This is a genomic window from Nocardia sp. NPDC059228 (assembly GCF_042754245.1).
Taxonomy (GTDB): Bacteria; Actinomycetota; Actinomycetes; order Mycobacteriales; family Mycobacteriaceae; genus Nocardia.
The window spans coordinates 95,322-152,992 of sequence record NZ_JBHZAL010000003.1; the positions used below are offsets into that span (position 1 = coordinate 95,322).

General features: G+C 70.1%; 19 protein-coding genes (1 of these 19 only partly in view). 12 read left to right on the top strand and 7 right to left on the bottom strand.

Annotation, left to right across the window (positions count from 1 at the left end):
- Nucleotides 1-318 precede the first annotated feature (318 nt).
- A complete protein-coding gene (locus ACFXKA_RS06670; protein ID WP_379426403.1) occupies nucleotides 319-909 on the bottom strand; it encodes a TetR/AcrR family transcriptional regulator in 591 nt (196 codons plus the stop codon).
- Nucleotides 910-1,021: 112 nt separating this feature from the next.
- On the opposite strand from ACFXKA_RS06670, the gene ACFXKA_RS06675 reads away from it, so the two are divergent.
- The 6 genes from ACFXKA_RS06675 to ACFXKA_RS06700 are packed head-to-tail and all read left to right on the top strand — an operon-like array spanning nucleotide 1,022 to nucleotide 9,074.
- Nucleotides 1,022-2,584, top strand: coding sequence for a carboxyl transferase domain-containing protein (locus ACFXKA_RS06675; protein ID WP_379426404.1), 1,563 nt, complete (start codon nucleotides 1,022-1,024; stop codon nucleotides 2,582-2,584).
- 8 nt (nucleotides 2,585-2,592) lie between these two features.
- Entirely contained in the window at nucleotides 2,593-4,620 is a 2,028-nt protein-coding gene (locus tag ACFXKA_RS06680; RefSeq protein WP_379426405.1) for a biotin carboxylase N-terminal domain-containing protein, read from the top strand.
- A complete protein-coding gene (locus ACFXKA_RS06685; protein ID WP_354836432.1) occupies nucleotides 4,617-5,777 on the top strand; it encodes an acyl-CoA dehydrogenase family protein in 1,161 nt (386 codons plus the stop codon). Before ACFXKA_RS06680 ends, ACFXKA_RS06685 begins: the two co-directional genes overlap by 4 nt.
- On the top strand, nucleotides 5,774-6,298 hold the full coding sequence (locus ACFXKA_RS06690) for a MaoC family dehydratase (RefSeq protein ID WP_379426406.1): 525 nt from the start codon (nucleotides 5,774-5,776) through the stop codon (nucleotides 6,296-6,298). Before ACFXKA_RS06685 ends, ACFXKA_RS06690 begins: the two co-directional genes overlap by 4 nt.
- A complete protein-coding gene (locus ACFXKA_RS06695; protein WP_379397205.1) occupies nucleotides 6,295-7,128 on the top strand; it encodes an HpcH/HpaI aldolase/citrate lyase family protein in 834 nt (277 codons plus the stop codon). Before ACFXKA_RS06690 ends, ACFXKA_RS06695 begins: the two co-directional genes overlap by 4 nt.
- An 11-nt stretch (nucleotides 7,129-7,139) precedes the next feature.
- Complete coding sequence (locus ACFXKA_RS06700; protein ID WP_379426407.1) at nucleotides 7,140-9,074, top strand: acetoacetate--CoA ligase; 1,935 nt, start codon at nucleotides 7,140-7,142, stop codon at nucleotides 9,072-9,074.
- A 6-nt stretch (nucleotides 9,075-9,080) separates the two neighbouring features.
- On the opposite strand, the gene ACFXKA_RS06705 is transcribed toward ACFXKA_RS06700, so the two are convergent.
- From ACFXKA_RS06705 to ACFXKA_RS06720, 4 genes are all read right to left on the bottom strand, one after another.
- Nucleotides 9,081-9,509, bottom strand: a complete 429-nt coding sequence (locus tag ACFXKA_RS06705; RefSeq protein WP_379426408.1) for a DUF4254 domain-containing protein — start codon at nucleotides 9,507-9,509, stop codon at nucleotides 9,081-9,083.
- 136 nt (nucleotides 9,510-9,645) lie between these two features.
- Complete coding sequence (locus ACFXKA_RS06710; RefSeq protein ID WP_379426409.1) at nucleotides 9,646-10,407, bottom strand: SDR family NAD(P)-dependent oxidoreductase; 762 nt, start codon at nucleotides 10,405-10,407, stop codon at nucleotides 9,646-9,648.
- An 80-nt stretch (nucleotides 10,408-10,487) separates the two neighbouring features.
- Nucleotides 10,488-11,069: a TetR family transcriptional regulator gene (locus tag ACFXKA_RS06715; RefSeq protein WP_354836420.1), complete on the bottom strand. Its 582-nt coding sequence runs from the start codon at nucleotides 11,067-11,069 to the stop codon at nucleotides 10,488-10,490.
- A 33-nt stretch (nucleotides 11,070-11,102) separates the two neighbouring features.
- Nucleotides 11,103-12,257 (bottom strand): epoxide hydrolase family protein, encoded by a 1,155-nt coding sequence (locus ACFXKA_RS06720; RefSeq protein ID WP_379426410.1) that lies wholly within the window; start codon nucleotides 12,255-12,257, stop codon nucleotides 11,103-11,105.
- Nucleotides 12,258-12,348: 91 nt separating this feature from the next.
- Between ACFXKA_RS06720 and ACFXKA_RS06725 the strand changes: the two genes are divergently transcribed.
- On the top strand, nucleotides 12,349-13,317 hold the full coding sequence (locus tag ACFXKA_RS06725) for a helix-turn-helix transcriptional regulator (protein WP_379426411.1): 969 nt from the start codon (nucleotides 12,349-12,351) through the stop codon (nucleotides 13,315-13,317).
- Nucleotides 13,318-13,702: 385 nt separating this feature from the next.
- Here ACFXKA_RS06725 and ACFXKA_RS06730 read toward each other — a convergent pair whose 3' ends face one another.
- Together ACFXKA_RS06730 and ACFXKA_RS06735 are read right to left on the bottom strand one after the other, a co-directional pair.
- Entirely contained in the window at nucleotides 13,703-14,428 is a 726-nt protein-coding gene (locus ACFXKA_RS06730; protein ID WP_379426412.1) for an ABC transporter ATP-binding protein, read from the bottom strand.
- A 35-nt stretch (nucleotides 14,429-14,463) separates the two neighbouring features.
- Complete coding sequence (locus ACFXKA_RS06735; protein WP_379426413.1) at nucleotides 14,464-15,513, bottom strand: ABC transporter permease; 1,050 nt, start codon at nucleotides 15,511-15,513, stop codon at nucleotides 14,464-14,466.
- Nucleotides 15,514-15,643: 130 nt separating this feature from the next.
- Here ACFXKA_RS06735 and ACFXKA_RS06740 point away from each other — a divergent pair, with 130 nt between their 5' ends.
- The 5 genes from ACFXKA_RS06740 to ACFXKA_RS06760 form a co-directional block, all read left to right on the top strand.
- The gene (locus ACFXKA_RS06740; RefSeq protein WP_379426414.1) at nucleotides 15,644-16,822 is read left to right on the top strand and encodes a sensor histidine kinase; all 1,179 of its coding nucleotides are present in this window, start codon (nucleotides 15,644-15,646) and stop codon (nucleotides 16,820-16,822) included.
- Nucleotides 16,819-17,454, top strand: coding sequence for a response regulator transcription factor (locus ACFXKA_RS06745; protein ID WP_033090529.1), 636 nt, complete (start codon nucleotides 16,819-16,821; stop codon nucleotides 17,452-17,454). Before ACFXKA_RS06740 ends, ACFXKA_RS06745 begins: the two co-directional genes overlap by 4 nt.
- Nucleotides 17,455-17,472: 18 nt before the next feature.
- Nucleotides 17,473-17,898, top strand: a complete 426-nt coding sequence (locus ACFXKA_RS06750; protein WP_354836407.1) for a PPOX class F420-dependent oxidoreductase — start codon at nucleotides 17,473-17,475, stop codon at nucleotides 17,896-17,898.
- Nucleotides 17,899-17,955: 57 nt separating this feature from the next.
- A complete protein-coding gene (gene cobM, locus ACFXKA_RS06755; RefSeq protein WP_354836405.1) occupies nucleotides 17,956-18,714 on the top strand; it encodes a precorrin-4 C(11)-methyltransferase in 759 nt (252 codons plus the stop codon).
- 303 nt (nucleotides 18,715-19,017) lie between these two features.
- Nucleotides 19,018-57,671, top strand: partial view of a non-ribosomal peptide synthase/polyketide synthase gene (locus ACFXKA_RS06760; protein WP_379426415.1) — the 5' portion only. It continues 5,626 nt past the right edge of the window; the window shows 38,654 of its 44,280 coding nt (coding positions 1-38,654); it begins with the start codon at nucleotides 19,018-19,020; its stop codon lies off the right edge, out of view.

Genomic DNA, 57,671 nt, shown 5'->3' on the forward strand with positions numbered 1-57,671 from the left:
CCGTGGTGGGGCCCCCGCCGCCCCCCCCCCACTCCGCACCTGTCGCCGCGGCGCGCGCCCGCGCCCCCCCCCCGCTCCGCGTGTTTTACCACAGATAACACCTCGGGGGCGGGGGCCTCCACCCCCCCCCCCCCCGCCACCGTCCCCGACCGCGCTCGGGGAGATTCGGCCCGCCGCCGCGAGTGCCCCGTGCCGTGGCGTGGTCGCCGGCTCGTCGGGCTGCGGGGTCACCTCGCCCGACCCCGCTCCGCGCGGGCGGATCATCTCCGCCCGCGCCACATCCATACCGCGCCAGGGCAATTCAGCTCAGTGCCGACCTCACCCCAGAGCGGCGAGCGCCATCTGCCGCAGCACCGGCCGTGCGCGGGTCGCGCTGGCCGGCGCGCTGTGCGGCGTGGAGTTGATGAGGCCGAAGGTCGCGTGCGCCTGTACGCGCGCCGCCTGCTCGGGTAGCTCCGGCCGCAGTTCACGCAACACCGCCACCCAGACCTCCACGTACTGCCGCTGGGTGCGCCGCACCTGACGGCGCGCGGACTCCGGCAGGTTCTCCAGGTCGCGATCCTGGATTCGGATGAGCTCGGGCTCGCCGAGGGCGAAGTCGAGGTGGAAATCGACCAGCCCGCTCAGCGCCTCCTGCGGCGACGCCGCCTGCTCGGCCACGGCCCGGCCGCCGTCGAGCAGCCGCTGACTGATGCCGACCAGCAGCTCGACCAGCAGCGCCTCCTTGTTGGGGAAGTGCCGATACACCGCGGGTCCGCTGATTCCGGCCGCCGCGCCCAGGTCGTCGAGCCGCATGCCCAGGAATCCGCGATCGGCGATGAGCCGCGCCCCCGCCTCCAGCAGCTGCTGCCTACGCTGGGCTTTGAGCTGCTCACGACGGGTGAGCGTGACGGTTTCCGCAGTGTTCACCGTGGCTCCCTCTCGTCGGTGCTGGACAACTCAGTTAGTGAAGATTATCTTATTTTCCAGTTATTGGTGACTAACCGAGCGGCCGGATCGGCCGAACGGGGAGGCGGAGCGGATGACGCTGACCGAAGGCACACGGACCGGGAACCGGGCCGCGCATCTGGCGCTGGTCGACGAGCTGCGGGAGCGGCTGGCCGTCAGCGCGCTGGGCGGACCGGAGCGGGCGCGGGAACGGCACCTGGCGCGCGGCAAGCTGCTGCCGCGCCAGCGGGTGGACCAGCTGCTGGACGCCGGCAGCCCGTTCCTGGAGCTGTCGCCGCTGGCGGCCAACGGCATGTACGACGACGAGTCACCCGGCGCGGGCGTCATCGGCGGCATCGGCCGCGTCTCCGGGCGCGAGTGCGTGATCATCGCCAATGACGCGACGGTCAAGGGCGGCACCTACTACCCGATGACGGTCAAGAAGCACCTGCGCGCCCAGGAGGTGGCACTGCAGAACAACCTGCCGTGCATCTACCTGGTCGACTCCGGCGGCGCCTACCTGCCCCGTCAGGACGAGGTGTTCCCCGATCGCGAGCACTTCGGCCGCATCTTCTACAACCAGGCGAACATGAGCGCCAAGGGCATCGCGCAGATCTCCGCGGTGCTCGGCTCCTGCACCGCCGGCGGCGCGTACGTGCCCGCCATGAGCGACGAGACCGTCATCGTGCGCAATCAGGGCACCATCTTCCTGGGCGGTCCGCCGCTGGTGAAGGCGGCCACCGGTGAGGTGGTCACCGCCGAGGAGCTGGGCGGCGGCGACCTGCACTCGCGCACCTCGGGTGTCACCGACCACCTGGCCGAGAGCGATCAGGACGCGCTGCGCATCGTGCGCAATATCGTGGCCACCCTCGGCCCGAAGACCCCGACCCCGTGGGATGTCGCGCCGACCGTGGATCCCATCGCACCGCAGGACGAGCTGTACGACGTGGTCCCGGTGGACCTGCGCACCCCGTACGACGTCCGCGAGGTCATCACCCGCATGGTGGACGGCGGCGAATTCCAGGAGTTCAAGGCCGAATACGGCAAGACGCTGGTCACCGGCTTCGCCCGCATCCACGGCCACCCGGTCGGCATCGTCGCCAACAATGGCGTGCTGTTCAGCGAATCCGCCATGAAGGGCGCGCATTTCATCGAACTCTGCGACAAGCGCCAGATCCCGCTGCTGTTCCTGCAGAACATCACCGGCTTCATGGTCGGGCGCGACTACGAGGCGGGCGGCATCGCCAAGCACGGCGCCAAGATGGTGACCGCGGTGGCGTGCGCCCGCGTGCCCAAGCTGACCGTGGTCATCGGCGGCTCCTACGGCGCGGGCAACTACTCCATGTGCGGGCGCGCGTATTCGCCGCGCTTCCTGTGGATGTGGCCCAATGCCCGTATCTCGGTCATGGGCGGCGAGCAGGCGGCCTCCGTGCTGGCCACCGTCCGCGGTGACCAGTCCGAGGCGGATCTCGAGGCGTTCAAGGCCCCGATCCGGGAGCAGTACGAACACCAGGGCAACCCGTACTACTCCACGGCCCGCCTCTGGGACGACGGCGTCATCGACCCCGCCGACACCAGAACCGTTGTCGGCCTGGCCCTCTCGGTCTGTGCGCAGGCCCCGCTCGAGCCCGTCTCCTACGGCGTCTTCCGGATGTGATGACCTTGATGAACACGATGTCCTCCTTTGTCTCCGACACAGCGCAACCCGTCGCCTTCGACACCGTGCTGGTCGCCAATCGCGGCGAGATCGCGGTGCGGGTCATTCGCACCCTGCGTGCCATGGGGATTCGATCGGTCGCGGTCTACAGCGACGCCGACGCCGACGCCCGCCATGTGCGCGAGGCCGATACCGCGGTCCGCCTCGGCCCGGCCCCCGCGCGCGAGTCCTATCTCTGCATCGACAAGGTGGTCGCGGCCGCCGTGCGCTCCGGTGCGCAGGCCGTGCACCCGGGATACGGCTTCCTGTCGGAGAATTCGGCCTTCGCGGCCGCACTCGAGGCCGCGGGCATCGCCTTCCTGGGCCCCTCCGCCCGCGCCATCGAGGTGATGGGCGACAAGATCACCGCCAAGAACGCGGTGGCCGAATACGGGGTGCCGGTGGTGCCCGGCATCGCCAAGCCCGGCCTCACCGACGCCGAATTGATCTACGCCGCAACCGAGATCGGCTACCCGGTGCTGGTGAAGCCGTCCGCCGGTGGCGGCGGCAAGGGTATGCGCCGGGTCGACGATCCGGCCGACCTGCCCGCCGCCCTGGTCAGCGCCCGCCGCGAGGCCGGCGCGGCCTTCGGCGACGACACCCTGTTCCTGGAGCGCTTCGTCACCCGCCCCCGGCACATCGAGGTGCAGATCCTGGCCGACCAGTTCGGCCACGTGCTGCACCTGGGCGAGCGCGAGTGCAGCCTGCAGCGCCGCCACCAGAAGGTGATCGAGGAGGCCCCCTCGCCGCTGCTGGATCCGCAGACCCGCGCCCGGATCGGCGCGGCCGCCTGCAATACCGCGCGCAGTGTCGACTATGTCGGCGCGGGCACGGTCGAGTTCATCGTCTCCGCCGACCAGCCGGACGAGTTCTTCTTCATGGAGATGAACACCCGCCTGCAGGTCGAGCACCCGGTCACCGAGCTGGTCACCGGCGTCGATCTGGTGGAGTGCCAGGTGCGCATCGCGGCCGGGCAGAAGCTGGCGGCCGCGCAGGACGACATCCGGCTCACCGGCCACGCCATCGAGGCGCGCGTCTACGCCGAGGACCCGGGCCGCGACTTCCTGCCCACCGGCGGCACCGTGCTCGCACTGTCGGAGCCGGAAGGCCCAGGCGTGCGGGTGGATTCGGGCCTGCGCGCCGGCACCGTGGTCGGCAGCGACTACGACCCGATGCTGTCCAAGGTCATCGCCCACGCCGCCGACCGCGCCGCCGCTATCGCCAAACTCGATGCGGCCCTGCGGGACACGCAGATCCTCGGCGTGCGCACCAATACCGATTTCACGCGCTTCCTGCTCGCCGACCCGGATGTCCGTGCGGGACAGCTGGATACCGGTCTGCTGGACCGCCGCGCCGTGGACTTCACGCCCGAACCGGTCAGCGACGAGCAGTTCATCGCGGCCGCGGCCGAACTCTGGCTGCGCCGCTGGCCGGCCGCCCCGGTCGATCCGTGGCAGCAGCCCACCGGCTGGCGGGTCGGCGCGCACGCGCCCGTCGGCATCCGCCTCGTCGGCGGCGACCGCACCGCCCACGTGTACCTGTCCGGGACCCCGGAGCAGGCGACGGCCTGGGTCGAGGGCGGCGAAAAGCACGCCCTGACAGTGGAATCCGACGGTGACTCGCTGATGCTGGCCCTGGACGGGCTGCGCACCCGCTTCCGCGTCGCCACCGGGTCCGGTCAGATCTGGGTCGCCGACCGCACCGGCACCGCGCTGCTGCGCGAGGTCGCCGAGGCCGATGTCCGCGACGGCGACGCCCATGTCGGCGACGCCGAGATCCAGAGCCCCATGCCGGGTTCGGTCATCGCCACCCCGGCCGCCGACGGCGAGCTCGTCGCCGCGGGCACGCCCATCGTGGTCGTGGAGGCCATGAAGATGGAACACACCCTCACCGCACCCATTGCCGGCCGCGTCGAACTGCTGGTCGAGCCCGGCGCGCAGGTGAAACTCGAACAGCCGCTGGCTCGCATCATCGCCGAGGAGAACACCCAGTCATGACCGATTTCCTGTCCACCGGAACGCTGCCGGACGAGTACCGCGAACTCGCCCTCACCGTCCGCGATTTCGCCAACCAGGTGGTGGCCCCGGTCGCCGCCAAGCACGACGCCGAGCACAGCTTCCCCTACGAGGTGGTCTCGGGCATGGCCGACATGGGCCTGTTCGGCCTGCCGTTCCCGGAGGAGTTCGGCGGCATGGGCGGCGACTACTTCGCGCTCTGCCTGGCACTCGAGGAGCTCGGCAAGGTCGACCAGAGCGTGGCCATCACCCTGGAGGCCGGTGTCTCCCTGGGCGCCATGCCCATCTACCGCTTCGGCAACGACAAGCAGAAGGCGGAGTGGCTGCCGCTGCTGGCCAGCGGGCGCGCGCTGGGCGCGTTCGGCCTCACCGAGCCCGGCGCGGGCAGCGACGCGGGCGGCACCCGCACCACCGCGCGGCTGGACGGCGACACCTGGATCATCAACGGCTCCAAGCAGTTCATCACCAACTCGGGCACCGACATCACCCGGCTGGTGACGGTCACCGCGGTCACCGGGGGAGTGGACGGCAAGAAGGAGATCTCGACGATCATCGTGCCGACCGACACTCCCGGCTTCACCGCCGAACCCGCCTACAACAAGGTCGGCTGGAACGCCTCCGACACCCACCCGCTCAGCTTCGACGACGTCCGGGTGCCCGCCGAGAACCTGCTCGGCGAGCGCGGCCGCGGCTACGCCAACTTCCTGCGCATTCTCGACGAGGGCCGGATCGCGATCGCGGCGCTGTCGGTCGGCGCGGCGCAGGGCTGCGTGGACGAGAGCGTGCGCTACGCCAAGGAGCGCGAGGCCTTCGGCCGCGCCATCGGCAGCAACCAGGCCATCGCCTTCAAGATCGCCCGCATGGAGGCGCGCGCCCACATGGCCCGCACCGCCTACTACGACGCGGCCGCGCTCATGCTGTCCGGCAAGCCTTTCAAGAAGCAGGCCGCCATCGCCAAGCTGGTCGCCAGCGAGGCCGCCATGGACAATGCCCGCGACGCCACGCAGATCTTCGGCGGCTACGGCTTCATGAACGAATATGCTGTGGCGCGGCACTATCGCGACAGCAAGATCCTGGAAATCGGTGAGGGCACCACGGAGGTGCAGTTGATGCTGATCGGTCGGGAGCTCGGCCTGTGAGCGAGCGACAAACGGGCACCGCCGGGGTGAAGCGGGTCGTCCAGCGCGGCTTGTGGTTCGACGAGTTCGAAATCGGCGTGGTGTACGAGCACCGGCCCGGCCGTACCATCACCGAGGCCGACAATGTGCTGTTCACGACACTGACCATGAACACTCAGGCCCTGCACCTGGACGCGGCGTTCTCCGACGCGCTGCCGCCGTTCCATCAGCGGCTGGTGAACTCCATGTTCACGCTGTCCACGCTGGTGGGCCTGTCGGTGGCGCAGCTGACCCAGGGCACCATCGTGGCCAACCTCGGCTTCTCCGAGATCGCCTTCCCCAAGCCGCTCTTCCACGGCGACACCCTGTACGCCGAGACCGTGGTGACCGACCTGCGGGAGTCCAAGAGCCGCCCGGGCGAGGGCATCGTGACCTTCGCGCACACCGGGCGCAATCAGCACGGCGACATCGTGGCCACCGCCGCCCGGAAAACCTTGGTGAGACGGAGCCCGACATCCAGCCCGCTGGAGGAACCGGCATGAGTTGGGAAATGCCCGGCCCCGCTTGGCTTTTCTGCCCCGCGGACCGGCCCGAGCGCTACGGCAAGGCCCTCGCCGCGGCCGACGTGGTCATCCTCGACCTCGAGGACGGCGTCGCCGAGGCCGACAAGGCGGCGGCCCGCGAGGCGCTCATCGCCACCCCGCTGGACCCCGAACGCACCGTCGTCCGCGTCAATGCCGCGGGCACCTTCGAGCACATGCTCGACCTGGACGCCCTGGTGCGCACCGAGTACCGGCGCATCATGCTGCCCAAATGCGAATCGGCCGAGCAGATCACGCGGCTGACCGACTACGAGGTGATCGCGCTCATCGAATCCCCGCTGGGCGCGCTCGCGGTCGGGCGGGCGGTCATGGTGCGCAATGCCATCGGCGTCATGTGGGGCGCGGAGGATCTGGTCGCGGCGCTCGGCGGCAACTCCAGCCGGCACGCCGACGGCGGCTACCGGGATGTGGCGCGGCACGTGCGCTCCCAATCCCTGCTGGCCGCCAAGGCGTACGGCAAGTTCGCGCTGGACTCGGTGTACCTGGATATTCCGGATCTGACCGGGCTGGCGGCCGAATCGGAGGACGCGGTCGCCATCGGCTTCGACGCCAAGGTGGCCATCCACCCCAGCCAGGTACCGGTCATCCGGACCGCCTACGCGCCGACGCCCGGCGAAGTCGACTGGGCGCGCAGACTATTGGCGGAAGCGCCGAACCATCGGGGTGTCTTCACCTTCGAGGGGCGCATGGTGGACATGCCGGTCATCCGGCATGCCGAGCGAATCGTGCAGCGGGCCGCCACGGCCGGCAGCGCGGGATTCGCGTCGTAGGAGGTATTGCGGTGGAACCACAGTGGGTGCCGAGCGATCAGGACATCGCCGAGGCACAGGTGACCAGCTTCGCGCTGTTCGTCGAGAAGCGCACCGGGTTGTCCCTGCCGGACTATCGAGCCCTGTGGCAGTGGTCGGTGGACGACCTGCCCGGCTTCTGGGGCGCGATCTGGGACTACTTCGATCTCGGCGAGCGCTCCGACGAGGTGCTCGGGAGCACGGAAATGCCCGGCACACAGTGGTTCCCGGGCACCACGCTGAACTACGTCGAGCAGGTGATGCGGCAGGTCCGCGACGACCGGCCCGCCATCCTGTCCGTCGACGAGACCGGCGAGATCACCGAGATCTCCTGGGCCGCACTGATCGCCACCGCCGCCGCCTTCGCCCACACCCTGCGCGCGCAGGGCGTCGGACCCGGCGACCGGGTCGCCGGGTACCTGCCGAACATCCCCGAGGCCGTCATCGCCTTCCTGGCCACCGCCAGCATCGGGGCCGTCTGGAGCGCCTGCGGCCAGGACTACTCCGCCCAGGCCGCGCTCGACCGGCTCGGGCAGCTGGAACCGAAGGTACTGGTCACCGCCGACGGCTACCGGTTCGGCGGCAAGGCGCACGACAAGAGCGCCGATATCGCCGCCCTGCGCGCCGGACTGCCCTCGCTGGCGGCGACCGTGCTGGTGCCGCGCCTCGGCCTCGAGGTGCCCGGCACCCTGGCCTGGGAGAGCGTCGATCCCGGTGACGAGTTCGTCGTGCTCCCGATCGAGGAGGTGGATTTCGCGCACCCGCTGTGGGTGCTGTACTCCTCCGGCACCACCGGCAAGCCCAAGGGCATCGTGCACGGGCACGGCGGCGTGCTGCTCGAGCACCTCAAAGCCGTTGCCGTGCAATCGGATATCGGTCCGGACGACACGTTCTTCTGGTACACCAGCCCGAGCTGGATGATGTGGAACTTCCAGGTCGCCGGACTGCTGGTGGGCGCGACCATCGTCTGCTACGACGGCAGCCCCGCCGCGCCGACGCCGGATGCGCTGTGGCAGTTGGCCTCCCGTACCGGCGCGACGGTCCTCGGCACCAGCCCCGGCTATGTGCTGGCCTGCGCCAAGGCCGGATCCGTGCCGCGCACCGACCACGACCTGTCCGCCCTGCGGCTGGTCGGCATCACCGGCTCCGCGCTGCCCCCGTCGTCCTCGCTGTGGCTGCGCGACAATGTCGGCGCGCAGGTGCCGGTGGCCTCGATCAGCGGTGGCACCGATGTGGTGTCCGCCTTCATCGGCGGCGTCCGCACCGTGCCCGTCTGGCCCGGCGAGCTGTCCGCCCCGTACCTCGGCGTGGCCCTGGACGCCTGGGACGAGCAGGGCAATCCGGTGCGCGACGAGGTCGGCGAACTGGTCATCACCAAGCCGATGCCGTCCATGCCGGTGTCCTTCTGGAACGATCCCGACGGCGCCCGCTATCGCGACGCCTATTTCGAGATGTTCCCCGGTGTGTGGCGGCACGGCGACTGGATCACGATTACCGAACACGGCAGCATCGTGGTGCACGGCCGCTCCGACTCCACCCTGAACCGGCAGGGCATCCGGATGGGCAGCGCCGATATCTATCAGGCGGTGGAACGCATACCGGAAATCGCCGAGGCACTGGTCATCGGCGCCGAACAACCGGACGGCGGCTACTGGATGCCGTTGTTCGTGGTGCTGACCCCCGGGACCGAATTGACCGACGAGCTGCAGTCCCGCATCAATGCGACCATTCGCGCCGAAGTGTCCCCGCGACATGTGCCGGACGAAATCATCGCGGCCCCCGGTATTCCGCATACTCGCACCGGTAAGAAACTGGAAGTGCCGATCAAGAAACTGTTCCAGGGCGCGGAGGTGTCCACGGTGGTGGCCCCCACGGCCGTCGACGTCCCCGAACTCCTGGACTGGTACGCCGCGCGCAAGCCGAAGTGAGGTGGATCAGTGTGCACCGGGTAGACGACGACGCCCGGTGCGCACTTCCGACGCCAAGTCCTCATATCCGACCGCTAATTCGGCCAGGTGCTCCCAGGCAATCGTGAGTTCCCGGCCGCCGGATTCGCGCGCCAGCGCCGCATAGGCGGTGGCGGTGAACCGGGCCAGCCGATCGATGACCGCGCCCAGGGTTTCGGTGTGCACCCGGGCCGCGCCATGTGACGGCGGCAATTGCGCGGTCACCCAGCAGTCGATCTGACGCACCAGATCCGTCCGGATGGTGTCGAGTTCGATCAGCTGGGCCGGTTCGGCACTGAGCAGGCGCTCGTGCAGCGCGGTCAGATCCTGCGCCGCGCGTAGTAGTGGATGACAGGGCTGACCAGAACCTCGGCAAGCCTCGAGGACCTGGTTCTTGGATGGCAGTGTGTCCCTCATCGCGACTCCTATAACGCGACCTGCGAATTCCCAGCACATTAGTCAGCGGAGATGACAGGGACGTGTCTGCCGGTTCAACACCCCACTTCGATTCCGCTATTGGAAGCTCGCCGTACCCGTTGGACAAACGGTGAGATCACGCCGTAGCGCCGCCGTCGATCACCAGATCGTGGCCGATGACGAAAGCGGATTCCGGGGAGGCCAGCCACACCACGGCCGCCGCGATCTCCGCCGGATCCCCGACCCGGCCCAGCGGAATTGCCGACGCCACGCGCGCATCGCGATCCGCGCGTGTTTCGCCCGGGCGGAAGGACATTCGCGTATCGGTCGCACCCGGGCTGACCGCATTGATGCGAATACCGTCACCGATATGGTCACGCGCCGCGGTCTGGGTCAGCACGCTGACCGCCGCTTTGGATGCCGCGTAGGCCGCCAGACCCGGACGGCGGCCGTGCGTGCCGATATTCGAGGCCATATTCACGATGACGCCGCCGCCATTGCCGCGCATATGGGCGATCTCGTGTTTCATCGACAGGAAAACGCCGGTCAGGTTGACATCGAGCACCCGGTGCCAGTCGGCATCCTCCAGCTCGCCGACCGGGGCGGGCGTGCCCAGAATTCCGGCATTGTTGAAGGCCACGTGCAGGCCGCCGTGCCGGCGCACGACCTCCTCGACCATGGCCGCCACCTGGTAGCCGTCGGTGACGTCGGCGACCAGGTGGTCCACCGCGCCGCCCGCCGGCCGAACTCGTCCGGCCGCGTCGGCCAGCCGCTGTGCATCACGGCCCGCCAGCACCACCGTGGCGCCGAGATCGGCGAAGGCCTGGGCGGTCGCGCCCGCGATCGTGCCCGCGCCGCCGGTGATCAGCACAGTTTTGTCATCGAATCGGGTGGTCATGACGGTTCGCAACTCCTTTTAGGAATGATCGTTCCCGAATGTGGGCAGTGGGGAAGGCTGTGGATGAATGGGAAACCTGTTCAGCCGAGCACGGATACGGCCACGCGGGCCGCATCCTGCAGGCGTGCAGCCGAATCCGGCGTGCGCTCGATGACGCGGACTCCCTGGAAGAAGACGAGAAGGAATCGGGCGAGTGCGCGCGGGTCCGCGTCCGCGGCCAGCTCGCCCTGCGCGCGGGCGCGCAGCAGCGCGGAAGTCAATGTCGTCTCGAGGTGCGCCCAGCTGGACTCCACGAGCCGCGCCACCGCCTCGTCGCAGTGTGCCAACTCGACGGCGCTGTTCACGACCAGGCAGCCCAGAGATGAATCGGGACTGGATGCTTCGCGTACGAACCGCTGCACGAGCCCGTGTACCGCGGGCAGCACCGGACCCGGCTGCGACAGCTCGTTCATGATCACCGGATCGGTGGTCTCGAGGTAGCGCTGGAGGGCCTTCAGGTAGAGGTCGCGCTTGCCGCCGAAGGTCGAGTAGATGCTCGCCCTGGCAATCCCAAGATGCTCAACCAGATCCGACATGGACGTCGCCTCATAGCCGCGCTCCCAGAACAATTCGAGAGCGCGGCGCAGCGTGGTGTCCGGATCGAACTCCTTGGTCCTCGCCATGGCGAGGACACTACGACTTTCAAGACCAATCGGTCAAATATGGTGGGTTCGGTGGATCTTGCCGAAACAGGCCTGAATATCGGCCACATGCGCCCGGGGAACGTCCATGGCCAGGAAGTGGTTGCCCGTGTTGCCCTCGGGCCAGTGCACGATCGTGTTGTCGCGGTCGGCGAGCCGGCGCATGAGCGCCGAGCCCCCGGCGTATACGCCGACCGGGACCAGCTTCTGGCCGGTCGGCCATGCGAAACCATGGTCGCCCAGTCCGTTGTACATGGGCCAGGACGAGGTGGCGGCGGTATCGGAGAACCAGTAGACGCTGACATTGGTCAGCAGCTGGTCGCGGTCCACGGCGTCCTCCAGCCGGTCGGCCAGTGGGGAGAACTCGTCGAACTTGTGGACCAGCCACGCGAGCAGGCCGACGGGGGAATCGGTCCAGGCGTGCGCGAAGGTCTGCGGCGCCTGGCGGAGCAGGACATGGTGATTCACGCCGGACTGCCACTTCTGCATGAGATCCCACTCGGCGCGTTCCTCGGCCGTCATGGTCGGGACGTCCGCCTCGGTGGGCAGGCCGATGCCGCCGTCGATGTGCACGCCGATCAGGTGGCCGGGCGCGGCGATCGCCATCTCCTGCACCACGTACGCACCCAGGTCCCCGCCCTGCGCGCCGTAGCGGTCGTAACCCAGGCGGGCCATGAGCTCCACCCACATGCGGGCCACCTGCCGTGGCCGCATGCCCGGTTCGCGTGGCGCCGCCGAGAATCCGAAACCCGGCACCGAAGGGATCACCACATGGAACGCCTGCGCCGACTCCATGCCGTGCGCTCGCGGATTCGTCAGCAGGGGAATGGTTTTCGTGAACTCCACGAAGCTGTTCGGCCAGCCGTGAGTGAGGATGAGCGGCAGCGCGTCCGGGGCGTCCGAGCGCACGTGCAGGAAGTGCACGTCCAGCCCGTCGATCTCGGTCAGGAACTGCGGGAATTCATTGAGCGCCGCTTCCTGTGCGCGCCAGTCGAATTCGGTGCGCCAGTATTCGGCCAGCTCGCGCAGATAGGCCACCGGGACGCCGCGCTCCCAGCCCTGTCCCGGGAGTTGCCGGGTCCAGCGGGTTCGTGCCAGCCGGTCGAGGAGGTCATCGAGATCGGACTGCGGGATGGCGATGCGGAACGGGCGGATATCGGTGCTGGTCATCGTGACTCCTGACGTCGGGCGGGCGATCCGCTGACCACGGTAGGAGCCATATAGGACTATTCTCGTCCTACTTCGAGCGGAGGATGGCGGCATGAGCGACACGTCGGCACGACTGCTGCGGCTGCTGTCCCTGCTGCAGACCCCGCGTGAATGGCCCGGCAGCGAACTCGCCGAACGTCTCGGCGTCACCGATCGCACCGTCCGCCGCGACATCGACCGGCTCCGCGACCTCGGCTACCCCGTCGCGGCCACCATGGGCGCCACCGGCGGGTACCGCCTGGTCGCCGGGTCCGCCATGCCGCCACTGCTGGTCGACGACGAGGAGGCCGTCGCCATCGCGGTCGGTCTCCGGGCGGCCGCGGGCTCCGCCATCGCCGGCATCGAGGAAGCGTCGGTCCGGGCGCTCGCCAAGATCGAACAGGTACTCCCCGCCAAACTGCGCCGCCGGGTGCGGGTCCTGGGAGCCGCCACCGTCCCGCCCCGCTCCGGCGCGACCCCCGTCGACCCGGAGCTCCTCACCGCCCTGGCCGCGGCCGTGACCAACAGGGAGCGAATCCGCTTCGCCTACGAAGCGGCCAACGGCACCGAAACCCGCCGCAACACCGAGCCCGTCGGGCTGGTCCCCCACCGGCACCGCTGGTACCTGGTCGCCTTCGACCTCGACCGCAACGACTGGCGCGTCTTCCGCGCCGACCGAATCCACCGCCTCCACCCCACCGGCGCCCGCTTCACCCCACGCGACCTCCCCGCCGCCAACCCCGCCGCCTACGTAACCGGCGAGCGAACCGACTGGGGCACCCCAACCCTGCACTTCCAAGTCGACATCGCCGCCCCCGCCGAAGCCGTGATCGGCCGCCTGGGCGAAGCCCCCGGCGACATCGTCCCGCACGGACCAAACACCTGCGCCCTGAACATGTTCCGAGACGACCTCCCCGAATGGGTAGCACACCGCCTCCTGGAGCTGGGCGTCGAATTCGAAGTGCACAGCCCCCAGCAACTAACAGACGAGCTGCGAAAAATCCGCGATCGCGCCGCCCGCGCAATAGAAGCCAAAAGATAAAAAACCAACCCCGCGGGGGTCGGGATGCCCTGGACCGGCAGACCGCGGTGGGAGCCGAGCTCGGCGGGGGCGACTCCGGGCTGCAGCAGCGCGAACAGGGCGTCGTGGGTGCGCCGACCGGCGTCGCGGCGGGCGGCGGCCTCGAGGGTCTTCGAGTCGATGACACCGGCGGTGGCGGTGCGGGTGATCTTCACTCGCACCGATGCGTCATACCTCGACAATCCCAACGTCCGGCGCAGGAACGGCACCAGGTCCCCCGCCCCGCTGGTTTCGTGCAGGGATCGATCCGCAGCTCTCCAGCGCTTCCCCCCTTCGAATTCAAACCTCTATTCTATTGCTGTCGCAATAACATAGGAACCTGAATTGTTCGGCATCCCTGAATATTTCAAGCAGCCAATGCCGTATTGTGTTGTGTAAGAACGCCATCCACCATTCGATACACGCTGTCCATCTGATCCAGATGCGACAGATCGTGCGTCACCAGCAACGTCGACGCTCCATGCTCCCGAACGATCCCGACGATCAGATCGATGATGGCCGCCCCGCGCTCCTGATCCAATGCACTGGTCGGCTCGTCGATGACCAGCAGCGACGGGTCGTTCATCAGGGCGCGCGCGATGTTCACCCGCTGCCGCTGCCCGCCCGAGAGCTGAGCCGGCCGCTTGTTCTCCTGCCCCGAGAGTCCCACGGCCGCCAGCAGATCCCGTGCGCGCGAACGGGCTGTGCGCCGCTTGGCGGGCGAGACGAACCAGGTCTGCCCCAGGTGCACCATGGCCTCGAGCTGCTCGACGGCGGTCAGCGCCGGGACCAGATTGGACTGCTGGAACACGATGCCGATCGAGCTGCGACGCAGCGTCGCGGCGTCGCGTCGGCTCAGTGAGGCGAGATCGATGGTGCCCGTGGCGGTTTCGAGCTCCACCCGGCCCGAATCGGGGCGCAGCAGGGTGGAGACGGTGGCCAGCAGGGTCGACTTGCCGGAGCCGGACGGCCCGGTGATGGCCGCGATCTCGCCGCCGCCCACGCGCAGGTTCACGTGGTCGAGGGCGGTGATGCGGTCCGTGCCGTCCGGGAAGGTGAGGGTCAGATCGGAGACGGTCAGTGCGTTGGTCATCGCAATGCTCCTGGGAGGCAGGGGGAGTGTGGTCATCAGCGGGCCTGGTTGAGGGCGGTGAGGGGATCGGTGGTGACGAGGAATCGCAGTGCGAAGGCCGCGCCGAGCAGGCCGAGCGCGATCAGCGCCGCGGCCGGGAACAGCGTGGTGCTCGCGCTGAGCACGAACGGCACTGCGCCGCCCATGAATACGCCCGCCACGGCCGTCAGTCCGACACCGACGCCGACGCCGAGCAGCAACACGATCAGCGCCTGGCTCAGGGCATCCCGGATCAGTGAGCCGGTGGTCGCGCCCAGCGCTTTCAGCGTCGCGATGTCCGGCTGCCGCTGCACGGTCCACACCGTGAAGAACGCGCCGATCACCAGCGCCGAGATGGCGAACAGCATGACGGTCATGAGGGTCAGCGACCCGTTCTCGGCCTGGTACGACGACATCGCGGACAGCGAGTCCTTGCTGCTGGTCGTGGTGGTGTGCGCGGCCGCGTTCACCGCGGACTGATCGCTCACGCCGGACACGGCGAGGATGGTGGCCGCGCCCGCGTGAGGGTTGAGGGACTGCCAGTCCGCCAACGTCATCCACACCACGGGGGTGTGCGCGTACCAGTCGTCATCGGTCACGCCCCGCACGGTGTAGGAGGCCGCGCCCAGCTCGACGGTGTCGCCGGTCTTGGCGTCGAGGTCCTTGGCGGCGGCCTTGGACAGGATCACCGAGCCCGGATCGGTTGCCACGCGCTTGCCGAATGGCGTGCCCTGGACGCCGAACAGTGCCACCTGGGTGGGCGACGCGCCGTCGAGGGTGGCGCGGGTGCGGCTGATGCCGATCGGATCGACGGTGCCGCCCGCCGCCTGCCACGTCTGCACCTGCTCGGTGCTCAAGGTGGAGGCGTCGAAGGAGGGGGAGGACCCTGTGTCGGAGAAGACGACCGTGCTGGTCTCGAGGGACTGGACGGCGGAAATGTTCTGGTGCGCCAATCCGGCCGTCAGGCCGCTGAGAAAGCTCACCAGCAGCGCGACCAGCGTGACCACCAGGGAGATGAGGAGGAAGCGGCCGCGGGCGGCCCGCAGATCTCTGAGTGCGACGAACATGATTCCACTGTGTCTTCGCGGACCCCGGAAACCATCGTCGAGCAGGACGGTTCCCGGACCAGCCAAGGGTGGGGCGGCGTTTCCTACTTTCGATGGATGCCGCGTCAATAGCCGGGCATAAGCTGGTCGCGTGCACCGCTCGCCACTCACCCCGGTCTTCTCCGCCCTGCAGGCGGGACTGCATGTCATGGTGGTGGTGCTCACCATCGTGGTGGCGGTGCAGGAGTTCCTGACGGGTTCGCATCGGTTGCTGGTCGTGGTGCTCGCGAGCGTCTTTCTCGGCGTCTACTTCGCCGGCGGCCGGTTCCGTCGCGATCTTCCCGCGGCCCGGGTGTGGCTGGGCCTGTTGACGCTGCTGTGGCTGGGCCTGGTGATCGTGGCTCCGCTGGCGGTGTACCTGGTGTTCGGACTGTTCTTCCTGTATCTCCATCTGCTGCCGCGCAATTGGGGGCTGCTCGCGGTGACCGCGGCCACGGTGGTGTCGGTGGTCGGGTTCGCCGCGCACCGCGGCTGGACGGTGGCGGGTGTGATCGGCCCGCTGCTCGGCGCCCTGGTCGCGGTGGCCATCGGGCTCGGCTACCAGGCGCTGTTCCGGGAGGCCGCCGATCGTCAGCGCCTCATCGACGAATTGCTCGCCACCAGAAACACTCTCGCCGAACAGGAACGCACCGCGGGCAAGATGGCCGAGCGGGAGCGCCTGGCCCAGGAGATCCACGACACGGTTGCCCAGGGCCTCAGCAGTATTCAGCTGCTGCTGCACGCCGTCGAGCGCGCCGCTCCGGAGCATCCGGCGCTGGAGAAGATCCGGCTGGCCCGCGAGACCGCCGCCGACAGCCTGGTCGAAACCCGCCAGCTCATCGCGGAACTCACGCCCGCCGCACTCGAGGGCCAGTCCCTCGCCGGTGCGCTGCACCGCATTGCCGAGCGGGCCGCCGCGCCCGGCCTGGATGCCCAGGTGCTCGTCGAGGGGGAGCCGCAGGCGCTGCCCATGTCCATGGAGGCCGCCCTGGTCCGCATCACCCAGGGCGCGGTCTCGAATGTGGTGCGGCACGCCCACGCTCAGCGCATGCGGGTCACTCTCACCTACGCCGATGACGCCGTGCATCTGGACGTGGTCGACGACGGCGTCGGCATCGATCCCGCGGTGCTGGCCGAATCCCCCTCCGGCAGTTTCGGTCTCAATGCCATGCGCAGCCGGGTGGAGCAGCAGGGCGGCACCATGGATGTCGAATCCGAGCCCGGCCACACCGCGGTCACCGTCTCCTTCCCCCTGGAGGAGCAGCCCACCTTCCCCTCGGAGCAGAAATGATCCGCATCCTCCTCGCCGACGACCACGCCATCGTCCGCGCGGGCCTGCGCGCGCTGCTGGACTCCAGCGTCGCCGAAACCGATTGCGACGACATCGAAGTCGTGGGCGAGGTGGCGACCGCCGAAGAGTCCGTGGCCTTCTGCTCGACCACCCCCGTCGACCTGGTCCTGATGGATCTGCGCTTCGGCCCCGGCAAGTCCGGCGCGGACGCCACCGCGGCCCTGCGCGATCTCCCGAATCCGCCGAATGTCCTGGTGGTCACCAACTACGACACCGACGCCGACATCCTGGGCGCGATCGAGGCGGGCGCGGTCGGCTACATCCTCAAGGACACCCCGCCCGCCGAACTACTGGCCGCCGTCCGCTCGGCCGCCGAGGGCGAGAGCGTGCTGTCGCCCTCGGTCGCCTCGCGTCTCATGACGCGAGTCCGCAAGCCCGACACCACCTTGAGTCCGCGCGAGATCGAGGTCCTCCGCCTGGTGGCCGACGGCCATTCCAACCGGGAGATCGGCAAGCGCCTGTTCCTTTCCGAGACCACCGTGAAATCCCACCTGGTCCACATCTATTCGAAGCTCGGCGTCAAATCCCGAACCTCCGCCGTGGCCCGGGCTCGTGAGCGCGGGGCCATCTGAGGTCGTACGGTGTCGCCCATGGCCTCACTGTCCGATCAGCGTGTACGCGACTTCCTGACCGAGGGCACCCGGACCGGCAAGCTCGCCTTCGTAGCGAGCGACGGCCGCCCTCTGGTGGCGCCCGTCTGGTTCATCCTCGAAGGCGACGAGATCGTCTTCAACACCGGCAAGGACACGGCCAAGGGCCGCTCGATCCGGCGCGACGGCCGCCTGAGCCTCTGCGTGGACGTCTCCGCACCCCCGTACTCCTTCGTTCAGGTCCAGGGTGTGGCCGAAATCTCCGAGGACCCGGACGAACTCCTCCGTACCGCCACCGACATCGCCGCCCGCTACATGGGTCCCGATCGCGCCGACGAATTCGGCAAGCGCAATGCCGTCCCCGGCGAACTCGTGGTCCGCCTCCGCCCCACCAAGATCGTCACCGACTTCTCGGTCAGCGGCTGATCGCGGTGCTGGTGGCGGCCGGGCAATCCGCCTGAGCGGGTGTGCGAGACTCGGCCGATGACAGTGCACTTCATCGGGGCCGGGCCGGGGGCGGCGGATCTGCTGACCGTACGGGCGGTCGAGCTGCTGCGGCGGTCACCGGTGTGCCTGTACGCGGGGACCTATCTGGATCCCGAGGTGCTGGGGCACTGCGCGCCGGATGCCGAGCTGATCGATACCCAGCGGCTGGATCTGGACGAGATCATCGCGCACTGTGCGCGGGCGCACGCCGAGGGCAAGGACGTCGCGCGGTTGTGCTCGGGCGATCCGTCCTTATATTCGGCGCTCACCGAGCAGAAGCGCAGGCTCGACGCCCTGGGAATCCCCTGGGACGTGACGCCCGGGGTGCCGGCGTACGCGGCCGCCGCGGCGCTGCTGGGTGCGGAGCTCACGGTGCCCGAGCAGGTGCAGTCGGTCGTGTTGACCCGCGCACAGGCGCGGTCGACCGCCATGCCGGAATCGGAGGCGCTGGCAAATTTCGCGCGCACCCGGGCGACCCTGATCCTGCATCTCGCCATCACCCGGATCCGGACCCTCGCGCAGGAACTGGTTCCCGACTATGGCGCGGACTGCCCGGTCGCGGTGGTCTACCGCGCGACCCAGCCTGAACAGCAGGTTCTCCGGGGCACCCTGGCCGATATCGCCGATCGCGTGGAAGCGGCCGGACTGCGGCAGGCGGCCGTGATTCTCGTCGGTCGCGCATTGGCCGAAACCCTGAACTGTGCCCAGTCGCATCTGTACGATCCTGCTCGCGATAGGTCGCACATCACTGGCTGAAGATACGAAATGCGATGATAGTTAAGGGCTATGGCCCTTTCTTATTGTCGCTTGCGCGCTGACGGTAGATTGGACCGAGTGTCCGTCACCAAGTTTGCGACTGTGGCTGCCCTGCAGCGGCCGGCGGGTGTGGTCGCGCCCATGTAACAAGATCGGCCAGCTGGGGGGATACCCCAGGGAGTCTCAATTTACGGTGAAGTGAGCCCCGAACACCGGACGCCACGCTGAAGCAGGCGTGGCGTCCTGTTCGGGTTTTCGGCGGGGAGCGCTGCGTGTCGTGGTGTTCCGGAAGCGAGGTTTGGGTTGGACCGGCTGGATTTCGGCGGCATCGGCGAAGCTGGCAGCGAAATCGCACCGGGATCGGGCGAACTTTTCCCGCTGTCGCCGGCGCAGCTCGGCATCTGGTATGCCCAGCACCTGGACCCGCAGGTCCCGATCAATATCGCCCAGTACGTGGAACTGCGCGGCGAACTCGACCTCGAGTTGCTGGAACGCGCCATGGTCCACGGCTCGGAGGAGTTCGGGTCGGGCTTCCTGCGCATCGTCGAGCGTGACGGCGAGCCCATGCAGATGGTGGACCACTCGCTGGACCGCACCATCTACCACGTCGATCTGACCGATGAGGCCGATCCGGCCGCCGCGGCCCAGGCCTGGATGCGCGCCGACTACAGCGCCCCGCTGGACCTCACCCGGGACCGCCTCATCCGCACGGCCATGCTGAAGCTGGCCGACGGCCATTACTACTGGTACGCGCGCATCCACCACATCGTGCTGGACGGCTTCGGCGCGGTGACCTACATGACTCGCGTCGCCGAGCTGTACACCGCGTACGTGCGGGGCGTCGAGCCCGCGCCGCACAAGCTGACCGACCTGCCCACCCTGGTCGAGCAGGAATTCGCCTACCGCGAGAGCAGCCGCTTCAAGTCGGACAAGGAGTACTGGGCCGAGCGGGTCGCCGGGCTCGAGGACGGCACCAGCCTGGTCGGCCGCTCCGCGCCGCCGGCCGCCATCAACCGGATCGCCACGGGCGCGCTCAGCGAGGACCAGAGCTCGCTGCTGGACGACGCCGTGGCGCGTCACGAGTCGTCGCCCGCGGGTCTGCTCATCGCCGGGTTCGCCGCCTATCTCGCGCAGTGGACCGGCAGCGAGGACGTCATCCTCAGCCTCCCGGTGACCGCGCGCACCACCGCGATCATGCGCCGCTCCGGCGGCGCCGCCTCGAACATCGTGCCGCTGCGCCTGCGCGTCGGCCACGGCGTGACCGTGACCGAGCTGCTCAAGCAGGTGCAGGTCGAGGTGTCGGGCGCGCTGCGTCACCAGCGCTACCGCGCCGAGGACATTCGCCGTGACTCCAGTGGCGAGTTCACCGGCGGCGAGGTGGGTTCGCAGTTCTTCGGCCCGTGGGTCAACATCATGTTGTTCCACAACGAGGTCGTACTCGGTGACATCACCGGTGAATACAGCGTGCTGTCCACCGGTTCCATCGAGGATCTGGGCGTCAACTTCTACCAGTCGGTGAAGGGCACCCGGAATCACATCGATTTCGAGACCAACCCCAACCTGTACTCCGCGGACGAGACCGAGCGTCACCACGCGCGGTTCCTGGAGTTCTTCGACCGCTTCCTGGCGGCGGGGGCGGAGCAGCCCGTCTGGGGCCTGCCCATCACCACCGCGGCCGAGCGCGCCCGCACCCTGGTGGAGTGGAACTCCGCCGCGCACGAGGTGCCGGTCACCACGCTGCCGGCGTTGCTGGACAAGCAGATTCCGCTGACCCCGGACAATGTCGCCGTCGAGTTCGAGGGCGAGCAGCTCACGTACGCCGAGTTCGGTGCGCGCGTCAATCGCCTGGCCCGCTTCCTCATCGCGGACGGCGTCGGCCCGGAATCGCTGGTCGCCCTGGGCATGCGCCGCTCGCTCGACCTGGTCGTCGGCATGCACGCGGTGCTGCGCGCCGGTGGCGCCTACGTGCCGATCGACCCGGATCACCCGGCCGACCGCACCGCCTACATCCTCGAGTCCGCGGCACCGGTCTGTGTGCTGACCACCGCTCGCGACGAGCTCGAGCTCCCGGAGTCCGTGCGCCGCTTGGAGATCGACACGCTCGACGTCTCCGGCTTCTCCGCGGAGCCGGTGACCGATGCGGATCGCCTGGCCCCGCTGCGCCCGGACAACACCGCCTACGTCATCTACACCTCGGGTTCGACCGGCCGCCCCAAGGGCGTCGCCGTCACCCACCACGCCATCGTCAATCAAGAGCTGTGGATGCTCGACGAGTATCCGCTCACCGAAGACGATGTCTACCTGCAGAAGACCGCCACCACCTTCGACGTGTCGCTGTGGGGCTACTTCATGCCGCTGCTGGTGGGCGCGAAGCTCGTCGTGGCGACCCCGGACGGCCACCGCGATCCGCTGTACGTGGCGGAGATGATCGAGCGCCACGGCGTCACGGTCACCGACTTCGTGCCGTCCATGCTGACGGTCTTCGTCGCGCACGCCACCCGGGCCCAGTGTGCCTCGCTGAAGTACGTTTTCGTGATCGGTGAGGCGCTGCCGCCGGAGACCGGCGCGGGCTTCCGCGAGATCACCTCGGCCGGGCTGCACAACCTGTACGGCCCCACCGAGGCCGCGGTCTCGGTCACCTACTGGGAGAACACCGCCGCCGACACCGTCACGGTGCCGATCGGTCTGCCCGAGTGGAATGTCGAAGTCTACGTTCTGGATTCGCGGCTGCGGCCCGCCGCCATCGGCGCCGCGGGTGAGCTCTACCTAGCGGGCCGTCAGCTGGCGCGCGGGTACAAGGGCCGTCCCGATCTGACCTCGGATCGCTTCGTCGCGAACCCGTTGTCGCCCAAGGGCGAACGCATGTACCGCACCGGTGACCTGGTGCGGTGGAACGAGTCCGGCGCGCTGGAGTACATCGGCCGCACCGACTTCCAGGTGAAGTTCCGCGGTCAGCGCATCGAGCTCGGTGAGATCGAGACCGACCTGCTGGCCCACCCGACCGTCAGCCAGGCTGCCGTCCTGGTCATGGACACGGCCACCGGTCAGCAGCTGGTCGCGTACGTGGTCCCGGTCCCCGGGCTGTCCATCGATCCGGCCGAGCTGACCCGTTTCGCCGCCGAGAAGCTGCCGTCCTACATGGTTCCGGCGTCGATCATGGTGCTGGACGCCTTCCCGCTCAACACCTCCGGCAAGCTGGACCGCAAGGCCCTGCCGGAGCCGGTGTTCAGCGCGGATGCCGCCGGCTACCGCGCGCCGCGCACCGCCGCCGAGGAGATCGTGGCGGGCGTGTTCGCCGATGTGCTCGGCCACGACCGGGTCGGCGTCGACGACAACTTCTTCGATCTGGGCGGCAACTCGCTGGTCGCCACCCAGGTGGTGGCCCGCATCTCGGCCGCGTTCAGCACCCGCCTGGGTGTGCGCGCGCTGTTCGAGACCCCCACCGTGGCGGGCCTCGCCGCGCGGGTGGAAGCCGCTGGGCCGTCCGATGTCTCGCGTACTCCGCTGGTGGCGCAGGAGCGCCCGGACCGGGTGCCGCTGTCGCTGGCGCAGCAGCGCATGTGGTTCCTCAACCAGTTCGACCCGAACGTCCCCACCTACAACCTGCCGTTCGTGGTGCGGTTGCGCGGACAGGTCGATATCGAGGCCCTGCAGCTGGCGCTCGCCGATGTGGTCGCGCGCCAGGAGTCTCTGCGGACCATCTTCCCCGAGTCCGGCGACGGCGGCTTCCAGCAGGTGCTGCCGATGTCCGAGGTGGAGCTGGGCATCGAGGTCATCGATCTCGCCGAGGCCGAATTGCCGTCCGCGCTGGCGGAATTCGCCTCCGCCGGTTTCGATGTCTCGACCCAGCTGCCGATTCGCGTGCGCGTGTTCCGGGTCGCCGGTGCTGCGGTGCTCGATGCCGGCGAGGTCGATCTCGCCGTCGCCTTCGTGGTGCATCACATTGCGGCGGACGGCTTCTCGTTCGGGCCGCTCTCGCGCGACATGACCGCCGCCTACCTGGCCCGCGTGGCCGGTCAGGAACCCGCGTGGGCGCCGCTGCCGGTGCAGTACCAGGACTTCAGCATCTGGCAGCGCGAGGTGCTCGGTTCGGAATCCGATGCCGAGTCCATGGCCGCCCGTCAGATCGCCTACTGGCGTGGGGCGCTGGCCGGGCTGCCGGACCAGCTGGACCTGCCGGCCGACCGGCCGCGTCCGCCGGTGCAGAGCTTCCACGGCTCCCGCGTCACCTTCGACATTCCGGCCGAATTGCACACCCGGCTGGCGGGTTTGGCGCGCGCCCAGGGCGTTTCGCTGTTCATGGTCATGCACAGCGCGCTGGCCGTGCTGCTGGCCCGGCTCTCGGGCACCAGCGACATCGCCATCGGCACCCCGGTCGCCGGTCGTGGTGAGCAGGCGCTCGACGACCTGATCGGCATGTTCGTCAACACCCTGGTGCTGCGTTCGGAGGTGGATGGGGCTCAGCGCTTCACCGACTTCCTGGCCCGCACCCGGGAGACCGACCTGGCTGCCTTCGCCAATACCGATGTCCCGTTCGAGCGGCTGGTCGAGGTGCTCAACCCGACCCGTTCGCAGGCCCGGCACCCGCTGTTCCAGGTCATGCTGTCGTTCCAGGAGATGTCGCACGGCTCCATGGAGCTGCCCGGCCTCACCGTCTCCGCGGACGAGCTCGAGGTCGACATCGCCAAGTTCGACCTGCAGTGGACGCTGACCGAGCAGCGCGGCCTGGCCGGTGAGCCGGCCGGGCTGGCGGTGGTGCTGTCCTACGCCACCGATCTGTTCGACGCCTCGACCGTGGCCGAGTTCGGGCAGCGCTACCTGCGCGTGCTCGAAACCGCCGTTGCCGCACCGGACACCGTGGTGCGTGACATCGACGTCCTCGACGCCGATGAGCGCGAGACCGTGCTGCACGCGTGGAACCACACCGCGCGCGAACTCCCCTCCGCCGCAACCGTTCTCGACTTGTTCGAGCGGCAGGTGCGGATCCGGCCGGACGCCACCGCGCTGATCTTCGATCCGGGCGAGCGCAGCGGCAGCATGTTCGGCCCCGCCGAGGAGCTGAGCTACGCGGAGTTCTCCGCGCGCGTGAATCGCCTGGCGCGCCGGCTGATCGACGCCGGCGTGGGTCCGGAGTCCCTGGTCGCGGTGGGCATCCGCCGCTCGGTGGACATGCTGGTCGCCATCTACGCCACCCTCACCGCGGGCGGCGGCTACGTGCCGATCGACCCGGACCACCCGGCCGAGCGCACCGACTACGTGCTGCGCACCGCCGAACCGGTGGTGCTGCTCACCACCGCCGACGATGCGGTGGAAACCTCGGATTGCCCGGTGCTGCACCTGGATTCGCTGGATCTGGGCGACTACAGCGCCGCCCCGGTCACCGACGCGGACCGGCTGGCGCCGCTGCGGCCGGCCAATGCCGCCTACGTGCTCTTCACCTCCGGCTCGACCGGCCGCCCCAAGGGCGTGGCCATCCCGCATGCCGCGGTGCTCAACCAGATCGCCTGGATCACCCGCGAATACGACATCGACGACACCGATGTGATCCTGCAGAAGACGCCGGTCACCTTCGACGTCTCGGTGTGGGAGCTGTTCGGCTCGCTGGCCGTGGGCGCGCAGCAGGTCATCGCCGCGCCGGACGGCCACCGCGATCCGATGTATCTGTCGGAGGTCATCGGCCGGCACCGGGTCACCATGACCTCGTTCGTGCCGTCCATGCTGAGCGTGTTCGCCTCCAGCGCCTCGTCGGCCGAATGCCTGTCGCTGCGTGCGGTGCTGGTCGCCGGTGAGGCGCTGCCGCCGGCCACCGTGACCGCCTTCCGCCGCTTCTCCACCGCGGCCGTGCACAACCTGTACGGCCCGACCGAGTTCACCGTGCACGCCACCTACGCGCCCATCGACGCGCCCGTGGTCGCCTCGGTGCCCATCGGCCGCCCGGTGTGGAACGCGCAGACCTATGTGCTGGACGAGGGCCTGCGCCCGGTGCCCGCGGGTGTCCCGGGTGAGCTCTACCTGGGCGGTGTCCAGGTGGCGCGCGGCTACTTCGGCCGCCCGGACCTGAGCGCCGAGCGCTTCGTCGCCAATCCCTACGGCGAGCCGGGTTCGCGCCTGTACCGCACCGGTGACCTGGTGCGCTGGAACCACAACGACCCGGGCGTGATCGACTACATCGGCCGCACCGACTTCCAGGTGAAGTTCCGCGGCCAGCGCATCGAGCTCGGCGAGATCGAGACCGCTCTGCTGGACCACCCCAAGGTGCAGCAGGCCGTGGTGCTGGTCATCGACACCGTGGCCGGCGATCAGCTGGTCGCCTATATCGTGGCCGGCGGCCCGGTGGATCTGGACGGCGTCAAGACCTCGCTGCAGCGCACCCTGCCCGCCTACATGGTGCCGGGTTCGATCATGGTGCTGGACGCGTTCCCGGTGAACGCCTCCGGCAAGCTGGACCGCCGCGCGCTGCCCGCGCCGCGCTTCGAGGTGCGCGAATTCCGTGCTCCCACAACGCCGATCGAGGAGATCGTCGCCCAGATCTTCGGCGAGGTGCTGGGCATCGCCCGGGTCGGCGTCGACGACGACTTCTTCGAACTGGGCGGCAACTCGCTGATCGCCACCCAGGTGGCTACCCGGCTGGGCACGGCCCTCGACACCCGCGTGCCGGTGCGCATGCTGTTCGAGGCCGCCACCGTGGAAGCCCTGGCGGCCCGGGTGGAATCGCACGTCGGCGACGGCGGCCGCAAGGCCCTGGTGGCCCGCGAGCGGCCCAGCGAGGTCCCGCTTTCGCTGGCGCAGCAGCGCATGTGGTTCCTCAACCGCTTCGACACCGCCTCGGCGGTGAACAACATCCCGGTCGCCATCCGGCTCTCCGGTGAGCTCGATATCGCGGCCCTGCAGGTCGCGGTCATCGATGTCATCGACCGCCACGAGTCGCTGCGCACCGTCTTCCCGGAGACCGCGCACGGCCCGGTGCAGCGGGTGCTGGACGCCGCGCAGATCGTGCCCGACCTGACGCCGGTGCCGGTCACCGAGTCGAATCTGATCGACCACCTGGTCGAGCTGGCCACCATGGCCTTCGACGTCACCGACGAAGTGCCTTTGCACGCCGCGCTTTTCGAGATCAGCGAGACCGAGTACATCCTCGGGATGGTGGTCCACCACATCAGTGCCGACGGCTGGTCCATGGGCCCGCTGGCCCGCGACGTCATGGTCGCCTACGCCGCGCGCACCTCGTGGGAGGCCCCGGCCTGGGCGGAACTGCCGGTGCAGTACGCCGACTACGCGCTCTGGCAGCGCGAGGTGCTCGGTTCCGAGGACGACCCGGATTCGCTGATCGCCAAGCAGATCCGCTACTGGACCGACGCGCTCGCCGATCTGCCGGACGAGCTGGTGCTGCCCGCCGACCGGCAGCGGCCGGCCGTGGCCAGTTACCAGGGTGGCACCTACCCGTTCGCCATCTCCGCCGAAACCCAGCAGGCGCTGGTGGATCTGGGCCGCCGGCACAATGCCTCGCTGTTCATGGTCATGCACAGTGCGCTCGCGGTGCTGCTGGCCCGCCTGTCCGGGACCGGCGACATCGCCATCGGCACCCCGGTACACGGCCGCGGCGAGGCCGCGCTCGACGACCTGATCGGCATGTTCGTCAACACCCTGGTGCTGCGCACCGAGGTGGACGGCAGCGAGACCTTCGCCGATCTGCTGGCCCGCTCCCGCGACACCGACCTGCACGCCTTCGCGCACGCGGACGTGCCGTTCGAGCGGCTGGTCGAGGTGCTCAACCCGGCCCGCTCGCAGGCCCGCCACCCGCTGTTCCAGGTCATGCTGACCTTCCAGAACACCCGGCAGGCCAGCCTGGAACTGCCCGGGCTCTCGGTCAACGGCATCGACTACGACGCCCGCCTGGCCAAGTTCGACCTGCAGCTGACCCTGCAGGAGGCGCAGGACGACCACGGCGAGAACGCCGGTATGTCCGCCGAGATCTCCTATGCGCTGGACCTTTTCGACGAGCCCACCATCGCGGCCTTCGCGCACCGCCTGGACCTGATCCTGGCGGCCGTTGTCGCGGACCCGGACCGGCCGCTCGGCGATATCGACCTGCTGGTCGCCGACGAGCGCGAGCGGGTGCTCGACGACTGGAACGACACCGCGTTCAACCTGGCGCGAGTGCTGCCCGCGCTGCCGGAGGGCGAGGCCGCGACGCTGGTTTCGCTGTTCGAAGCACAGGCTCTGACCAGCCCTGATGCGCCCGCCGTGGAATTCGAGGGGACGGGTCTGTCCTACGCCGGGTTCGCGGCGCGGGTGCATCAGCTGGCCCGCAAGCTCATCGCCCAGGGCGTGGGCGCGGAATCGCATGTGGCGCTGGCCATCCGGCGCTCGCTGGATCTGGTCGTCGCCATGTACGCGGTGCTGGAGGCCGGTGGCGCGTACGTGCCGCTGGATCCGGATCAGCCGGACGAGCGCATCGACTACGTGCTCGACACCGCCCGCCCGGTCGCGATCCTCACCACCAGCCGCGACGATTTCGTCACCGGCCGCAATGTGCCGGTGCTCGAGGTCGACACGCTGAACCTGGAGGCCTACTCCGACGCGCCGATCACGGATGCCGAACGGGGACAGGCGATCCGGCCGGAGCACACGGCCTACGTCATCTTCACCTCCGGTTCGACCGGCCGCCCGAAGGGTGTCGCGGTCGAGCACGGCGCGATCGTGAACCGCCTGCTGTGGATGCAGCACGAGTACCCGATCGACGCGAACGACGCTGTCCTGCAGAAGACTCCGGCCACCTTCGACGTGTCGGTCTGGGAGTTCTTCTGGCCCCTGCAGACCGGCGCCCGCCTGGTGGTCGCCAGGCCGGACGGCCACCGCGACCCGGTGTACCTGGCCCAGGTCATCGCCGAGACCGGCATCACCACCGCCCACTTCGTGCCGTCGATGCTGTCGGTGTTCGTCGCCACCCTCGGCAACGAGAACGGCGACTCCTCGGTCCCCGCACCGCGTTTGCGGCAGGTCTTCGCCTCGGGTGAGGCGCTGCCCGCGCCGACCGCGCAGAAGCTGCGCGAGCTCACCGGTGCGCGGCTGCACAACCTGTACGGCCCGACCGAAGCGGCCGTCGACGTCACCTACCACGAGGTCGTGGACACCGACACCGTGTTCGTGCCGATCGGCCGCCCGGTCTGGAACACCGAGACCTACGTGCTCGACGCCCGCCTGCACCCGGTCGCGCCGGGTGTCGCGGGTGAGCTCTATCTGGCGGGCGATCAGCTGGCGCGCGGCTACCTCGGCCGCCCCGACCTGTCCGCCGATCGGTTCGTCGCGAACCCGTTCGTCTCCGGTGACCGCATGTACCGCACCGGCGACCTGGTCTCCTGGACCGCCGACGGTGAACTGAACTACCTGGGCCGCACCGACTTCCAGGTGAAGTTGCGCGGTCTGCGCATCGAGCTCGGCGAGATCGAGGCCGCGCTGCTGGCGCAGCCGGCCATCGCCCAGTCGGTCGTGGTGGTGCGCACCGATGCGCACGCCGGTGACCAGCTGGTCGGCTATGTGGTCCGTGCGGCCGAGGCGGTCGTCGACGTCGACGCGGTCAAGGCCGCGCTGAGCGGCTCGCTGCCCGCCTACATGGTCCCGGCCGCGCTCGTGGTGCTGGACGCCTTCCCGGTCAACGCCTCCGGCAAGCTGGACCGCCGGGCGCTGCCCGCGCCGGTCTTCGAGGCCAAGCGTTTCCGCGCCCCCTCGACCCCGATCGAGGAGATCATCGCGCAGATCTTCGCCGACCTGCTCGGCGTCGAGCGCGTCGGCGTGGACGACGACTTCTTCGAGCTGGGCGGCAACTCGCTGGTCGCCACCCAGGTGGTGGCCCGCCTGGCCGCCGCGCTCAACGCCGAGATCGGCGTGCGCGTGCTGTTCGAGGCCCCGACCGTGGCCGCGCTGGCCGCCCGCGTCGAGTCGCACGCGGGAACCGGTGTGCGCCAAGCGCTCACGGTTCGGTCCCGGCCGGAGTACCCGCCGCTGTCGCTGGCGCAGCAGCGTATGTGGTTCCTCAACCGGTTCGATCCGGAGTCGGCCGCCAACAACATCCCGGCGGCCGTAAGACTCACCGGCGCACTGGATCTCGACGCCATGCGCGGGGCCATCGCCGACGTGGTGGCGCGGCACGAGTCGCTGCGCACCCTCTACCCGTCGCACGAGGGCGTCGCCTACCAGAAGGTGCTGCCCACCGGCCGTGCCATCCCCGAGCTGGATGTGCTGGACGTGACCGAGGGCGAATTGTTCGCCGCGGTCTACGATTTCGCCGCCCGCGGCTTCGACGTCACCACCGAGACCGCCGTCCGCCTGCGCGCCTATCGCCTCGCGGCCGACGATCACGTGCTGGTGCTGGTGGCCCACCACATCGCCGCCGACGGCTTCTCGATGAACCCGCTGGTGCGCGACCTGATGACCGCCTACATCGCGCGCAGCAACGGCGAGACCCCGGGCTGGACCGAACTGCCGGTGCAGTACGCGGATTACGCGCTGTGGCAGCGGGAAACGCTGGGCTCGGAAGAGGATCCGCGCTCGCTCATCACCGAGCAGCTCGACTACTGGCGCGGCACCCTTTCCGGCCTGCCGGACGAGCTGCGCCTGTCGGCCAAGCCGCGCCCGGCCGTCGCGTCCTACGACGCCGGTACTCACCGGTTCCAGGTGCCGGGCGAGCTCATCGCCGGGCTGAACCGGGTGGCGCAGTCCAATGGCACCACCCTGTTCATGGTGGTGCACAGTGCTTTCGCCGCGCTGCTGGCGCGCCTGAGCGGCACCGAGGACATCGCGGTCGGCATTCCGGTGGCGGGCCGTGGCGAGCAGGCCCTCGACGATCTCGTCGGCATGTTCGTCAACACCCTGGTGCTGCGGTCGCCGGTCGATCCCGCCACCAGCTTCACCGACCTGCTGAAGACCGTGCGCGAGCGCGATCTGCAGGCCTTCGCCCACGCGGACGTGCCGTTCGAGCGGCTGGTCGAGGTGCTCAACCCGGCCCGCTCGCAGGCCCGGCACCCGCTGTTCCAGGTCATGCTGTCGTTCCAGAATCTGGGTCGCACCTCGCTGGAGCTACCGGGTCTGAGCGTGTCCGAGCTGGCCATCGACCAGCAGTCGGCCAAGTTCGATCTGCAGCTGACGCTGAGCGAGGTCATCGATGGTGCCGCGGCGGGCCGCGAATCGGACATCGCGGCCATGGATGCCGAACTCGTCTACGCGACTGACCTTTTCGACGCGCAGTACGCCGATGTGTTCGCGCAGCGCTTCGTCGCCATGCTCACCGCCGTGGCCGCGGACCCGACCCAGCTGGTCGGCGATGTCGAGCTGCTGAGCGAGGCCGAACGCCGCCAGCTGCTGGTCGGCTGGAACGAGACCGCGTTCGAGCTGGACACCGCACTGCCGGAGATCTCCGAAGGCGCTGCGGCGACCTTGGTTTCGCTGTTCGAGGCGCAGGTTGCGCTGACCGCCGAGGCGACTGCGGTCACCTTCGAGGGGGCAAGTCTGTCGTACGCCGAGTTCGCGGCCCGTGTCCGCAAGCTCGCGCGCTGGCTCATCGCCGAGGGCGTGGGACCGGAATCCTTTGTGGCACTGGGCATGCGCCGCTCCATCGACCTGGTCGCGGGCATGTACGCCGTCACCATCGCCGGTGGCGCGTACGTGCCGCTGGATCCGGATCACCCGGCCGAGCGCACCCAGTACATCCTCGAGACCGCACAGCCGGTCTGCGTGCTGACCTCCGGCGACGACCTGGAAGGCGTTGACGCGCGCCAGGTCCGGATCGACGAGCTGGACCTGTCCGGCTTCGCCGACACCCCGGTCGCCGATGCCGAACGCCGCTCGCCGCTGCGGCCGCAGAACACCGCGTACGTGATCTTCACGTCCGGCTCCACCGGCCGCCCCAAGGGTGTGGCCGTGAGCCACGCCGCGATCGTGAACCGTCTGGTCTGGATGCACGCCCAGTACGGGCTGGCCGCCTACGACGTGGTGTTGCAGAAGACTCCCGCCACCTTCGACGTGTCGGTGTGGGAGTTCTTCTGGCCCTTGCAGGTCGGCGCGCGCCTGGTCGTCGCCAAGCCGGACGGCCACCGCGATCCGGCCTACCTGGCCGAGATCATCGTCCGCGAGGGCGTCACGGTCACCCACTTCGTGCCGTCCATGCTGGCGGTCTTCGTGGCCGAGCCGGCCGCGGCCGACTGCGTCAGCCTGACCAATGTCTTCGCCTCCGGTGAGGGCCTGCCCGCGCCGACCGCGCAGAAGCTGCGCGAACTGACCGGCGCTCGCCTGCACAACCTGTACGGCCCCACCGAGGCCGCGGTGGACGTGACCTTCCACGAGGTCACCGACGCCGACCTGGCCTCGGTGCCGATCGGCGCGCCGGTCTTCAACACCCAGGTGTACGTGCTGGATTCGCGTCTGAAGCCGGTTCCGGTGGGTGTCGCGGGTGAGCTGTACCTGGCGGGCGATCAGCTGGCCACCGGCTATGTGGCGCGCCCCGACCTGACCGCGGATCGTTTCGTGGCCAACCCCTTCGGCGCCGGCGCCCGCATGTACCGCACCGGTGACCTGGTCACCTGGACAGGGCATGGCGAGCTGGAGTACCTGGGCCGCACCGACTTCCAGGTGAAGCTGCGCGGTCTGCGCATCGAGCTCGGCGAGATCGAGTCGGCGCTCACCGCGCTGCCGTCGATCGCTCAGTCCGTGGTGGTGGTCCGCACCGACGAGCGCACCGGCGATCAGCTGGTCGCCTACCTGATCGCCGCCGACGGTCATCTCGACCTCGACGCGGTCAAGGACGAACTGTCCGAGCAGCTTCCGGCCTACATGGTCCCGGCCGCCTTCATGGTGCTGGACGCCTTCCCGCTCAATGCCTCCGGCAAGCTGGACCGCAAGCAGCTGCCCGCGCCGACCTTCGCCGCCAAGACCTACCGCGCCCCGGCCACGCCGGTGCAGCAGACGGTCGCCGGCACCATCGCCGACGTGCTCGGCCTGGACCGGGTCGGCCTGGACGACGACTTCTTCGAACTCGGCGGCAACTCGCTCATCGCCACCCAGGTGATCGCGCGCCTGTCGGCCGCCCTGGACGCCGACATCCCGCTGCGCGCGCTGTTCGAGGCCACCACCGTGGCTTCCCTTGCCGCGCAACTGGAATCGCGCGTCGGCACCGGCGCCCGCGCGGCACTGGCCGCCCGGGAGCGCCCGGAGCTGGTGCCGCTGTCGCTCGCACAGCAGCGCATGTGGTTCCTGAACCGCTTCGACAACCGCACCGCGGTCAACAACATCCCGGTGGCGCTGAAGCTCACCGGCGCGATCGACCCGGCCGCCTTCACCGCCGCCATCGGCGACGTGCTGGCCCGCCACGAGTCGCTGCGCACCATCTACCCCGAGGTCGAGGGCGACGGGTACCAGCGCATCCTGCCGCTGTCCGAGGTCGACTTCGAGGTGCGGACCGAGACCGTCACCGCGGCCGACCTGACCGCCCGCATCACCCAGCTCGCGAGCGTGTTCTTCGACGTCACCCGCGAACTGCCGTTCCGCGCCACCGTGCTCAGCCTCAGCGAAAACGAGCACGTCGTCGTGCTGGTGCTGCACCACATCAGCGCGGACGGCGTCTCGCTGCGCCCGCTGCTGCGGGATGTGGTGGCCGCCTACCTGTCCCGCAGCACCGGCGAGGCCCCGGCGTGGTCGCCGCTGCCGGTGCAGTACGCCGACTACACGCTGTGGCAGCGCGAGATCCTCGGCGCGGAAACCGATTCCGAGTCCCTGGCGGCCCAGCAGATCGCCTACTGGACCGACCGGCTGGCCGACCTGCCCGAGCAGATCGAGCTGCCCGCCGACCGTCCGCGGCCGGAGATCGCCACCAATGCCGGTGGCACCTACGACTTCTCGATCGACGCCGAGCTGCACCGCGCCCTGACCGGCGTGGCCCGCGAGCACGACGTCACCCTGTTCATGCTGGTGCACGCCGCCCTGGCCACCTGGGCCGCGCGCCTGTCCCGCGCCACCGACATCGCCATCGGCACCCCCATCGCGGGCCGCGGCGAACGTGCGCTGGACGACCTGGTCGGCATGTTCGTCAACACCCTGGTGCTGCGCAGCGAGGTGCGGCCGGACGCCGCCTTCCGCGACCTGCTGGCCCAGGTGCGCCGCACCGACCTGGCCGCCTTCGCGCACGCCGACGTGCCGTTCGAGCGTCTCGTCGACGTGCTCAGCCCGGTCCGCTCGCAGGCGCACCACCCGCTGTTCCAGGTAGCGCTGACCTTCGAGGCCGCCGGGGCCAAGGACGCCGCGGCGGTCGCGCTGCCCGGCCTGGAACTCGAGGTCGTCGAATTCGACCCGGGCACCGCCAAGTTCGACGTCCAGCTCACCGTGAGCGAGCGCGCCGACGGCTCGCTGGGCCTGTCCTGGAACTACGCCGCCGATCTGTTCGACGCCGAGACCGTCATCTCCTTCGCCGAGCGCCTGGTCCGCATCCTGCGCGCGGTCGCCGAGGATCCGGCCGCGCTCATCGGCGATATCGACCTGCTGGGCGAGGGCGAGCGCCACAATGTGGCCGAGCACTGGGTCTCCGCGGGCGAGGACATCGTCGCCCTGGCCCAGACCGCGCGGGCCGCGGTCGCCGACGCCGAACGCGCTGTCGCCGAGGGCACCTCGGGCATCGCGCCCGAGGCCGCCGCCCTGCTCGCGCTGGGCGCGTCCGCCGAGCGCCTGGCCAACCCGCTGGCCGCCCTGGCCAGTCCGTTCGTGGCGGCCGACGCCACCCTGTCGAGCCTGTTCGACCTGGCGGTGGCCGCGAATCCGGAGCGCGTCGCGGTGCGCTTCGGCGACGAGGAACTCACCTACTTCGACCTGGACCGTCGCGCGAATGTGCTGGCGCGCCGCCTGATCGGCGAGGGCGCGGGACCGGAATCGCTGGTCGCGGTGCTGCTGCCGCGTTCGGCGGATCTGGTGGTGGCGCTGCTGGCCGTGATCAAGACCGGTGCGGGCTACGTGCCGATCGATCCCACCTACCCGGCCGACCGCATCGCCTACGTGCTCTCGGACGCGCGGCCGACCAGCGTGATCACCGACTCGACCGTGCAGGTCGAGCAAGCGCGGGGAGGCGGAGCGGCGGCCGGGCTGAACACCATACTGCTGGACGGGTTCTCGCTGGAGGCGGGCAATATCGTGGACGCGGCCGACGGGCCGGTCACCGACGCCGAACGCCGGTCCGCGCTGCGCCCGGACCACGTCGCCTACGTGATCTACACCTCCGGCTCCACCGGCCGCCCCAAGGGCGTGGCCGTGGCGCACCGGAACGTGGTGCGGCTCATGGCGAACACCGATCGCGAGTTCGGCTTCGGCCCCGACGACGTGTGGACCCTGTTCCACTCCTACGCCTTCGACTTCTCGGTGTGGGAGCTGTGGGGCCCGCTGCTCTACGGCGGCAAGCTCGTCGTGGTCGACTACTACGTCTCCCGCTCGCCCGAGCAGTTCCTGGAACTGCTGCGCCGCGAACAGGTCACGGTGCTCAACCAGACCCCGTCGGCCTTCTACCAGCTGGCCGAGGCGGACCGGATCGCTACCTCGGCGAGCCGGGAATCGGATACCGCCGCCGGTGACCAGCAGTCGCTGGCACTGCGCTACGTCGTCTTCGGCGGTGAGGCGCTCGAGCTGCGCCGCCTGTCGGATTGGGTTGCCCGCCACGGTGATTCCACGCCGTACCTGGTGAACATGTACGGCATCACCGAGACCACCGTGCACGTGTCCGTGCGCGTGCTCGATGCCGACACCATCGCCGCCGCCACCGGTTCGGTGGTCGGCCGGGCCATCGCGGGCCTGCGCGTCTACGTCCTCGACGACCGCCTGCACCCGGTGCCGGTCGGTGTCGCGGGCGAAATGTATGTCGCCGGACCGCAGTTGGCGCGCGGCTACCTGGGCCGCCCGGACCTGTCCGCGGCCCGCTTCGTGGCCAGTCCCTTCGGTATCCCGGGCGAGCGGCTGTACCGCTCCGGCGACGTGGCCCGCTGGAACCGCTTCGGCGAGCTGGAATACCTGGGCCGCGCCGACGACCAGGTCAAGGTGCGCGGCTTCCGCATCGAGCTCGGTGAGATCGAGTCCGCCGTGCTCGCCCAGCCGGGCGTGGCACAGGCCGCGGTCATCGTGCGCGAGGACCAGCCGGGCGATCAGCGCATCGTGGCCTACGTGGTGCCGGAGAACGGCGTCGCGCCGGCCGTGGACGCGGTCCGCGACGGCGCGGCCGAGCTGCTGCCGTCCTACATGGTCCCGTCGGCCATCGTGGTGCTGGACGGAATCCCGTTGACCGTCAACGGCAAGCTGGACCGCCGGGCGCTTCCGGCTCCGGCCGCGCAGGCGCGGGCCTTCCGCGCCCCGGAGACCCCGGTGCAGGAGACGGTCGCCGCCGTCTTCGCCGAGGTCCTGGATCTACCGCGGGTCGGCCTGGACGACGACTTCTTCGATCTGGGCGGCAACTCGCTCATCGCCACCCGGGTGGTGTCGCGCATCGGCGCGGCCCTGGACACCACGGTCGCGGTGCGCACCCTGTTCGAGGCCACCACGGTCGAGGCCCTGGCCGCCCGCATCGAATCGCACGCCGACGGCGCCTCGCGCGCCAAGCTGGTGGCCCGGACGAGGGCTCCCGAAGCGCAGGGAGGTGGAGCGGAGCTGGCGCCGCTGTCGTTCGCGCAGCAGCGCATGTGGTTCCTGAACCAGTACGACACCTCCTCGGCGGCCTACAACCTGCCGCTGGCCATCCGCCTCACCGGTGAACTCGACACCGCCGCACTGGAACTCGCGGTCGCGGACGTGGTCCGCCGGCACGAGTCGCTGCGCACCCGGTACCCGGAGCACGGCGGCACCCCGATGCAGGTGGTCGTCCCGGCCGAGGAGATCGCCCTCGACCTGCGGCCGGTCACCGTCGCGGCCGAGGACGTGACCGCCACCGTGACCGCCTTCGCCACACTGGGCTTCAATGTGGCCGAACAGGTTCCGGTGCGCGCCCGCCTGTTCCGCGTCGGCGGCGAGGACGCCACCGAGCACGTGCTCGTGGTGGTCGTGCACCACATCGCGGGCGACGGCTTCTCGATGTCCCCGCTGGCCCGCGACGTCATGGTCGCCTACACCGCGCGCAACCAGGGCGCGGTCCCGGGCTGGGCCCCGCTGGCCGTCCAGTACGCCGACTTCGCCGTCTGGCAGCGCGCAGTGCTGGGCTCCGAAGAGGATTCGTCCTCGATCATGGCCCGCCAGGTGGCCTACTGGCAGCGCGTGCTCGGCGGCGTGCCCGACGAGCTGGCCCTGCCCGCCGACCGCCCGCGCCCGGCCATCGCCTCGCACCGCGGCGCGACGCTGCAGCGCACGCTGTCGCCGGAGCTCGTCGCGGCGCTGGAAGACGTTGCCCGCCGCCGGGGTTCGTCGCTGTTCATGGTCATGCACAGCGCCCTCGCGGTGCTGCTGGCCCGGCTGTCCGGCGGCGACGACATCGCGATCGGCACCCCGGTCGCCGGTCGCGGTGAGGCCGCGCTGGACGACCTGGTCGGCATGTTCGTCAACACCCTGGTGCTGCGCACCGGCATCGACCCGGCCGAGTCGTTCACCGACCTGCTGGACCGCGTGCGGCACACCGACCTCGACGCCTTCGGTAATGCCGACGTGCCGTTCGAGCGGCTGGTGGAACTGCTCGCGCCCGAGCGCTCGCAGGCCCGCAACCCGCTGTTCCAGGTCATGCTGGCGTTCCAGAACCTGGATCGCACCAGCATCGAGCTGCCGGGGCTGACCGTCTCCACGCTCGACCTCGACGAGAACATCTCCCGCTTCGACCTGCAGTTCACGCTGTCGGAGCAGGACTCCGGGATGGCGCTGGCGCTGACCTACGCCACCGACCTGTTCGATGAGGCCACCGCGGCCGGATTCGCGCAGCGCTGGGTGCGGGTGCTCGAGGCCGTCGCGGCCGACCCGGAGCTCGGCGTCGGCGCGATCGACATCCTGGACCAGGACGAACGCGCCGATCTGGTGGCCCGTTTCGGCCTGCCCGCCGTTCCGGCGCGCACGCTGCCCGAGCTCATCGCCGACGCCGTCGCCATCGATCCGGCCGCGACCGCGGTCGTGTTCCAGGGCAGGAGTCTGTCCTACGGCGAGCTGGATGCCCGCTCGAACCGTCTGGCGCGCTTGCTCATCGAGCGCGGCATCGGCGCCGAGGATCTGGTCGCCGTGGCCGTGCCGCGGTCGGACGACTCCTACTTCGCCGAATGGGCGGTGTCCAAGACCGGTGCGGCCTTCGTGCCGGTGGACCCGAACTATCCGGCCGACCGCATCGCCCACATGGTCACCGACTCCGGTTCGCCGGTCGGCCTCACCGTGGCATCGGTGCGTGCGGACATGCCGGACTCGGTCGAGTGGCTGGTGCTCGACGAGCTGGAACTGAATGCCTTCGCGGACACCGCGATCGCCGACGCCGAGCGGGCGCGCCCGCTGCGTCCGGAGCACCCGGCCTACGTCATCTACACCTCCGGTTCCACCGGTGTGCCCAAGGGCGTCGTGGTCACCCACGCGGGTCTGGCCAATTTCAGCGTCGAGCAGGCCGAGCGGTACGCGCTCGACTCCTCTTCGCGCGCACTGCATTTCGCGTCGCCGTCGTTCGACGCGTCCATGCTGGAGTTCCTGCTCGCCATCGGCAGGGGCGGCACCCTCGTGGTCGTCCCGCCGGGCACCTACGGCGGTGAGGAGCTCGCCGAGCTGATCCGCCGCGAGCAGGCCACCCACGCCTTCATCACCCCGGCCGCGCTGTCCACCTTCGGACCGGCGGGCCTGGACTCGCTGCGCGTGCTGGTCGCCGGTGGTGAGGCCGTCCCGGCCGATCTGGTCGAGAAGTGGGCGGTGCCGATCGGAGAGGGGACGGAGTCGGATGGCACCATTCGTGCCTTCCACAACGGGTACGGCCCCACCGAGACCACGATCATGACCAACATCAGCGATGCGCTGGTGCCGGGCGATCTGGTCACCATCGGCGGCCCCATCCGGGGCATGCAGTCGCTGATCCTCGACAACCGCCTGCGCCCGGTTCCGGTGGGTGTCGCGGGTGAGCTGTACCTGTCGGGCATTCAGCTGGCGCGCGGCTACCACGCGCGGCCGGGCCTGACCGCCGACCGGTTCGTCGCCAACCCGTACGTGGCGGGCGAGCGCATGTACCGCACCGGTGACGTGGTGCGCTGGACCCCGGACGAAGCGCGGGGGGGCGGAGCGTTGGTCGAGTACGTCGGCCGTTCCGACTTCCAGGTCAAGGTGCGTGGTTTCCGCATCGAGCTGGGCGAGATCGACGCCGCATTGGCTTCGCACGAGTCCGTCGACTTCGCGGTCACCGTGGGCCACAAGAACGCCGCGGGCGCGACGTCGCTGGTGTCGTACGTGGTTGCCACACCGGGTCATTCGATCGACGTGGCGGCCGTGACGGCGCACGTCGAGGCGCGTCTCCCCGCGTACATGGTGCCGTCGGCGGTCATGGTCATCGACCGGGTGCCGCTGACGCCGGTCGGCAAGCTGGACCGCCGGGCGCTGCCCGAGCCGGTCTTCGCCACCGAGGTGGTCTTCCGCGCGCCGCGCAATGCCCTCGAGCACACCATCGCCGAGGTCTTCGCCGAGGTGCTGGGCCTGGAGCGGGTCGGTATCGACGACTCGTTTTTCGCCCTGGGCGGTGACTCCATCGTCTCCATCCAGCTGGTGTCGCGGGCCAAGGCGCGCGGGGTGGTGTTCAGCCCGCGCGACGTGTTCGAACAGCGCACGGTCTCCGGTCTGGCCGCCGTCGCGACGGTATCCATGGACGGCCGGGGCGATTCGACCCCGCAGCTGACCGAGCTGCCGGGCGGCGGCGTGGGCGTCATGCCGCTGACCCCTGTCGTGCGCTTCATGGCGGGCCGGCCGGGCGAGTTCGGCCGCTTCAACCAGACCATGGCGCTGGAGCTGCCGATCGGCATCGATCGCGCGGGCATCGCCGCCACCGTCGGCGCGGTCATCGACCGCCACGACATGCTGCGGGCGCGCCTGCGCCGGGTGCCGGACGCGGACTGGATCGTCGAAACCGCCGCTCCCGGGACGATCGACGCGGATGCGCTGATCGATCGCACCGAGTTCGACGCGAGCGTCACCGACGCTCAGCTGGTCGAGATCGCCACGGCCGCACTGGATGCCACCCTCGACAAGCTGGATCCGGCTGCGGGACAGGTCATCCGATTCGTGTGGCTGGAGCCGTCCGACGCCACGGCGAGCCGTGCATCGGGCACCGCTCGTGCCGGACGCCTCGTCGTCGCCGCGCACCACCTCGTGGTCGACGGCGTCACCTGGCGAATCCTGGTGCCGGACTTCGTCGCCGCCTGGGGTCAGCTGTCCGCCGGACAGACTCCCGAGCTGGTAGCGCCCGCCACCAGCATGCGCACCTGGGCGCACGCCCTCGAGCGTGAGGCCGCCACCGACGAGCGCGTCGCCGAACTCGAATTCTGGCGCACCGTCGTCGAGGGCCCGGACCCGCTGCTCACCGAGCGCCCCATGGATCCGGCCGTCGACGTCACCGCCACCATCGAGAAGCACCGCGTCGAGCTGTCGGCCGAGGCCACCAAGGCGCTGCTGACCACCGTCCCCGCGCTGTTCCACGGCGGTGTCAACGACGGTCTGCTGACCGCGCTCGCCTTGGCGGTGGCCAAGTTCCGCGCCGCCAAGGGACTGGGGGAGAAGGCCGGGGGGCAGGACACAACCCTCGTCCGCCTCGAGGGCCACGGCCGCGAGGAAGAGGTCGTGCCCGGTGCCGACCTGTCGCGCACGGTCGGCTGGTTCACCGCCATCTTCCCGGTGCGTTTCGATCTGTCCGGCATCGACGTGGACGCCGCCCTCAGCGGCGGGCCCGCCATGGGCCGGGCCATCAAGGCCGTCAAGGAGCAGCTGCTCGCGGTGCCGGACAAGGGCATCGGCTACGGCCTGCTGCGCTACATGAACTCCGACACCGCCTCGCAGCTGCCCAAGCAGCTGCCGGGCCAGGTCAGCTTCAACTACCTGGGCCGGGTCAACGACGGTGATGTGCCGGAGGCGCTGCGCGGCTTCGGCTGGATCCCGGCTCCCGAGCTGGCGGATCTGGCCGGCGCCTACGACGCCGACATGCCCGCCATGGCCCCGATCGACATCAACGCCATCGTGGTCGGGGAGAAGCTGACCGCCAATATCGGCTACCCGAGCACGCTGATCGGTGCGCAGGAGATCGCCGAATTCGCGGCGCTGTGGACCTCGGCGCTGGAAGCCGTTGCCCGGCATGCCGATTCCGCGCAGGCGGGCGGGCACACCCCGTCCGACTTCGGCCTGGTGCGCGTCACCCAGCGCGATATCGACGGCTGGGAGAAGCGGTACGGTGCGCTGAACCAGGTGTGGCCGCTGTCCGCGCTGCAGGCCGGTCTGCTGTTCCACGCGCAGCTGGCCGCCACCTCGGTCGACGTGTACACCGCGCAGGCGGTGCTCACCCTCGAGGGCCGCGTCGACGCCGACCGGCTGCGGTCGGCCGCGCAGGCGCTCATCGAACGCCACGAAATCCTGCGCACCGCCTACGTGAACGACGCGTCGGGTGTTCCGGTGCAGGTGGTCATCGACGGCGTGCAGGTGGCGTGGACCAACCACGACCTGACCGACATCGCCGACGAGGAAGCCCGCGCGGCACGCGCCGCGGAGATCATCGCCGCCGACCGGGTGCAGCGCTTCGACCTGACCGCGCCGCCGCTCATCCGCTACACGCTGGTGCGGACCGCCGCGAACAGCTACCAGCTGGCCGTGGCCAACCATCACATCCTGCTCGACGGCTGGTCCATGCCGCTGCTCATGCAGGACCTGCTGGTGCTGTACGCCACGCACTCCGACACCGCGGTGCTGCCGCCCGTGCGCTCCTACCGCTATTTCCTGGAATGGGTTGCGCAGCAGGACCGTCCGGCCTCGCTGGCGGCGTGGCAGCGGTCGCTGCACGGCGTCTCCGAGCCGACCCTGCTCACCCGCCCCGACGCGGGCCGCGAGATCACCGCCCTGTCCGGCGAGTACTTCTTCGACCTGGACGAGGCCGCGACCGCGCGCCTGACCGCGCTGGCCGCCGACCTCGGCGTCACCCCGAACACCGTGCTCCAGGTCGCCTGGGGCATCCTGCTCGGCCGCCTCACCGGCCGCGAGGACGTGCTCTTCGGTACCACGGTGTCCGGCCGACCGGCCCAGCTGTCGGGCGTCGAGTCCATGGTGGGTCTGTTCATCAACACCGTGCCGGTGCGGGTCGCCTTCGACCCGGCCGAGCCGGCGAGCGCGCTGCTCACCCGCACCCAGGGCGAGCAGGCCGATCTGCTCGACCACCACTACGTGGGCCTGGCCGACATCCAGACGGCGGCGGGCATCGGCGGGCTCTTCGACACCCTGGTCGTCTTCGAGTCCTATCCCGTGGACGCCGACGGCATCCGGTCCCAGGCCGCCGATATCGACGGCATGGCCGTCACCGGCCTGGACGCCGCGGACGCCACCCACTACCCGCTGACCCTCATCGCCCAGCTCGACACCCGCCTGCGCATCCGCGCCGGCTACCTGCGCGACCTGTTCGACGAGGACACCGTTCACCGCATCGCCGATCGCCTGGTGCGCGTGCTGACCGCCATCACCACGGAACCCGCTGCGGCCGTGGGCGATATCGAACTGCTGGACGCACCCGAACGCGAGCTGGTCGTCGAGCGCTGGAACGACACCGCCTTCGACGTCGAGGCCGTGCTCACCGATCGCTCCGCCTCCCCGCGCTTGGCGGCCGAGGCCGCGACCCTGGTCGCGATGTTCGAGGCGCAGGTGGAGCGGACGCCCGACGCGACCGCGCTCAGCTTCGAAGGGACGAGTCTGTCCTACGCGGAGTTCGCCGACCAGGTGCACCGCCTGGCGCGCTGGCTGGTCGAGCGCGGTGTCGGAGCGGAATCGTTCGTGGCCCTGGGCATGCGGCGTTCCATCGACCTGGTCGTCGGCATGTACGCCGTCACCGTCGCCGGTGCCGCCTACGTGCCGCTGGACCCGGATCACCCGGCCGAGCGCATCGAGTACATTCTCGAGACCGCCGACCCGGTGACCGTGCTGACTTCCGGCGAGGATCTGCCGATCGATACCGCGCAGGTCCGCATCGACATGCTGGAGCTGGCCAGCTACTCGGCCGCTCCGCTCACCGATGCGGATCGCCGTGCGCCGCTGCGGGAGTCGAACAACGCGTACGTGATCTTCACGTCCGGTTCGACCGGCCGCCCGAAGGGCGTGGCGGTGCCGCACTCGGCCATCGTCAACCGCCTGGTCTGGATGCAGGCGGCCTACGGGCTGACCGCCGACGACGTCGTCCTGCAGAAGACCCCGGCCACCTTCGACGTCTCGGTGTGGGAGTTCTTCTGGCCCTTGCAGATCGGCGCGACGCTGGTCGTGGCCAAGCCCGAAGGCCACCGCGACCCGGCGTATCTCGCGGATCTCATTGCCCGCGAGGGTGTGACGGTCACCCACTTCGTGCCGTCCATGCTCGCGGTGTTCGTGGCCGAGGAGGCCGCCGCGCGGTGCACCAGCCTGCGCAAGGTCTTCGCCTCCGGTGAGGCGCTGTCGCCCAAGCCCGCGCACAAGCTGCGTGAGCTCACGGGCGCGGAGCTGCACAACCTGTACGGTCCGACCGAGGCCGCGGTCGACGTCACCTTCCACCAGGTCGTGGACGCGGACGTCGATACCGTGCCGATCGGCCGCCCGGTGTTCAACACCGAGGTGTACGTGCTGGATTCGCGTCTGCGGCCGGTTCCGGTGGGTGTCGCGGGTGAGCTGTACCTGGCGGGCGATCAGCTCGCGACGGGGTATGTCGCGCGCCCGGACATCACGTCGGATCGCTTCGTGGCCAACCCCTTCGGGGACGGCGAGCGCATGTACCGCACCGGTGACCTGGTCACCTGGACCGCGGACGGCGAGCTGGAGTACATCGGCCGCACCGACTTCCAGGTCAAGCTGCGCGGTCTGCGCATCGAGCTCGGCGAGATCGAATCCGCGCTCACCGCACTGGATTCCATCGCGCAGTCGGTGGTCGTGGTGCGCAGCGACGTGCACACCGGCGATCAGCTGGTCGCCTATGTCATCCCGGCGGCGGACCACACCGTGGACGTCGAGAAGGTGCGCCTGGAGATCGGCGAGAGCCTGCCCGCGTACATGGTGCCGTCGGTCCTGATGGCGCTCGACGAGTTCCCGCTCAATGCCTCCGGCAAGCTGGACCGCAAGGCGCTGCCCGCGCCGGTGTTCGAGGCCGCGGTGTTCCGCGCGCCCGTCACTCCGGTCGAGCAGATCGTGTCCGGCGTGTTCGCCGAGATCCTCGGCCTGGAGCGGGTCGGCCTCGACGACGACTTCTTCGCGCTCGGCGGCAACTCGCTCATCGCCACCCAGGTGGCGGCGCGCCTGTCGGCCGCGCTGGACACCCACCTGGGTGTGCGCGAGATCTTCGAGGCGTCGACCGTGGCCGCCCTGGCGGCGCGCGCCGAAACCCATTCCGGCGCAGGCACTCGCCAGGCGCTGATCGCGCAGCAGCGGCCGGAGCGGCTGCCGCTGTCGCTGGCCCAGCAGCGGATGTGGTTCCTCAACCGGTTCGATCCCGAATCGGCCGTGGACAATATCCCGGCGGCCGTGCGCCTGTCGGGTCTGGTGGACCGCCAGGCCCTGCAGATCGCAGTCGCCGACGTGCTGGCGCGGCACGAGTCGCTGCGCACCCGGTACCCGGAGATCGATGAAGCGCGGGGAGGCGGAGCGCAGGCGTTCCAGGAGATCGTCCCCACCGCACAGGTCATTCCGGACCTGACTCCGGTCGAGGTCTCCGAAGCCGAACTGCCGCAGGCACTCTCGGAGCTGGTGCTGAGCGGCTTCGACGTCACCGTGGACGTGCCGTTCCGGGCCCGCCTGTTCGAGGTCAGCCCCACCGAACACGTGCTCGCGCTGGTGGTGCACCACATCTCGGCCGACGGCTTCTCCATGGGCCCGCTCACCCGGGATGTCATGACCGCCTACGGCGCTCGCGTCGAGGGCGGCGAGCCCGGCTGGCAGCCGCTGGAAGTCCAGTACGCGGACTACGCGCTGTGGCAGCGCGCGGTGCTCGGCGACGAGACCGACGCCGAATCCGTGATCTCCCAGCAGATCTCGTACTGGCGCGACTCGCTGCGCGGCCTGCCCGACCAGCTGGACCTGCCCGCCGACCGGCCGCGTCCGGCCGTCGCGTCGGGCCGCGGTGCGACGCACGTCTTCACCGTCGATGCCGACACCCACGCCAAGCTGACCGAACTGGCCCGCACCCGCGGCGCGACGCTGTTCATGGTCATGCACTCCGCCCTGGCGGCGCTGCTGTCGCGGCTCTCGGGTGAGGCGGACATCGCGATCGGCACCCCGGTCGCCGGTCGTGGTGAACGCGCCCTCGACGACCTCATCGGCATGTTCGTCAACACCCTGGTGCTGCGCACCGAGGTGGACGGCGGAGCCGGCTTCACCGAGCTCCTGGACACGGTGCGCGCCACCGACATCCAGGCCTTCGGCCACGCCGACCTGCCCTTCGAGCGCCTGGTCGAGATCCTCAACCCGGCCCGCTCGCAGGCGCGGCACCCGCTGTTCCAGGTCATGCTGTCGTTCCAGAACACCGGCATCACCGAACTGGAACTGCCCGGCCTGACCGTGAGCGCCGTCGATCTCCCGATCGACACCGCCAAGTTCGACCTGCAGCTGGTCCTCACCGAGCAGCTCGGCACCAGCGATGTCGTGGGCAACGGCCACGGTGCGACCCCCTCCGGCATCACCGCCGAACTCATCTACGCCACCGACCTGTTCGACGCGGCCACCATGGAGCGTTTCGCCGACCGGTTCGATCGGCTGCTGAAGGCCATTGCCGCGCAGCCGGAACGGGCCATCGGCGATATCGACCTGCTGGTCTCCGGCGAGCGCACCCGGGTGCTGCGCGACTGGAACCGCACCACCGCCGACGTCTACTCGGTGCTGGCGGAACTGACCTCGGGCACCCTCTCGGGCGAGACCACCGCCGAGGGCGAGATCGTGCGCAGCGCCTCCGGCGACGCGGGCGAGACCCTGGTCGCGCTGTTCGAGGCCCAGGCCGAGCGGACCCCCGCGGCGACCGCGGTCAGCTTCGAGGGGACAGGTCTGTCCTACGGTGAGTTCGCCGCACGGGTGCATCAGCTGGCACGCAAGCTCATCGAGGCCGGGGTCGGCCCGGAGAGCCTGGTGGGCTTGGGCATTCGCCGTTCGGTGGACCTGGTGGTCGCGATGTACGCGATCGTCGAGGCCGGTGGCGCGTACGTGCCGCTGGACCTGGACCAGCCCGCCGACCGCATCGACTACGTGCTCGAGGCCGCTGCTCCGGTGTGCGTGCTCACCACCGAGCGCGACGGGTTCACCCACCCGAGCGTGTCGGTGCTGGCCGTGGACGGCGTTGACCTGTCGGGCTACTCCGACGCGCCGCTGACCGACGCGGATCGCAGTGCGCCGCTGCGGGCTTCGAATACCGCCTACGTCATCTTCACCTCGGGTTCGACCGGTCGCCCGAAGGGTGTGGCGGTGCCGCACTCGGCGATCGTCAACCGCCTGGTGTGGATGCAGGCCGAGTACGGCCTGACCGCCGCCGACGTGGTGCTGCAGAAGACTCCGGCCACCTTCGACGTGTCGGTGTGGGAGTTCTTCTGGCCCTTGCAGATCGGCGCGACGCTGATCGTGGCCAAACCCGACGGGCACCGGGATCCGGTGTACCTGGCCGAGACCATTGCCCGCGCGGGCGTCACGACCGCGCACTTCGTGCCGTCGATGCTGGCCGTGTTCGTCTCGGAACCGGCCGCCGCGGACTGCACGAGCCTGCGCCTGGTCTTCGCCTCCGGTGAGGCGCTGCCCGCGACCACCGCCCAGCAGCTGCGCCGGGTCACCGGCGCCGCCCTGCACAACCTGTACGGCCCGACCGAAGCGGCCGTCGACGTCACCTATCACCAGGTCACCGACGCCGACACCGAGACCGTGCCGATCGGCCGCCCGGTGTTCAACACCCAGGTGTACGTGCTGGATTCGCGCCTGCACCCGGTCGCGCCCGGCATGGCGGGCGAGCTCTACCTGGCCGGCGTGCAGCTGGCGCGCGGCTACGTGGCGCGCCCCGACCTGTCGTCGGATCGCTTCGTGGCCAACCCGTTCACGCCGGGCAAGCGCATGTACCGCACCGGTGACCTGGTCACCTGGACCGCGGACGGCGAGCTGGAGTACATCGGCCGCACCGACTTCCAGGTCAAGCTGCGCGGTCTGCGCATCGAGCTCGGCGAGATCGAATCCGCGCTGACCGCCCACGAGTCGGTCGCCCAGGCCGTCGTGGTGCTGCGTTCGGATGCCCGCACCGGTGACCAGCTGGTCGCGTACGTGGTTCCGGCGCAATCGGCTTCGACCGAACCGGTCGCGCTCGGCGCGGACGCCCTCGACGTGGAGGCCGTGCGTGAGCACCTGGCCGCGCAGCTGCCGTCCTACATGGTCCCCGCCGCCTTCGTGGCCCTGGGCGCGTTCCCGCTCAGTGCCAACGGCAAGCTGGATCGCCGCGCACTGCCCGAGCCGGAGTTCGCCGCCCGCGAATTCCGGTCCGCCGCAACGCGTGCCGAGGAGATCGTGGCCGGCGTCTTCGCCGAGGTGCTCGGACTCGAGAACCCGGTCGGCGCGGACGACGACTTCTTCGAGCTGGGCGGCAACTCGCTGATCGCCACCCAGGTCGTGGCGCGACTGGGCGCGGCGCTCGACACCCGCATCCCCGTCCGCACCCTGTTCGACGCCCCGAGCGTGGCCGCCCTGGCCGCGCGCGTGGAAACGCAGGCGGGCATCGGTGGCCGCCGTGCGCTGGTGGCCCAGGCCCGGCCGGACGAGATCCCGCTGTCGCTGGCCCAGCAGCGCATGTGGTTCCTCAACCGCTTCGACACCGCCTCGGCCGTCAACAACATCCCGCTCGCGGTGCGCCTGACCGGCGACCTCGATGTGGACGCCCTGCTGGCCGCCGTCGGCGACGTGCTGGAGCGGCACGAGGTGCTGCGCACCGTCTACCCGGAGAACGCGGAAGGCCGTGGCGTGCAGGTCATCCTGCCCGCCGACCAGGTCCGCCTGGACTCGGCCGCCAATGCCGGCATCCACGGCGGCGGCACCGGCCTGGCCCCGGTCGAGGTGGCCGAGGCCGACCTGCGCGAGCGCATCGCCGAGCTGGTCCTCAGCGGCTTCGACGTGACCGCCGCGGCCCCCGTGCGCGCCGGACTGTTCCGGGTCTCGGATGCCGGACAGCCCACGCACGTACTGGTTTTCGTGGTGCACCACATCTCCGGCGACGGCTGGTCGGTGCGCCCGCTGGCTCGCGACGTCATGGTCGCCTACGCGGCCCGCGCCACCGGTGAAGCGCCGCACTGGGCGCCGCTGCCGGTGCAGTACGCCGACTTCGCGCTGTGGCAGCGCGAAACCCTCGGCGACGAGGACGACGCGGACTCGCTGATCGCCCAGCAGGTCTCCTACTGGAGCAGTGAACTGGCCGGGCTGCCCGACCAGATCGACCTGCCCACGGATCGCCCGCGCCCCGCGGTGGCATCCAATGCCGGTGGGGTGCACGAGTTCTCGATCGACGTCGACCTGCTGGCCGGGCTCAACGGCCTGGCCCGTGAGCACGGCGCCTCGCTGTTCATGGTCGTGCACGCGGCCTTCGCGGCCCTGCTGGCGCGCCTGTCCGGCGGCGACGACATCGCCATCGGCACCGCGGTCGCGGGCCGTGGCGAGCAGGTGCTCGACGACGCCATCGGCATGTTCGTCAACACCCTGGTGCTGCGCACGGCCGTCGACTCGGGGGAGAAGTTCGCCGAGCTGCTGGCCCGCACCAAGGACACCGACCTGGCCGCCTTCGGCCACGCCGACCTGCCCTTCGAGCGCCTGGTCGAGATCCTCAACCCGGCCCGCTCGCAGGCGCGGCACCCGCTGTTCCAGGTCATGCTGTCGTTCCAGAACACCGGCGCGGCGACCTTCGCCCTGCCCGGGCTGGAAGTGGCCGGTGTGCCGCTGGACGTGGTCACCGCCAAGTTCGACCTGCACCTCAACCTGGCCGAGCGGGCCGACGGCGACGGCATGACCGCCGAATTCGCCTACGCCACCGACATGTTCGACCCGGCCACCATCGCCGCCTTCGGCGAGCGCCTGCTGCGCATACTGTCGGCCGTGGTCGCCGAGCCGACCGCACTGGTCGGCGATATCGAGTTGCTGGACGCGGCCGAGCGCCGCCAGGTGCTGCGCACCTGGAACGCCACCGAGTACGACGTCGAGCGCGTCGCCCTGGGCGGCAAGAAGATCGACGCCGAGGTCACCCTCGCGTCGATGTTCCAGACCCAGCTGAAGCAGACCCCCGACCTCACCGCGCTGGTGTTCGAGGGGACGAGTCTGTCCTACGGCGAGTTCGCGTCTCGCGTGCACAAGCTGGCCCGCCACCTCATCGCCGAGGGCGTCGGACCGGACACCTATGTGGCCCTGGGCATGCGCCGCTCCTTCGAGCTGCTGGTCGGCATGTACGCCGTCACCGTCGCCGGTGGCGCGTACGTGCCGCTGGACCCGGACCACCCGGCCGAGCGCAACCAGTACGTGCTCGACACCGCCCAGCCGGTGTGCGTGCTCAGCACCCGCGGGGACCGGTTCGAAACCACCACGCGCACCCTGCTGATCGACGAGCTGGACCTGTCGGACTACTCCGACGCCCCGATCACCGACGCCGACCGGACCGCCCCGCTGCGCGGCGACAATGTCGCGTACGTGATCTTCACGTCCGGTTCGACCGGCCGTCCGAAGGGCGTGGCGGTGAGCCACACCGCCATCGTCAACCGCCTGGTGTGGATGCAGACCGAGTACGGCCTGTTCGACGACGATGTCGTGCTGCAGAAGACCCCGGCCACCTTCGACGTGTCGGTGTGGGAGTTCTTCTGGCCCCTGCAGATCGGCGCTGCCCTGGTCATCGCCAAGCCGGACGGCCACCGCGATCCGGGCTACCTGGCCGACCTGATCATCGAGACCGGTGTCACCACCGCGCACTTCGTGCCGTCGATGATGTCGGTGTTCGTGGCGGAGGAGAAGGCCGCCGAATGTGTTTCGCTGCAGCAGGTCTTCGCCTCCGGTGAGGCGCTGCCCGCGCCGACCGCGCAGAAGCTGCGCGAGCTCACCGGTGCGCGGCTGCACAACCTGTACGGCCCGACCGAAGCGGCCGTCGACGTCACCTACCACGAGGTGGAGGACACCGACACGCTGTCGGTGCCGATCGGCGCGCCGGTCTTCAACACCCGTGTGTACGTGCTGGATTCGCGCCTGCACCCGGTCGCCCCGGGTGTCGCGGGTGAGCTGTACCTGTCGGGCGTCCAGCTGGCGCGCGGCTACGTCGCCCGTCCGGAGCTGACCGCCGATCGCTTCGTCGCGGACCCGTTCCACGACGGCGAGCGCATGTACCGCACCGGCGACCTCGTCAAGTGGACCGGTCGCGAAGCGCGGGGAGGCGGAGCGGAGCTGGAGTACCTGGGCCGCACCGACTTCCAGGTGAAGCTGCGCGGTCTGCGCATCGAGCTCGGCGAGATCGAGTCCGCGCTCACCGCCATCGATGCCATCGCCCAGTCGGTGGTCGTGGTCCGCAGCGACGAGCGGCTCGGCGAGCAGCTGGTCGGCTATGTCATCCCGACCGCCGGCCACAGCGTCGACCTCGACGCCGTGCGCGCCGAACTCCAGGACGGCCTGCCCGGCTACATGGTTCCGACCGCCTTCGTGGTGCTGGACGCCTTCCCGCTCAATGCCTCCGGCAAGCTGGATCGCAAGCAGCTGCCCGCGCCGGTGTTCGAGGCCAAGGTCTTCCGCGCCCCGTCCACCCCGATCGAGGAGATCGTGGCGGGCACCTTCTCCGACGTGCTCGGCGCCGGACGGGTCGGCCTGGACGACGACTTCTTCGAGCTCGGCGGCAACTCGCTGATCGCCACCCAGGTCACCGCTCGCCTCGGCGCGGCCCTGGACACCCAGCTCGCGGTGCGCGATCTGTTCGAGGCGTCCACGGTCGCGGCGCTGGCCGCGCGGGTGGAGCGCAATGCCGGTTCCGGGGCGCGTCCGCGCCTGATCCCCGGTGAGCGTCCCGCGCACCTGCCGCTGTCCCCGGCGCAGCAGCGCTACTGGTTCCTCAACCAGTTCGACACCAGCACTTCGGCGGTCGACAACATTCCGCTGGCGGTGCGCTTCACCGGCGCCCTGGACCTGTACGCCATGAAGCAGGCCATCGGCGATGTGATCGCCCGCCACGAGGTGCTGCGCACGGTGTACCCGCAAGCGCCGGGAGGTGGAGCGTCGGCGGAGGGTCCGCACCAGGTAGTGCTGCCCGCCTCGCAGACCGATCTGTCGCTGGTGCCGGAGGAGGTGACCGAGGGCGAACTGCTCGGCAAGGTCATCGAATTCGCCATGACCACCTTCGACGTCACCGTCGAGGTGCCGCTCGCCGTCAAGATGTTCCGCATCGCGGACAGTGAGACCACCCAGCACGTGCTGGCCTTCACCGTCCACCACGTCTCCGCCGACGGCTCCTCCATGGGCCCGATGGCGCGCGACATCATGGCCGCCTACGTGGCCCGGGTGAACGGCGATGTGCCGCAGTGGGCTCCGCTGCCGGTGCAGTACGCCGACTACGCGCTGTGGCAGCGTGAGGTGCTCGGCCGTGAGGACGACGCGGAATCGCTTGCCGCCAAGCAGGTCTCGTACTGGACCCGCGCCCTGGCCGGGCTGCCGGACCAGCTGGAGCTGCCCACCGACCGGCCGCGTCCCCCGGCGCAGTCGTTCCACGGCAAGGCGCTGCGTTTCGATATCGACGCCGAGCGCCACGCCAAGCTGCACGAGCTGGCGCGGGCCAGCAACGCCTCGCTGTTCATGGTCGTGCACGCCGCGCTGGCGGTGCTGCTGGCCCGCCTGTCCGGTACCGACGACATCGCGGTCGGCACCCCGATCGCGGGCCGCGGTGAACGCGAACTCGACGACATGATCGGCATGTTCGTGAACACCCTGGTGTTCCGGACGCAGGTCGACGGCGCCGCGAGCTTCGCCGACCTGCTCTCCGAGGTGCGCGAGCGCGACCTGGAGGCCTTCGCCAACGCCGACGTGCCGTTCGAGCGCCTGGTCGAGGTGCTCAACCCGGTCCGTTCCACCGCGCGCAACCCGTTGTTCCAGGTGGGTCTGTCGTTCCAGAACCTGGCCGAGACCGCCTTCGAGCTGCCGGGCCTGCACGTGGCCGCGGTCGAATTCGACTCGCAGCTGGCCAAGACCGACCTGCACGTCACGCTCTACGACCGGTACACCGAGGACGGCACCCCGGCCGAGATCCTCACCGAATTCGGTTACGCCACCGACCTGTTCGACGAATCGACCGTGCGGTCCTTCGCCGACCGGTTCGTGCGGGTGCTGGACGCCATCCTGGCCGACACCACCGTCGCGGTCGGCGACCTCGACCTGCTGGACGAGGACGAGAACGCGCGAATCCTGCAGCGGTGGAACAACACCGCGCAGGACGTGGAGTCGGTCATGGACGGCGGTTCCGAGGCCACCCTGGTCTCGCTGCTCGACCGGGCGGTGTCCGACGACCCGAAGGCCGTGGCCATCGTCGCCGACACCGCCGAGGGCACCGAGCAGCTGACCTACGCCGAGCTCGACGCCCGCGTGAACCAGCTCGCCCGCGAGCTCATCGCGCGCGGCATCGGCGCGGAAGACCGGGTGGCCCTGGCCATTCGGCGGTCCACCGACCTGGTGGTCGCCATGTACGCGGTCGCCAAGTCCGGTGCCGCCTACGTGCCGATCGATCCGGATCAGCCCGCCGAGCGCGTCGGCTACATCCTGGAGACGGCCGCGCCCAAGGCCGTACTCACCACGGCCGCAGTCGGTTTCGAATCCGAGCTGGCCGAGGTGCTGCGCATCGACGAGCTGGACCTGTCCGGCCACTCGGCCAAGCCGATCGCGGCCGCCGAGCGGGTGCGCGAGCTGACGGCCTCGAACACCGCGTATGTCATCTTCACCTCCGGTTCCACCGGCCGTCCCAAGGGTGTGGCGCTGCCGCACGGCGCGGTCGTGAACCAGTTGCTGTGGAAGGTCACCGAATTCGGCCTCGACCCGGCCGACGCGGTACTGCTCAAGACCGCCGCCACCTTCGACCTCTCGGTCTGGGAGTTCTGGTCCGCCGCCGCCTGCGGTGGCCGCATGGTCATCGCGGCGCCGGACGGCCACAAGGACCCGGCGTACCTGAACGAGCTCATGGCCCGCGAATGGGTGACCACCCTGCACGTGGTGCCGTCCATGCTGGACGCGCTGCTCGCCGACGGGCTGCCGGATTCGCTGTGGCGCATCCTGGCCATCGGTGAGGCGCTGCCCGGCCCGCTGGCGCAGCGCGTGCTGCGGGAGCGGCCGCGCACCGAGCTGTTCAACCTGTACGGCCCGACCGAGGCCGCGGTGTCGATCACCAACCACCGGGTCACCGCCCGCGACGAGCTGTCGGTGTCCATCGGCTCGCCCGAGTGGAACTCCCAGGTGTACGTGCTGGATGCACGCCTGCGGCCGGTGCCGGTGGGCGTCTCCGGCGAGCTGTACCTGGCCGGCGCGCAGCTGGCGCGCGGCTACCACGGCCGCCCGGACCTCACCTCCGACCGGTTCGTGGCGAATCCGTTCGCCGGCAACGGTTCCCGCATGTACCGCACCGGTGACCTGGTGGCCTGGCAGGAGAACGGGGAGCTGGAGTACCGGGGCCGCACCGACTTCCAGGTGAAGATCCGCGGTTTCCGCATCGAGCTCGGCGATATCGAATCCGCGCTGCTGCGCCTGGATTCCGTCGCCTCGGCGGCCGTGGTCGCGCACACCGATCCGGTGCTCGGCGACCGCCTGGTGGCCTACATCGTCGGCAGCGACGGCGACCCCGACAAGCAGCAGCTGCAGTCGGCGCTGGCCGCCGAACTGCCGTCGTACATGATCCCGTCGGTCTTCATGCCGCTGACCGCGTTGCCGCTCAACGCCAACGGCAAGCTGGACCGTAAGGAGCTGCCGCAGCCCACCTTCGAGAAGGCGGTCTTCCGCGCCCCCGTCAGCCCGATCGAGCAGATCGTGGCGGGCGTGTTCGCGGAGGTGCTGCGCGTCGAATCCGGCCGCATCGGCCTGGACGACGACTTCTTCGCGTGGGGCGGCAACTCGCTGCTCGCCACCCAGGTGGCCGCGCGCCTCGGCGAGGCGCTCAACACCCGGGTGCCGGTGCGACTGCTGTTCGAGGCGTCCACGGTGGCCGCGCTCGCGGCCCGCGTGGAACGCGACGCCGGCGCGGGCGGCCGCAAGGCGCTCACCGCCGGACCGCGGCCGGACAACATTCCGCTGTCGCTGGCCCAGCAGCGCATGTGGTTCCTCAACCGCTTCGACACCGCCTCGGCCGCCTACAACGTGCCGGTCGCGGTGCGGCTGTCGGGCCTGCTGGACGAGGACGCGCTGCGTGCCGCCATCGCGGATGTGGTTGCCCGCCACGAGATCCTGCGGACCATCTACCCGCAGACCGAGGACGGGCCGGTGCAGGTCATCCTGCCGCCGGCGCAGGCCGTGCCGGAGCTCGAGGTGCGCACCGTCACCGCCGACGAGGTGGTGGGCGCGGTGGTCGAGCTGACCTCCACCGCCTTCGACGTGACCGCCGAGGTGCCGATCAAGGTGGCGCTGTTCAAGATCGAGGGTGAGGTCCCGGCTCCCGCGGCCGAGTCCGGTCCCGCGACGCGCGGGCCGTCGGAGGCGGCGGCGCACGCGGCGGCCTACACCTTCGACTTCGCCGATATCGAGCCCACCGGCCAGTTCCCGGTCGTGGACCCGGACGGCCCCGCGCCCGCGGAATACGTACTGGCCCTGGTCATCCACCACATCTCCGGTGACGGTTCCTCGGTGGCCCCGCTGACCCGCGACCTGATGACCGCCTACGCGGCGCGCTCCATCAAGCAGAAGCCGGGCTGGACCCCGCTGGCGGTGCAGTACGCGGACTACTCCATCTGGCAGCGCGAATTGCTGGGCAGCGAGGACGATCCGGAATCGCTGGCGTCGAAGCAGGTCGCCTACTGGTCGCAGGCGCTCGCCGGCCTGCCGGATCAGCTGGACCTCCCGGCCGACCGGCCGCGCCCGGCGGTGCAGACCTTCGCGGGCGGCAAGATCGACATCCGCATCGACGCCGAATTGCACGCGGCGCTGGTCGAATTGGCCCGCACCGAGGGCGCGACGCTGTTCATGGTCGTGCACACCGCGCTCGCGGTACTGCTCTCGCGCCTGTCGGGCTCCGACGACATCGCCATCGGCACCCCGATGGCCGGTCGTGGCGAGGCCGTCCTGGACGACCTCATCGGTATGTTCGTCAACACCCTGGTGTTCCGCACCGTGGTCGACGGCGGGCAGCCGTTCGCCGAGCTGCTGGCGCGCCAGCGCGAGACCGACATCCAGGCCTACGCCAATGCCGACGTGCCGTTCGAGCGCCTGGTCGAGGTGCTCAACCCGGCCCGCTCGACAGCGCGGCACCCGCTGTTCCAGGTGGGTCTGTCCTTCCAGAACCTGACCCGCTCCACCCTGGAACTGCCGGGCCTGAGCGTGTCCGGCCTGGACGTCGACACCGAGCTGTCGCAGTTCGACCTGCACCTGATCGTCTCCGACATCTACGGCGACGACGGTGCGGCCCAGGGCATCACCGGCATCCTGACCTACGCCACCGATATCTTCGACCGGGACACCGTGCACGGCTTCGCGGATCGGTTCGTGCACCTGCTGCGCGAGATCGTGAGCGCACCCCGCACCGCGGTCGGCGAGATCGAGCTGCTGGCCGGGGCCGAGCGGACCGAGATCCTGGAGCGGCGCAATGCCACCGCGCACCAGGTGGATTCGGCCGCGACGCTGGTGTCCATGCTCGATGCGACGGTGGCGGCCAAGCCGACCGCCATCGCGCTGATCGGACCGGACAGCGAGACGCTGACCTACGCCGAACTCGGCGCCCGGGTCAACGGCCTTGCCCGCCACCTGATCTCGCTGGGCGTGGGCCCGGAGGCCCGGGTCGCGCTGGCGCTGCGGCGCTCCGTCGACCTGGTCGTGGCCATGTACGCGGTCTCGGTCGCCGGTGGCGCGTACGTGCCGGTGGACCCGGACCAGCCGGCCGAGCGGACCGGGTACATCCTGGAAACCGCCGCGCCGGTGTGTGTGCTGACCAATGCCGCGGCCGAGTTCACGACCGAAATCGCGCCGCTGGTGCGGATGGACGAGCTCACCCTGTCGGGTGCGAACCTCGGCCCGGTCACCGATGCCGAGCGAGTCGCCCCGCTGCGGCCCGAGCACACCGCCTACGTCATCTTCACCTCCGGTTCCACCGGTCGCCCGAAGGGCGTGGCGCTGCCGCACGCGGCCATCGCCAACCAGTTGCAGTGGAAGAGCGCGGAATTCGAGCTCGGCGCGGACGACGCGGTGCTGCTCAAGACCGCCGCCACCTTCGACCTCTCGGTCTGGGAGTTCTGGTCGGCCGCCGTGTCCGGTGGCCGCCTGGTGATCGCGGCGGCCGACGGGCACCGGGATCCGGCGTACCTCAACGAGCTGATGGCGCGCGAGCGGGTCACCACCCTGCACGTGGTGCCGTCCATGCTGGACGCGCTGCTCACCGCGGCCGACGGGACGCTGAACGATTCACTGCGGCGGGTCCTCGCCATCGGTGAGGCGCTGCCCGCGACAGTCGCGCAGCGCTTCCGGGCGTCGAACCGGCAAACTCGACTGTTCAACCTGTACGGCCCGACCGAGGCCGCGGTGTCCATCACCAGCCACCTGGTCACCGACACCGACCGGGGTTCGGTGTCCATCGGTGCGCCGGAATGGAATTCGCGGGTCTACGTGCTCGACGCGCGCCTGAACCCGGTGCCCGACGGCGTCTCCGGCGAGCTCTACCTCGCCGGCGCGCAGCTGGCTCGCGGTTACTTCGCGCGTCCGGATCTGACCGCGGATCGCTTCGTGGCCAACCCGTTCGCCGTCGGCGAGCGCATGTACCGCACCGGTGACCTCGTCGCCTGGTCCGGCAACGGCGAGCTGGAGTACCGGGGCCGCACCGACTTCCAGGTGAAGATCCGTGGTTTCCGTATCGAGCTCGGCGAGATCGAGGCGGCGCTGCTGGCGCTGCCGGAGATCGCCCAGACCGCGGTGCTGGCCAAGCAGGACGCCAAGACGGGTGACCGCCTGGTGGCCTACCTGGTGCCGTCGGGCTCGGGTGTCGATGTGCCGCTGGTGAAGTCGGCGCTGTCGGCGGCGCTGCCGTCGTACATGGTGCCGTCGGCCTTCGTGGTGCTGGACGCCCTGCCGCTCAATGTGAACGGCAAGCTGGACCGGAAGGCGCTGCCGGAGCCCGAGTTCGAGACCACCGCCTTCCGGGCGCCGTCCACCCCGATCGAGGAGATCGTGGCGGGCGTCATCGCGGAGGTCCTCGGCGCCGAGCGCGTGGGCGCGGACGACGACTTCTTCGCCCTCGGCGGCAACTCGCTGCTCGCCACCCAGGTCGCCGCGCGGATCGGCGCGGCCCTGGACGCGCGGGTGCCGGTGCGCGCGGTGTTCGAGGCGTCGACCGTCGCCGGGCTGGCCGCCAAGGTCGAGCAGCACGCCGGCGCGGGAGACCGCAAGGCGCTCACGGCCGCACCGCGGCCCGACAATGTGCCGCTGTCGCTGGCACAGCAGCGCATGTGGTTCCTCAACCAGTTCGACACCGCGTCGGCCGCCTACAACGTCCCCGTGGCGGTGCGCCTGACCGGTGCGCTGGATGTGCAGGCGCTGCAGCAGGCCGTCGCCGACGTGATCGGCCGCCACGAGACGCTGCGCACCGTCTACCCGCAGGTGGACGGCGCGGCCGCGCAGGTGATCGTGCCAGTGGCGCAGGCGGTTCCGGATCTGACGCCGGTCGTCGTTTCGGCCGAGTCGGTGACCGAGCGGATCGCCGCGCTGGTCACCACCGGCTTCGACGTGACCGCGGAAGTGCCGTTGCACGCCAAGCTGTTCCGCGTCGACGGTGCCGAAACGGAGTCCATCGACGGCACCGCCGTCGAGCACGTGCTCGTCTTCGTCACCCACCACATCGCCGCCGACGGCTGGTCCATGGGCCCGCTCACCCGCGACGTCATGGTGGCCTACGCCGCCCGCGCCGCCGGTGTCGCGCCGGGCTGGGCGCCGCTGCCCGTGCAGTACGCGGACTTCTCGATCTGGCAGCGCGAGGTGCTCGGCTCCGAGGACGACGCGACCAGCCTGATCGCCGCGCAGGCCGAATTCTGGCGCACCGCACTGGCGGATCTGCCCGACGAGCTGAACCTGCCCTCGGATCGCCCGCGCCCCACCGCGCAGTCCTTCCGCGGCGGCCGGGTGCTGTTCCCGATCGGCAAGGACCTGCACCGCGGACTCCAGCAGATCGCGCGCACCAACAACGCGACCATGTTCATGGTCGTGCACACCGCCCTCGCGGTGTTCCTGGCGCGCCTGTCCGGCACCTCCGACATCGCCATCGGCGCGCCCATCGCGGGCCGCGGCGAGGCCGAGCTGGACAACCTGATCGGCATGTTCGTCAACACCCTGGTGCTGCGCACCGAGGTGAGCGGACAGGCCGGCTTCACCGAGCTGCTGGCCAAGGCCAAGGACAGTGACCTGCAGGCGTTCGCGCACGCGGACATTCCGTTCGAGCGGCTCGTCGAGCTGCTCAACCCGGAGCGGTCCACCGCGCGGCACCCGCTGTTCCAGGTGGCGCTGTCGTTCGAGAACCTGCCCGACAGCTCCTTCGAGCTGCCCGCGCTGCGGGCCGCGGCGGTCGACTTCGAGAACGAGATCGCCAAGTTCGACCTCATGCTCACCCTGACCGAGGCTCC

Excerpts from the sequence above, each read along its gene's own strand:
- ACFXKA_RS06675 (WP_379426404.1), top strand. The coding sequence starts at position 1,022 with ATGACGCTGACCGAAGGCACACGGACCGGGAACCGGGCCGCGCATCTG.
- ACFXKA_RS06680 (WP_379426405.1), top strand. The coding sequence starts at position 2,593 with ATGAACACGATGTCCTCCTTTGTCTCCGACACAGCGCAACCCGTCGCC.
- ACFXKA_RS06685 (WP_354836432.1), top strand. The coding sequence starts at position 4,617 with ATGACCGATTTCCTGTCCACCGGAACGCTGCCGGACGAGTACCGCGAA.
- ACFXKA_RS06695 (WP_379397205.1), top strand. The coding sequence starts at position 6,295 with ATGAGTTGGGAAATGCCCGGCCCCGCTTGGCTTTTCTGCCCCGCGGAC.
- ACFXKA_RS06705 (WP_379426408.1), bottom strand. The coding sequence starts at position 9,509 with ATGAGGGACACACTGCCATCCAAGAACCAGGTCCTCGAGGCTTGCCGA.
- ACFXKA_RS06710 (WP_379426409.1), bottom strand. The coding sequence starts at position 10,407 with ATGACCACCCGATTCGATGACAAAACTGTGCTGATCACCGGCGGCGCG.
- ACFXKA_RS06715 (WP_354836420.1), bottom strand. The coding sequence starts at position 11,069 with ATGGCGAGGACCAAGGAGTTCGATCCGGACACCACGCTGCGCCGCGCT.
- ACFXKA_RS06720 (WP_379426410.1), bottom strand. The coding sequence starts at position 12,257 with ATGACCAGCACCGATATCCGCCCGTTCCGCATCGCCATCCCGCAGTCC.
- ACFXKA_RS06725 (WP_379426411.1), top strand. The coding sequence starts at position 12,349 with ATGAGCGACACGTCGGCACGACTGCTGCGGCTGCTGTCCCTGCTGCAG.
- ACFXKA_RS06730 (WP_379426412.1), bottom strand. The coding sequence starts at position 14,428 with ATGACCAACGCACTGACCGTCTCCGATCTGACCCTCACCTTCCCGGAC.
- ACFXKA_RS06735 (WP_379426413.1), bottom strand. The coding sequence starts at position 15,513 with ATGTTCGTCGCACTCAGAGATCTGCGGGCCGCCCGCGGCCGCTTCCTC.
- ACFXKA_RS06745 (WP_033090529.1), top strand. The coding sequence starts at position 16,819 with ATGATCCGCATCCTCCTCGCCGACGACCACGCCATCGTCCGCGCGGGC.
- ACFXKA_RS06750 (WP_354836407.1), top strand. The coding sequence starts at position 17,473 with ATGGCCTCACTGTCCGATCAGCGTGTACGCGACTTCCTGACCGAGGGC.
- cobM (WP_354836405.1), top strand. The coding sequence starts at position 17,956 with ATGACAGTGCACTTCATCGGGGCCGGGCCGGGGGCGGCGGATCTGCTG.